Genomic DNA, 52,047 nt, shown 5'->3' with positions numbered 1-52,047 from the left:
CAAGGACGTCGCGATCTTTTTCCGCCAGTTCTCGGTGATGATCGATGCCGGTTTGCCGCTGGTGCAGTGTCTGGAGATCCTGGCTGCCAACCAGGAGAATCCGGCCTTCCAGAAGGCGCTGACCGGGGTCCGCACCACGGTGGAAGGCGGTGCGACCCTGGCCAACGCTATGCGCGGCTATCCCAAGATTTTCGACGACCTCACCACCAACATGATTGAGGCGGGCGAAACTGGCGGTATTCTCGACACCATTCTGCAGCGCCTGGCAGCCTACGTGGAGAAAGCCGTGAAGCTCAGGGCGGCGGTGAAGTCGGCGCTGATTTACCCGGTGTCGGTGGTGTCTATCGCGGTGCTGATTGTGGGAGCCCTGCTGAAGTTCGTGGTTCCCATCTTCGTAAATCTGTTCGCCAGCCTGCAAGTGGACTTGCCGCTGCCCACGCGCATTGTGATGGGCCTGAGCGACGTGGTCTCCCGTTTTTGGTGGGTCTTCATCGGTGGGATGGTCCTGCTATTTTTCGCCATTAAGCAGATCCGCAAGGATCCCAAGGGCCGCTATGCCTGGGATTCGCTGATGCTGAAGTTGCCCGTACTGGGCATGGTGCTGCGTAAGATTGCGGTAGCCCGCTTCAGCCGCACCCTGGGGACTTTGCTAACCTCCGGTGTGCCCATTCTGGAAGCATTGAACATCACTGCCCGTACGTCCGGCAATGCCGTGCTCGAACAGGCGCTGATGAGGGTCCGGAAGGCTATTGAAGAAGGCCGCACGATTGTGGATCCGTTGCGCGAAAGCGGTGTGTTTCCCAACATGGTGACGCAGATGATCGGAGTCGGTGAAGCTACCGGCGCGATGGACAACATGCTCCAGAAGATCGCCGATTTCTACGAAGATGAAGTCGATGCGGCGACCAAAGACATGCTGACGCTGCTTGAACCGATCATGATCGCCTTCCTGGGCGTCGCCGTGGGCGGCATTGTAATTTCTCTCTACATGCCGCTGTTCTCGATGATCGCCAAGCTATCCGGCTAGCAAGCGAGAGAACGCTGAAGGCGCAGGATGAGTGCAGGGCAGCAACACGCGCGGATGACTCCGGACCGGCAAGCCGAGCTCAATGAGGCTTCCTGGGTCCCGTGGCTGGTCAAGGTCCGGATTATCATCATCACCTTCCTGTTTGGCATCCAGTTGGCGATTTCTGAACTTACCTCCCGGCCCATGCAGCGGGGGCTGTTCGTGGTTGCCATCCTGGTTTGCTATACCATCTCGGTTTTCTTCGCGGCGCTGGTGTTCCTGTGGCGTGATTTCAAGTTCCAGGCCCGGCTTCAGGTCCTGGTGGACCTGATTCTGGCCACGGTGCTGGTGTATGTCACGGGTGGCATCGACAGTTACTTCAATTTTCTCTTCCCCCTGATCATTATCGTGGGCACGATTCTGCTGCCGCAGGCCTGGGCCTATCTGGTAGCCGCTCTGGCTTTCGTTCTTTATGGCGGGCTGCTGGAGTTGTCCTATTTCGACCTGATCCACTCTTACTCAGCCACTCATCCTGACTTGCGCTCGTTGCAGGTCACCATTGGCATCAGCTTCTTCGCCTACCTTGCGATCGCGTATCTCTCCGGTTTGCTGGTAAGCAAGCTGCGGCAGGCGGATGTGCAGTTGAAGGACAAGAGCGGGGCGCTGGAGAACTTGCAGGCGCTGCACGAAAACATCATCCACTCGATGAGTGGGGGGCTGATCACCACGGACAATGAAGGTCACGTAACCTTCGTGAATGCGGCGGCGCAAAAGCTGCTCAATCGTCCTGCGTCTGAGTTGCTGGGGCAGCCCGTGGGGCAGCTTTTTTTAGATCGCCTACCCAGCCCGGAGTACGGATCTTCGCACGCAGAAATTCGCGCCATCTGTCCCAACAGCCGGCAACGGCAAAAAACCTTTGGAATGATCTGCTCGACGTTAACGGTTCCGGAGCGGGGAGTGATGGGCAGCGTTTATACGTTCGATGATCTCACCGAAATCCGCCGCCTGGAACGCGAGGTTCGGCTGCGGGACCGCTTGTCGGCGGTGGGGCGAATGGCGGCAGCTATTGCCCACGAGATTCGCAATCCGCTTTCTTCCATAGCCGGATCGGTGAAGGTGCTATCGGACGTAGCCGTGCTTTCCGATGAACAGCGCATGCTGGTCGAGATTGTGAACCGGGAATCAGAACGGCTGAACAACATCATCTCCGATTTTCTGACCTACACGCGGGAAAAGCAGTACGAGTACGCCAACGTCGATCTGCTGCCTCTGCTGGAAGACACTCTGATGTTGCTGGAAAACCGGTTGCCTTCGCTGGGGAACAACTTCAAACAAGCGCAGCCACCGGTCAGCATCGTGCGCAATCTAGAGTCCAACAGCGCCTGGGTGGTGGCCGATGCCAACCGCATGAAGCAGGTTTTCTGGAACATCTGCGAGAACGCTATTCGCGCTATGCCGGAAGGAGGCACGCTAACGGTTTCGCTGCGCGGTTCCGAGAGTCACTGGATGATCAGCTTCCAAGACACGGGACATGGTATGCATGGTCCAGACATCGAGAAAATCTTCGAGCCTTTTCAGTCCGGTTTTTCCGGCGGCACGGGACTGGGGCTGGCAATCGTGTACCAGATTGTGCAGGCGCACGGTGGCCGAATTGCAGTGCGGTCGGCTCCGAAGCAGGGAGCGGAGTTCACCATTCATCTGAAACGTTCAGCTGTGTCCGAGGCGCCGACAGAGGCAAAGGAGATGGCGGCAGCATCGGAGATGCCGGCAGTCGTGGGAGCGGCGGCTGCGACCTCAGGGAAGGCGAGTCATGGGTAATATTTTGGTTTGTGACGACGAACGCTCGATCTGCGAAATGCTGGAGATTTCGCTGCGCAAGGAAGGGCACCGGGTGGAGACCGTTACCTCCGGCGAAGCGGGTAAGAAAAAGCTCGAATCGGCGCTATTCGATGTGGTGATCACCGACATCCGTATGCCGCACATCAATGGCATCGAAGTGCTGCGCTACGCGCACACGGTTTCCCCAGACTCGCTGGTGGTTCTGATCACGGCGGTGGATGATCTGGAGGCGGCGGTAATGGCGGTCAAGGCGGGAGGGGCTTTCGACTACATTCGCAAAGGCCCGGGCCTGATCGATGAGGTGAAGCTGGCGGTTAAGAACGCGGTGGAGAAGCAGAGTCTGCGCCGGCAGAACTTCGCGTTGCGCCGCGATGCCGCGGGCCGGAACTCGCTGGACAATATTGTGGGCGTGAGCCCGGCCATGGAGAAGCTGAAACAAACGGTGCGCAGCGTGGCCACCACCGGGAGTACGGTACTCATCCACGGAGAGAGCGGCACGGGCAAAGAACTGGTGGCCCGCGCTGTCCACGCCTGCTCGCCGCGAGCAGCGGAATCCTTCGTATCCATAAACTGCGGAGCCTTCCCCGAAACCCTGCTGGAAAGCGAATTATTCGGCTACGTCAAGGGAGCTTTTACTGGGGCCAACCAGAACAAGGCCGGCCTGTTCGAAGTAGCCAATGAGGGCACGATTTTCCTGGACGAGATCAGCGAGATGAGCCTCACCATGCAGGTGAAGCTGTTGCGCGTGCTGCAGGAGCGCTGTCTGCGGCCGGTGGGCGGGACGGACGAGATTTCCATCGACGTGCGGGTGATTGCCGCTACCAACAAGAATCTGGATGAGCTGGTTGCCCAGGGAAGCTTTCGGGAAGACCTTTATTACCGCCTGAATGTGATTCCAATCTCGGTTCCTCCACTGCGCTCGCGGCGGGAAGATATTCCTTTATTGGCCAATCATTTTCTTAAGAAATATGCTCCCGCCGCGGGCAAGCAAATCGTGCGTCTGGCGGCGGAATCGCTGAGGGACCTTACGGAATACGAGTGGCCCGGAAACGTGCGCCAACTGGAAAATGCCATTGAGCGCGCCGTGGCGCTGGAGAGCGGGGAAGAGTTGCACGTGGAACTTCCGTCGGAACGCCCCAAAGCTCGCGCCAATGGTCCGAACGGAAGCAATGGTCATACGTCGATCCCCACCGACGGGCTGGACATGGAGCGCTATGTAGCCGACCTCGAGCGCGATCTGATCAAAGCCGCGTTGCGCCAGTCGAATGGAGTCCAGACCCGGGCAGCGGAATTGCTCAAGCTTTCTTATCGCTCATTCCGGCATCTGCTGAAGAAGTACGAGTTGTAAGAGCAGCACTCAGCAGTCAGCACTCAGCAATTGGCCATTGGCCCTCAGCAACAGCCTTCGATTCCAAATGTGCTGGCAGGGACACTTCGCCAAGACAAGGCTGGGATTCAGAATAGCGGTTACTTATTGCTGGTAACTGACTACCAAGAACTGATTACTGATTGCTGTCTTGCTACTTTTTTCTGAGCTGCTGTTTCCAGCCGAGGATGCGGGCTTTGCTGCCCTCGGCTTCGGCCTCCGGCACCATGCCCTTTTTCTGATACAGAATGGAAAGGCTGGTGTGAGCGAGCACGTCATCAGGATCGACTTCGGCGATGCGGTTTGCGACCGCGATAGCCTCATCCAGCTGATTGTTTTCCTGGTAGGCGCGGGCCAAACCATGCATGGCCTCGGTGAAGGTGGGATCGGCGGCCAAAGATTGTTTGTATTGCTCAATAGCTTCGGCATGCTTGCCGTCGGCAAACAGATCCAGAGCCTGGTAGTAGAGCTCTTCTGCGGCTTGCCGTGAACTTTGATCGCTCATGCGCTTCCGATCCAGAAAAAATTCTAGCAGAGCGAATTTGTGCGCCACGTCGGGATGGGGAGCTAACGGCACCTCACCCGACAGAGTAAGTGATTGCGAACCGATGGATATCAATTTCGAACTGATAGACTTGGATCACCAGCATGCGTCCAATTGTGCGTTTTCTTTGGGGATCCACCCGTGGTCATCGGCTGGCGCCGTGGCGGAGTCCGTATCTACGGTGGCGAATCGAGACCTACTGCGGAGTCAAGATGAACCAGGTCGGCTTTTTCGAGTTCTGGGGATTCTTGTGGCGGGAGCGGGCGGAGATGATTCGTTTCCTGAAGTGGACCTCGGAGATGGAGCACTACGCCCGGCCCAAGGCCAAAACCGCAGAGTCATCATGAAGGCGTTTCCGACGGGATACGATCGCTTGATTGGCTACCGGGGTTTTTGGGGACGGCATGAGCAAAAAGCAAGTCAATCCACGCTTGGTCGGGATGACAATGGATTTGAGGTGAAAGGGGAAGGACCTTCCAGGGCACGACTTGAAGTCGTGCCCCTTCACAGCTTTCACGTTGCGTTGGTCACGTGGCGCGGCGCCCTTTTAAAGCGAGCGAGAACATCCGACGAGGCTCCGCCTCGACCTGAACGAACGGGACGTCCGTTCCCACGTGGTTCTGGCTATTGCGCTTTGGCAGGACGTGCGCTCTCGACGAGCACGCTGACGTCGCTGCCCTTTTCGGCACCGACCAAGCGGGCGGCGGACCCGCGATTGGCAGCGATTTCCAGAAACCCCATGCTACCCAGAATGGCAAACACTTCCCCGGGCGTTCCCTGGGCATAGGCGGTCTTCATCTTGCTGATCTCACTCTTGCCGATGCTGATCCTGAACGGAGGCGGCTCAGCGGCGAAAAGTTGCGGCAGGTCCTGGGGGGTGATGTTCGTGATCAGATTGCCGAACTTATCAGCCTTCAGCACGATGCCTTTGATCGTCTGATGATTCACCTGCTTAGGTTTGGGGGCGGCGAAGCGCACAAAGTCGGATATTTCGTCGCCAAACTTGGATATCTCCATCCCTTTGCTCAGATATCCGGCGACGGCGGCAAAAACATCGCGCCCGTGAAAAGTATGACTGACCGGCTTTAAGAAGTAATGATCCGAGGTGATGTGCCGTACTTCCAGCCGCTCCGTCTCGCGCTCAAAAACGAAGGACAACACCCCATTATCGGGAGCCAGGAACAGGAAACGTTCCGTGCGCACCAGCAGAGGCCGCCGGGCGGTGCCCACTCCTGGGTCAACGACCACCATATGCACCGTGTCGTAGGGAAAATAGCTGTAAGCCTGGGCGATGGCCATGGCGCCATCCAGGACGTCGTAGGACTGAACGCTGTTGCTGATATCCACGATGCGGGCGTGGGGGTTAATGTTGAGAATCACGCCTTTCATCGCGCCTACGTAATGGTCAGTAATGCCGAAATCGGTGGTGAAGGTAATGATGCGCTCTAGGGCCACTGTAGCCTCTTTTCGCCCGCGCCAACCGATACATATAAGATCAGGCTGGATCGGAGGAAGCAGGGCGAAGTTAGCGTGCGGCTGTGATTGAAGTCAAGCTGACCAGAGGACATAAGGTGATGCGAAACGCAAGGTCCTTCGACTCGGGCCTCGTCGGTATGCTGGGCCCGCGCCCAGGATGACAACGCGAAGGGCCCTTATTGAATGCGAATACTTCCTGATCCGGTGTGTACGTTCAGTGCAAAACTTCCGCCGCCACGCACTTTGCCGCGAATTTCTCGCTTGCTGATCTCTCCCTGCACCTCCACCGGCACATCTAGTTGCAGGCTTCCCGAACTGGTGTGGGCGTAGAGGTCGAAGCGGGCGTCGCCTGGGACTCTCACCGAAATGCTTCCCGAGCCGCTGCGCAGGTCCCAGCTGCCACTGGGCTGGCCACCGGCGGTGATGCTGCCGCTACCGGTACTGGCATGGAGATTTCCCTGAATGTTCTCCAGGCGCAACGAGCCCGACCCGGCTTGAGCATCAACGTATCCCGGAGAGGATTGGACGAGATCGATATTGCCGCTCCCAGTAGTGGCGCGGAAGCTGCCGGCAATTCCGTGCGCGCGAATGCTGCCGCTCCCCGCATTGGCCCGCACTCCGCCGTGGATGTCATTCAGATCGATCGCACCGGAACCTGTGGTGGCTTCGATATCGGAATGAGTCTGTTCGACGCGGACCGATCCCGACCCCGTCTTAGCATGCACTGGCCCGTTCACCCCTGCCACCGTTTGGGTGCCCGAACCAGTTTGCGAAGTCAACCGCGTTTGCGCGGGCGTTTCTATGACGTAGCTGATGGAGATGTTCTGGAACAGGCTGGACTCATGGGTTCGCCCGATGCGAATCGAGTTTCCGTTCTGCTCGATGGGAGGCTTCTTTTCTATGCGCTCCACCTTGTCCCCCGGATCGCCACTGAACCAAGCTAAGCCGTTCACGCGAATGCGGCCGTGAATCACGACACTGGCGGATGAACCGGATCGCACTTCGATGCTGCCGGCGCCGGTTTCCACATCCAGATCAACCGGACCGCTGACACTCAGAGTGCGATCGAACGAGCCTTCGGACCGTGAATCGGCCATTGCGAGCAGCGCGGCGCACGTCATTACACATGTCAGCAGCAACCTGGAACGGAACTTCATCACACTCCTCCCGTCTCAAAGCCGGAACTGGGTGGAAATTTTGACATCTTTTGAGAGAAGGGTCTCTGCGCTGGAGGGACCACAGAGACCCCTGGTGCTGCTATCCCTGGCCTGGGCCTCGGCGCAGACTGATTGAGCGCGCCGTTTTGGAATGGCGGGATTACTGCAGCACGACCTGGTCGCCTTCCTTCAAGCCTCCCAGTACCTCAGCCTTGGCGCCATTGGAGATACCAAGACTCACGGCAATCTTCTTCTTGCCATCTTTCGCGCTGGGCACGGGAATTTCCACGAAAGACTTCTTGTCTTTGTCGTAGATGACCGCGCCTTCGGGAATCATCAGCACGCCTTTATGTTCGTCGAGGATAATTTCGGCATTGGCGGTCATGGCAGCCTTCAATTCGCCGCCCGGATTATTGATGGAAACCCGCACTTCAAAGGTGGTGACGTTGTCTTTCTCGACGCCCATGGGAGAGATCTTGGTGACCTTGCCGGTAAACGTCTTGTCCTTGAAAGATTCCACCTTGATGCGCGCCGGCTGGCCCAGGTAGACGCGTCCGATATCGCTTTCGTCGACTTTACCTTTAACGTAGACCTCACTGATATCGCCGAGCGTCATCATCAGGGTGGCGGCGGAACCCATGACCAGGATCGAGCTGACGGCATCTCCGACTTCCACATCGCGCGAGAGCACCACGCCATCGAGCGGGGCAACGATCGTGGTGTAGCTGTACTGCTCTTCCAGGCGCTTCAATTCTGCTTTCGCGCTCTGCTCCTGCGCCGCCGCCTGGGAAATTTTCGCCTTCAAGACACCCATCTGTGCGCGCGCCACGTCGCGTTTGTTGACCGCCAGTTCGTAGGCTTTTTGGGCATCATCCAGGTTGGCTTCCGAGACTACACCCTCGCGCGCCATCTTTTGAGCGCGCGCATAGGCTCGCTGGAGCATCGGGATATCCGGGCCTTCGGCATCGACCTTGGCGCGCTCATAGTCGGCCTCGGTGGAACGCAGGCTGGCTTCGGCAGCCTCCAGGTTGGCCCTTTGAGAACGGACCTGCGCCTCGATTTCTGCCTTATCCAACTCGGCCAGAATTTGCCCCTCCTTCACCTTATCGCCGGTGTCTACATATAGTTTTTTGACGATGCCGCTGGCTTTGGACTTGATCTCCACCTTGATGATCGGCTCCACTTTGCCGGTAGCGACCACGCTCTTGGCCAGATCGCCTTTTTCGACTTTTCCCAGCTTGGAAGGATCGATCTTGGTGCCACCGCGGGTAGCAGCCACCACGGCCAGAACGATTACCAGGATCCCAACACTGGATCCCACGATATAAAAGAGCCGTTTCTTTTTCTTTTTGCCGTTACCGTTTGCCACAGTGGCCTCCTGCTCCTTTGCTGTTTATTGGTACGGAGCGAGTCGCTGGTTGGTTCCTGATTTTTTCTTGCCTCACAGAAATGATATCGGGGAAAAGTGCACACCGAGCCTAAATCGAAGACGCCTTCCCGCTTTCGGAATTAACTGCATATCAGTAACCCCCAGATTAGACAAGGAAGCAGACCAAAGGAAAGCAACGGTCTGCGGTGAGTTTGAGCTTTATTTCTGGCCCAGAAAGGGAGGTGCTCACAACCGAAAGGCGGATGGGTACGGTGGTTTGTCCCCGGTCAAATCGCATGTTTAGAGATACTTGGGGACGAGCTTCCCGTTCTGGAACCATGTCCGGTAGTGGTTTGCCGAGTGCTAGAATCGCGACTTAATGCTGGCTTCTGTTCTGCTGAGAATCCTGGCGGTGCTGCTGCTGGTGGCGGCCAATGCCTTTTTTGTGGCTGCAGAATTCGCGCTGGTCAGCATCCGCAGCGCGCGCATTCAGCAACTGATCGAAGCCCATCGCATGGGCGCGCGCACGGTGCAGAAACTTCATTCCTCGCTCACAGACCTCCTCAATGCAGTGCAATTAGGGGTGACGCTTACCAGCCTGGCACTGGGCTGGATTGGAGAGCCGGTACTGGCGGCGCTATTTCAGGTCTGGATCGGGCATGTGCCCTATGCGCGCATCTACGCGCATGGCCTCGCGATTGTAACGTCGTTCTGTCTGATCACCTACCTGCTGGTCATTCTGGGCGAGGTGGTACCCAAATCGCTGGCGCTGCAGCGCTCCGAGCGAGTGGCGCTTGCGGTTGCGGCTCCCATGGATTTTTTCATGAGGGTGACGCGGCCTTTCCTTCGGCTGATGACTAGTTCGTCACAGATGGTGCTGAGCCTGTTCGGAATCGAGAAGATCCGCGAAGGCGGGGTGCACTCTACAGAAGAGCTGAAGCAGATCGTCACCGCCTCGCGCCGCATGGGGATGATGCCGGCGTTTCAGGAAGACCTGCTGCTGCGCGCGTTGGAGCTGGGAAACATCAGCGTACGTGAGGTGATGGTCCCGCGCACCAGAATATTCTCCTTGCCCGCCGATCTGTCTCTCGCTGATGCCATGTCGCGGGTGGTAGAAGAACAGCATTCGCGGGTACCCGTCTATGACCCGATTCGTGGTCCTGAACACATCATTGGTTTGCTATACAGCAAGGACATCTCGCGCTGGATGCGGCTGCGCCTGATGTATCCCGACGGAGAGAGCGCCCTGCGCCTGGAGAGCATGCAAGTGCGCAACATCATGCGCGACGTTCTGGTAGTACCGGAAACCAAGCTGCTCCCAGACCTGCTTGTGGAGTTCAAGCAGAGCAAGCGTCACCTGGCGGTGGTGGTCGACGAATTTGGCTCGACCGCGGGTTTGATCACAGTGGAGGATGTGCTCGAGCAGCTTGTGGGAGAGATCGAAGACGAGTTTGATATAGCTCTGCAGCCGCTTGCGCCGGGGGCCTCCACCATGGTGCTGGATGGATCGGTGAACATCCGCGACCTTGAGACGCTGTATCACGTCATGCTGCCGCGGGATCAGGGATTTGAAACCCTGGCGGGATTCATCCTTGCCGAGCTGCAAAGACTGCCCAGGGTGGGAGACGTGGTGAACTATGAAGGCCGGCGCTTTACAGTCATGGAAATGGAAGGACGGCGGATCGCGCGGGTAAAAATCGAAGCCTTGGAACAGCAAGCGGTTGCCGACCAGGAAGCGGGAGCGAGAAAGTGAACAGCAAGGAATCAAAAGACCCCGCCCAAGCTTGCTTGAAGGGGGCACCCTCAGGATTACTTCGGTACACGAGGCGACAACCCATGAGGATTAACTGAATTGCTTCGTCTCCTCGGATCGCGCTTGCTCTACACCTTGCCAGTGATCTGGGTGGTGGTGTCCGTAGTCTTCCTGCTGATCCATCTGGTGCCCGGCGATCCAATCCAACAAATGCTGGGAGAAGGAGCGGCCAGCGCAGATGTACAAGCGGCCCGGCAGGCTTACGGTCTCGATCAACCACTCGGGCAGCAATACCTAAATTATTGGAAAGGCGTGTTACGGGGAGATCTGGGGCAATCGATCCGCTTTAATCAGAATGTCGCGAAGTTGCTATGGGACCGCTATCCCTTCACCTTGAAGCTGACCCTGGCCTCGCTGGCGGTGGCGCTGCTGCTCTCGATTCCCGCTGGCGTACACTCCGCGCAGCGGCGAAACCGCTGGGACGACCGGGCGATCAGCTTTGTGAGCCTGCTTGGGCTATCATTCCCCAATTTCGCGCTGGGGCCGATTCTGATTCTCCTCTTCGCTATTAAGCTGGGATGGCTGCCGGTTTCCGGTTCTGGTAGTTTCGCGCACATCATTCTGCCGGCAGTCACTATGGGTGGCGCGCTCGCTGCCATCCTAACGCGGATGGTCCGCACCTCGATGTTGGAGGAGCTCAACCAGGATTACATCCGCACGGCTCGCGCCAAGGGTTTGCCGGAGCGCGCGGTGGTCTATCGGCATGCCTTGCGAAATGCCATGATTCCAGTGCTGACGGTGATCGGACTGCAATTCGGCGCGCTGCTGGCGGGAGCGATCGTTACAGAGACGATTTTCTCCTGGCCGGGAATTGGGCGGCTGACGGTGCAGGCCATCTCTAATCGCGATTATTACCTGGTGCAAGGCTGCATATTGGCGATCGGGCTGACGTACGTCGCCGTGAATTTTCTTACCGACCTGCTGTATTCCGCAGTGAACCCACGTATTCGCCAATAGTCCGGCAGGAGCCGTAGTTTGGGCATGAAAGCGCAAATGGTTGCACACTGCCTGGTGCGATTTGCACATCACAATTTCTAAGCTGCTGAGATATCGACTCTTCGGCGCAGAGAAATTTGGCACGCGGATTGCCCAAGTTAGTGGGCGAAACGAGGTCACAAGCCCGGTCCGCACGGATGTGTTGCCAGCGTCCTTGGGGGAGGCGGACCGGGCAGGTGACGTCTCCCCGTTCGTGGAAGGAATGGGTTTGTCAACCAAAGGGCTGCCCGTCTCTGAAGGACTACTCTAACCACAAGCAAACCAGTCAATAGAAGAGAGGGCAAATCCAAGTGGAAATGGACCAAGGGACTGCGAAGCGCGAGCAATCATTACGTTTCGATTCGTCGATTAGTTCCCACTGGGCCCGTCTGGCACTGGCGGCGCTGATGGTAGGTCTGTTCGTCAGTGCAGCCTTGGCCGATGAAGTCACTTTTAGCGGCGTGATCACCCAGTCCACGGCGGACGGCACAGGGCCCGCCGTGAACAACCCGTCCTTGAACAATATTGCGGACGGTGATGCCTATACCGTGACCCTTGATTTCCCAGGATCCATCACCGGCGCTGGCACCTTTAATCCCCTCGCTGGCGCAACTATGAGTTTTGTCGATGCCGCTGCCTCCGCCACCGAAACTGCCTTTGATACGATCAGCCTTTCCGTAATTACCGACGGTAGTTTTTTCGACATTAGTCTCCTGGGTTGTCTGACGACTGGGAGTGCCTGCAATGTCGGCAACTTCTTGGCGGCTAATTTCCAGATTCCAGCCGCGAGCTTGAATGCGCAGAATGTTCCCGCGACGGCGATCGTTGGTCTGCTGCCGATGGAACTCCTTGAGGACGATGGAGTCACCGACATTCATGGGTCGGTCACGACCTACTCCTATACGGGAGCAGCGGCTGTTCCGGAACCGGCTGAATTCTTGCCCATGTGCGCAGGACTGGCGGCCATGGCGCGCTTGTATCTGCGACGGCTGAAGCGAGTTTGAAAGAAGATAGTCCGAACCCTCAGGGCCCGATTCGATCAATCTAAGAAGGAGAACAAGCGTCATGAGGACAAGTGTGCTCGTACTGCTGGCTATGGGCCTGCTTTCCGCCTGCGCCTTTGCGGTGGATGGCGTGATTTTGATCAACAATGCAACCGTGCTAGCCGCCGGGGGATACCCGTACACGATTTCGCAACCCGGTAGCTACAAATTGTCGGGGAACCTGGTTGCGCCATTGAATAAAGACACAATCTTTATCAACGCTGACAACGTCACCCTCGATCTGGCCGGATTCAACGTCCAATGCTCGGTACAGCCACAATCGGGGACCATCAATGCGGTGCGCTGCATTACCGGGCCGGGCGGCCTGCACAACGTCTCTGTTCGCAACGGCACAGTTACCGCTACTGCAGTGGCCGGGGCGGATAACCAGTACCAGCTTTCGCCTGTAGCATTCGTTCTTTCGGATGGGATGACGCTGGAAGAGGTAAAGACTGAGACGTTCGACCCCGCCTTCAGTCCTCTCTCCTTCAACCTGTCGACCGAGGTCGTGTTGCCAGCAAATTCGCTGGTGCGGAACAATACATTTTTTTCCGGCGGTACTGGCCCTTCACTTCCACCATCCTTGGCCATCGACTGTCCGAGCGTGGTGGTAGAGAACATTCTGGTGGCCAACTTCTCCCTGGTAGGATTGGGGCCCGCTGGTTGCGTTGTGGCTAACAACGTAAAGATTAGCTAACTTATATTCTTGACTACGCGAAAGCGCGACCATACTTGACCCGGCTTGACCCGGACTTAGCCGCCACTTGGTACGGGTGTAGGCGATGCGCTACGCTTTTGACCACGGATGCGCTCTGGCCATGATGGTGGCCGAGCCGGGCAGCAATTCCCAGCGCAACGCCTGGCCCTGGAAGACCTGCTCTCGCGGCTGACGCCCGCGCTGGAACGGGCTCAGATGCCATACATGCTGACCGGTTCGGTGGCGAGTTCAGCCCATGGTGTACCCCGGTCTACTCGCGACGTCGACATCGTCATTGCGCCCACGCGTGCGCAATTGTTGGCGCTGCGAAGGCCGCTGCTCGGACCCGGCTTTCTGAACATCCAGAGAAAAGATCAATGAGACAAACACTCGTTGTCGTCGTCCTACTTGTGACTGCCGCTTTCGCCGCCGCGCAGAAAGAAGGCGGGAGCAGAGCTCAACACGCCAGCGTTGAGCAGATCATACGCAAACTCGATGATGAACGCATTCAAGCGCAGATCCACGGGGATGCTGCAGCTTTTGACCGTCTTTATGCAGATGATTTTATCGGCGTAGGGCCAAGCGGCACCGTTAGAACCAAGCCGCAGGTCATTGCAGATTTCACGTCGGGTACGTTGAAATTCCAGTCCATAACGACCGATGACGTCCAAGTGCGCGTCTATGGAAACACGGCTGTCGAGACGGGACGGTCAACCATGAAGGGAGAGGACAAGGGCAAGACTGTTCCCCAAGACACTCGCTTCACCAGGGTGTGGGTCGAGCAGCAAGGGCGCTGGCGATTGGTTGCCAACCACTACTCCTCTCAGATGTCGCAGAAATAACCAAAGGCGGATCAAAAGCGATCTTGGATTGCCAGGGAAGCTATGGCGCACCCGACAGGACTCGAACCTGTAACCTACGGCTCCGGAGGCCGTCGCTCTATCCAATTGAGCCACGGGTGCGCTGCGATTCGATTATAACAACTGAATTGAGCCGAAAGTGCCGTTCCTGCCGCCCGAGGTTATTCCGTCTCAAATCCGTTGCGGATGAAAATTCATGTAGCCAGCTGGGAATACATGGATCCTCGGCGACGGCCGCAAGATGGCCCCTTAGAGATTAGCGAGTGACGGGTGGAATTGCGCCATTACGCCTACTGTTTGCGGCGCGAGCGTCGAGAAGTTCCTCCCTCCTTCACGGGGGAAACCGGCTTGGTTCACAGATTTGTAGTTTGCTTATCGGACGAACTATGCCGAACGCCGTGGAATTTTGGTTTTTTGCCGTTTTTCGGGCTAGTCCCTTCGTTACTTTGGCGGCCAGATTTGGAGCTCTCTACATTAAGACCACAATATCTGGTGTCCGGAGGCGCAGAAAAATACACTCTGTTGGCGTTTTGTCATCCGACCAGAAGGCCATGAACTACCGGGAAACCCGGAAGATAACGGCAAAAACCGGAAGTTATCCTTGACACCCACCGGCTTCTCCTTGATATAACCAGCACGCTCGTAGTTCACCCCCCGAGACCAAAGAGTTTTTGATTCCCTGCAAAAGGGACCACGCGGCGTCCAGCGCGCGTACAGCTCTGTTGGTTGTCAGCGCACGTCGATACCTCTGGAAAGGGCTACACGGATTATGGCCGATGCGCCGGAAGTGATGAACATCCGCCAGGCTTCGCAGTACTTGGGCGTGAGCCCCGACACGCTCTACAAGTACGTATACGAGGAGAAGATTCCTGCGTTCAAGCTGGGCAATCGTTGGAAGTTCAAGAAGACCATCCTGGATTCCTGGATGGAACGCAAAAGTACAGTAGGAGACGGCAAAGGCAAAAAGCGGCCCAGACCGGCGCGTGCCCTAGCCAGTCGTTAGAGGCGGAACAGACTATGTTTTCATTCGGTGGCTCCAAGTCGATTGTGGGACTCGATATCGGTTCGAGCAGCATCAAGGCGGTGGAACTGAAGCGCTCCCGTGGCGGGCTGGAACTGGCTCACGCCGGAGTTGAACCGCTGGCCAACGATGTGGTGGTGGACTCCATGATCATGGACAGTCCCAGCGTGGCCAGTGCCATCGGCAAGCTCTTTGCCGAACACAGCATCAAGACCAAACAGGTGGCCACGTCGGTCAGCGGGCACTCGGTGATCGTGAAGCGAATCACCATGTCGACCATGACAGAGCAGCAACTGGCTGACAGCATCAACAGCGAAGCCGCGCAGCACATCCCGTTCGATATCGCCGACGTGAACATTGACTACCAGGTGCTCACCGACGATCTGACGGGCCCGCAGATGGACGTGCTGCTGGTGGCGGTAAAGAAGGACAAGATTCTCAACTACACCAACGTGCTGTCGATGGCGGGCAAGACCCCGGCTATCGTGGACATCGACGTTTTCGCGCTGCAGAACTGCTACGAATACAACTACGACCCGGCGCCGGGCTCCACGGTGGCGCTGCTGAATCTGGGCGCCAGCGTAATGAACATCAATATCCTCAAAGGCACGACTCCCCTGTTTACCCGCGACGTAAGCGTGGGTGGCCACCAATACACCGATGCGCTGCAGAAGGAACTCGATCTCAGCTTCGATGATGCTGAGTCTCTCAAGCTGGGCGAGAAGGTGGGGACGGTGAGCGAGGATGCCAAGCAACCCATCCTGCAGCAGGTGACCGAGATCATCGTGCTGGAAATCCAGAAGACCTTTGACTTCTTCCGCGCCACCGCGGCGGGTGAGCACATCGAGCGGCTCTATCTGGCAGGTGGCTCATCGCGTGTACCCGGCCTGATGGAAGCGCTGCGCCAGGAGTTCTCGTTGCCGGTCGAAATTCTGAACCCGTTCGCCCGCATTGAATATGGCCCCGGAGCCTCGAGTTTGGTCGAGCGCAACGCGGGGCAATTAGCCGTGGCCGTGGGTTTGGCCCTGAGGAGTTTTGAAAGCCTATGATTCGCATCAACCTGCTGGGTGGAGACAGACCGAAGAAGGCCAAGGGACCGGCAATCACTCTGGGCACCAAAGAGCCACCGAACATCATGGTGGTGGCGGCACTGATCGCGGCGCTCACTATCGGTGGCAACTATCTGTGGTATTGGGGACTGAACAAGAAAGCCGAGGACCTCAAGAAGCAGTTGGATACGGCGCAGACCGAGAACCGGCGGTTAGCCGAGGTGAAAGCCAAATATCTGGAGCGTCAGAAGCAATTTGATCTTTACGACCGCCGGGTGAAAGTGATTCATCAGTTGCAGGCCAACCAGTCAGGTCCCACCGACTTGATGAATGCATTGGCCAGCACGGTGAACTCCACGGATGCGGTGTGGCTCAACACCATGAACGATAGCGGAGCGGTGATCAACCTGCAGGGTACCGCGCTGAGCTCCACCGCAGTCGCCAACCTGATGACCAACTTGAAAAAATCCAGCTACTTCAAATCGATTGAGATCAGGGAAACCTATCAGGACGACACCGTAAAGGACATGCAGGCATTTCAGTTTTCTATCACCTGCGAGAAGCTGCCGCCGTCACCGGCGCCGTCAGCGCAACCGCAGCAGAAGTCGTAGGCAGGACGGGAATCATGGCCAAGTGGAACGAACTGCCGTTTGGATCGAAACTCGGAATCGTGGTCGGACTGGCCGCGGTAGTGACCGGGCTGGCGTGGTATCTCACGATCAAGCCGCTGGCCGATCAGAACAAGAAGAACGAGGGAAAATTGGCCGCGGTGAAAGCGGACAACGACTCGCTCCGGCCGTACGTGGGTAAGTTGGCTGACATGGATCGGCAAATCGAGAGCCTGAAGCAACAGCTCGAGATCCAGAAACGCATCGTGCCGGACGAGAAGGAAGCGGATAACTTCATCCGCCTGGTGCAGTCGACCGCGGCTGCTTCCGGGATAGAAGTGCGCCGTTTCACCGCCCAGGCGATTCAGAACAAGGAATTCTTTGCCGAGGCGCCGTTTGAACTGGAGCTGGACGGACCGTACTACTCGGTGCTGGGCTTCTTCGATCGTCTGGCCAAGCTGGAACGCATTATCAACGTGTCCGCTCTGCAGATGGCAACCGTCAACAAGGCCAGCGATGCCAAAGTTAAGCACCGCTACGAATATGCGCCGGGTGAGAGCGTGGTTGCCACCTGCGTGGCTACAACCTATTTCAGTCGCGCGGAGGTACCAGCGCCGGCTCCGGCTAAACCGGGAGCGCCGGCAGGGAAGTAGCAGGGAACCGTTATGAAGCTGACTAAGTGCATGGTATTCGTCCTAATGGCCGCCAGTATTGCGTGGGCGCAGGGAGCTCAGACCGCCAACGCGGTAAAGACGCTGGCCACTCAGGCGGCCGCTTCTTCCTCGGCTGCGGGCAGTCAATCCAGCGCCGCGCCGGTCAAGCCGGCTGCAAAACCGGCTACTGCTTCCGCGACGCAGAGCAGCCAACACACCGCCGCGCCGGTGAAGACGCCGAAACCTGCTTCTTCTACGGCCGTGAACAACCAGCCGGCCGCTAAGGCGCCAAGTAAGCCCTCCTCAGCTGCGACGGCTACCAGCGCCCCGGTTGCAGCCAAGCCGGTTGCCAAGGCGGCGTCGAAGTCCGCCGGGGCGACTACTTTCACTCCTGCCTCTGCAGGAAAAACTCAGGCGACAACCCCGAAAACGAAATCAGCGACTTTGGACAGCGCAACCCAGAATAAGTCGGGGGTGAAGAAATCCTCGCTGGTCAAGCCGGTGATGCCGGAAACGCCTGAGTTGGCACAGCGGGTGTCGCTGAGTGGCGCGGCTGGGCGGCGGGATCCTTTCATCAGCCCAATCGTGCGGGCCACTGGCCGAGGTCCAGGGTGCCAGACGGGGAAGAAGTGCCTGATGATCGATCAGATCGCGCTCAAGGGAATTGTGAAATCACAGAACGGAATGATCGCGGTGGTTGAGAACAGCGCGCACCGCGCCTACTTCCTGCGCGAAACCGATCCGGTCTTCAACGGAGTGGTGGAGAAGATCACGGGAGATTCGGTGGTTTTTCGCGAGACCGTGACCGACAAGCTGGGAAAGGAAAGCACACGTGAAGTAGTTAAGCGCGTGAATGCGCCCATCGTTTAAGGACGTTATTCTTCCGCTTCGGCGGAAGGGACGAATTTGGCAAGCAACAAGAGAGTCAGCATTCAGACCGGGCCGAAGCAAGGGGCCAATTTAAGAGTGGCGGCACGCCGCCACACACGCGAGCGCAAGTTGCGCGTGCAGGGAGAGACCAGATGAGGCGGAAGCAAGGCATGGGTTCAATTTTGCTGCTGCTGTTGATGAGTACGATAGCGGCTGCAGCCAACACGCAATTGACCAACATTAGCGTGGCGGCGCAGGGCAATTCTACTGTCGTAGCCCTGCACATGAACGGCACGTTCAGCCACACAGAATATCGGCCCACCGATAATCTGCTGCTGGTGGACATGCATGGGGTTTCAGCGGGCAGCTGGAAAGAGCAGACGCGGACCTTGAACACCCCCGGCGTGAGCGCTTATCACGTCCTCTCCTACAGCGGGTCCAATGGAACCGAGGTAGCTCGCATCGAGTTGGCTCTGGTTCCCGCAGCCGAGGTTAAGGTCGGCGATATGGCAAATGGTCTTCAGATTCAGGTTACTGTGCCGAAGACTACTGCCAAGCCCTCAGCAGCATTGTTGCCGCTATCAAAAACCACAGCCGTGCCGGTAGCCAAGCCTGCGGCTGCCAATGAGAGTCAGGTTTCGGCAGTGAAGGAGGCGGTGGCACCGGCGATCACCCCCCTGACGGTGCGCTCGGTAGAGGTGGTTCGCGGGGACGGTACCCTGGATGTTGAAATTGCAGCCAATGGTCCACTTTCGCCGCGGGCGATGAAGCTATCGTCGCCGGCGCGGGTGGTAGTAGATCTGATGAACGCGGTGCCCTCGAATCCGAAGGTCATCGCGGTGAATTCAGGAGATGTGAAAGACGTTCGGGTAGCCCGTTTCCAGGACAGCCCGCCGGTGACCCGGGTGGTTGTTGATTTGGCGGAAGCGCGCGCTTTCGAGCTGGTGCCTGCCGGCAACAAAGTTATCCTGAAAGTTCACACCAGCGAGAAATCGCCAGCTTTAAACACGGTTCCGAACAGTCCGAAGCCGATTCTGCACAATCCGGCACCGCCGACGCTGGATGCAAGCAAGCCGGCACCGAACCCGGTCACCGCCCATTTGGTTCCGGCTACGCTGACGTCAGCGATACCGAATCCTGTCCGGGAATCGTCGAAAACTCCCGCAGCTCCCTCGCAAGTATCTGATGTCTCTCAGGCTGCCACTGGAAGAGCAACGGAAAAGGCAGCTAAAGATTTCGTGATGCTGGAGCCGCAGTTCACTCCCAAGGCGGAAAATGACGTTCCTACGGCTGATCCAAAAGCGGCGGCCGAATCCGCGGCGCGGGTGATCGAGGCTTCGAACAAAGCGGCAGCCGACGCGCTGCTGCCCCCCTCCAGCGCGGCTCCGCAAGCTGGTGCGCCTGCCACTAATGCCTCGGCGATACAGCGGGAGACGCAGATCTCCAGTCCTCCCGCGCCATCCAAGCCCAAGTACACGGGAGAACCAATTTCGGTCAATCTGAAGGATGTCGACCTGAAGGATTTCTTCCGGCTAATTCACGAGATCAGTGGGCTCAACATCGTGCTCGATCCCAATGTGAGAGGCACGTTGACTCTGGTGCTTGACGATGTGCCCTGGGATCAGGCGCTCGACCTGGTGCTGGCGAATAACGGCCTGGACCGGAAGCTGGAGGGCAACGTTCTGCGCATCGCGACGGTTGACACCCTGCGCAGGGAAGCCGAAGCGGTTCGCGCCAAGAATGAAGCTGAGGCGCTCTCCGTCCCCAAGGTTCACATTACGCATTTCCTCAGCTATGCTCAGGCCAAGGACCTGGTTCCCACTGTCAAGCGCTTCCTCTCGCAACGTGGCGACGTGATTGCCGATGTGCGCACCAACTCGCTGATCATTTCCGATATCCCGTCGGTGATTCCGGAGGTTCAGCGGTTGCTGTCGCAGTTGGACCGTAAGACACAGGAAGTGGAAATTGAAGCCCGCGTTATCGCCGCCACTCGCAACTTTGCGCGCGACATCGGCGTGCAGCTCGGCTTCGGGTGGGGAAACAACGTGTCGGCTGCTGGTGGCTCCAGTGCTGCTGGATTCAGCCCCACCAACATCACCTTCCCACCCACTGCGACTCAGCCGAAGTACATTCTGGATCCCACGGGGAAAACAATTCCGCTGTTCTCGAACCTGGCGGTTCCGGGGCCGACCAGCGGCCTGTCTTTCGTGAATGCGACCTCCACGTACCGGCTGGATACAATTCTGACCATGGCGGAGCAGCGGGGCTTGCTGAAAATTCTCTCCCGTCCGCGCGTGGTGACGCAAAACAATGGCCAGGCGATAGTTCGACAGGGCGTGCGTGTGCCTGTAGTTACGGCCGCGCAATTGGGTGGACCACCTACGACAACCTACGTAGACGCCTTCCTGCGGCTCACGGTTACGCCGCAGATTACGGTTGAGAGCACGATCTTCATGGCGATTGACGTGGAAAACACCACGCCAGATTTCTCCCGCCAGGTTGCCGGCAACCCTACCCTGATCACGCAACAGGCCACCACCCAGGTGTTGGTTGCCGATGGCGGCACCGTGGTGATCGGCGGCGTTATTCAGACGCAGAACTCGGTGAACATACAGCAGGTGCCGTTGCTGGGGGACATTCCGGTGATGGGCAACCTATTCAAGCGACGCTCGGTATCGACCTCGTCGCAGGAGTTGTTGTTCTTTGTAACCCCCAAGATCGTTCAAACCTAGTCAACCAACCATCAACCTAACTCCCCCCGCCACCTGGCGGGGGATTTTTTATCTGCCTGCGTCCATACCTGCATAGAATGAACTCGATGCGTTACCAGGTACGACAGCAGCGATTGCTCGAGCTTTTGCGGCGCCATCAGGCCTCTGGCCTCCTAGTCACCTCGCTAGTGAATATCCGCTACCTGTGCGGGTTCACTGGCAGCTCCGGAGTGCTGGCGTGCCGGCTGGATCATGGAAGACGCCAGCTGGCCTTATTTACCGACGGTCGCTATCGGCTGCAGGCGCGAGAGGAGGTGACCGGAGCCAGGATCGTGATCGAAAAGCGCTCAGCTTTGGAGATGGCGGCCGAGTGGGTGACCGGCTCAGGTCTGACTCCGATAGCTATCGAAGCCCAGCACCTGTCGGTAGCTGAACGTGATCTGGTACTCAAACATCGTCGGCACCCGAACTCGCGTTTGAAGAGCACTGTAGGCCTGATCGAGCAACTGCGGCTCGTCAAGGACGATCAGGAAATGGCAGCCATTCGCAGTGCGGTGAACTTAGGAGCCTCTCTTTTCGATACGGCTCTGAACACGATCCGTCCCGGGGTCGCTGAGGTGAGGGTGGCGGCGGAGATGGAGCACGCGGCGCGCGAATCGGGTGCGGAAGGGATGTCTTTCGAGACCATTGTTGCGGCGGGTCCGAGATCCGCACTTCCCCATGGGCACGCCTCCACGAAACCAATCCCTGGGCGTGGGTTCGTGGTGCTCGACTTCGGTGTTATACTCGCCGGTTATTGTTCAGACATGACCCGCACTGTGCACGTGGGCCGGCCGACTACAGAGGAACGAGAAATGTATGAGGCGGTGAGAGAGGCCCAGGGCGCAGGCGTGGACGCGGTTCGTGCCGGGGTGACCGCGGGGGAAGTAGATTTCGCCGCCCGCTCGGTTCTGCGGCGTAACAGACTGGACCGTTTTTTCACCCACTCCACCGGTCACGGAGTCGGCTTGGAGATTCATGAGCCGCCTCGGTTGGCGCGACGGGAGGCCGAAGTCCTGCAGCCGGGCATGGTCGTTACTATTGAGCCCGGTGTTTATGTTCCAGGCAAGGGAGGGGTTCGCATCGAGGACATGGTTGTTGTCCGCGAGAACGGATGTGAGGTACTCACACCCGGGACCAAAGAATTGATAGAGCTGTGAACGGTCCGAATTCATTGTCCGCATGCATCCAGAATGAATCAGAAAGAATTGAAGGAACTCATAGAGTTCTTAATCGAAAAAGATATTGCCGAGTTCGAACTGGAACGCGGGGATATCAAAGTACGCATCAAGCGAGGCGGAGCTTCGTCGCCAATCCATTACGCCGCGGTTGCCCCAGTAGTGTCGGCGCCGCTTGTCTCCGCCGCACCAGCCGTAGTAGTAGCCGCAGGCGGCAATTCTTCCCCTTCTTCCGCGTCCGCAGCCTCGTCTGCCGAACCCGCTGTTGAGGAAGCCGGTGGCCAGATCGTGCATTCGCCAATCGTGGGCACGTTTTACGAGTCGCCATCGCCCGGGGCTCCCCCGTTTGTAAAGCCGGGCGACCGGGTGAGCCTGGGCCAGGTGCTCTGCATTGTTGAAGCGATGAAGCTGATGAACGAAATCGAGTCGGACTATGCGGGCATTGTCGTAAAGCGGTTCGTCGAGAACGGTCAGCCGGTGGAATACGGCCAGCAACTATTCGCTATTCGTCCCGATTAGTCTAGATGCTTCTGTTCTTCCTGCCGACGATATATCTTGGAGAGGTGAAAGGTCCAGCACGCCTATTACGCGGCAGACAAACAGACAGGCGTGATGCTGCGCATCATCATTGAATCTCAATGTTTCGAAAAATTCTCATCGCTAACCGGGGAGAAATTGCCCTGCGCGTTATTTGCGCCTGCAAGGAGCTGGGCATTAAGACGGTGGCCATCTATAGCGATGTCGACCGGCACTCGCTGCACGTGCGATTTGCGGACGAAGCCATCTGCATCGGTCCTCCCAAGGTGAGCGAGAGCTATCTGAATATACCGGCCGTTATCAGCGCCGCCGAGATCGCCAACGTTGACGGTGTCCATCCCGGCTACGGCTTGCTCAGTGAAAACGCGAACTTTGCTGAAGTGGTCGAGACCTGTGGCATGAAATTCATCGGCCCACCTCCCGAAATCACGCGACTGATGGGCGAAAAGGAGAAAGCGCGAATGGCGATGAAGTCGGCAGGCGTGCCCATTCTGCCTGGCTCCGAAGGAGTGATTCCGAGTGAAGACGAGGCTCTTGGCTGGGCGAGGGAGATTGGCTATCCCGTGATCGTGAAGGCTGCCGCCGGGGGTGGGGGCCGCGGGATGCGAATCATTCGTGACCGGGAGGCACTCCCGGGTCTGTTCCAGGCGGCCCAGAGCGAAGCCTCAGCAGCATTTGGGAATGGGGATCTCTATTTAGAGAAGTTTATCGAGCGCCCGCGTCACATCGAATTCCAGGTGCTCGCTGACGAGCACGGCAACGTCGTCAGCCTGGGGGAACGCGAGTGCAGCATCCAGCGGCGGCATCAAAAGCTGCTGGAGGAATCGCCGTCGGTGAAAATGACGCCTGAGCTACGATCGTCCATCGGGGATCTGCTTTGCCGCACGCTCAGCCACATCGGCTACATCAACGCGGGCACGGTCGAGTTCCTGATGGACGAGGATGGCAAGCTCTACTTTATCGAGATGAACACCCGAATTCAGGTAGAGCATCCGGTGACCGAGATGGTCACAGATGTGGACCTGGTGAAGAGCCAGATCATGATCGCGGTGGGAGAGAAGCTGGAGAGAGTGCTGCAAGGACCGGTCGTGCATCGCGGGCACGCGATCGAGTGCCGGATTAACGCTGAGCATCCGGAAAAGTTCACGCCTTCCGCGGGAAAGATTACGGCTTTCAATCCGCCGGGAGGTACCGGGGTGAGAATCGATACCGCTGCCTACCCCGAATCGGTGATTCCGCCTTATTACGACTCCCTGATCGCCAAGCTAATCGTTCGTGGCAAAGACCGCGAGGAAGCCATTTCGCGGATGACACGGGCGTTGGAGATGTTCATCGTGGAGGGCATCCACACCACGATTCCGCTTCATCGGCGGATTCTGGCCAATCCCGACTTTCGCGCGGGCAAGTTCGATACGACGTTTATGGAGCGGCTGCTGGGAAGCAGCCAGAGCGTCGCGAAGGTCCCGGTCCAGCCCTAGCTATGGTTGTTCGCCTCCCGCGGCTATACGCCATTCTCGACGTCTCCTTCTACCTTTTTGCTCCAGACCCACTGATCGCGATGCTCGCGTTTGCGCGTGACCTCAAAAGCGCAGGCGTTACGCTGCTGCAATTCCGCAATAAAACTGGATCCAGCCGCGAAGTGCTCTCTCACGCTCGCGCCCTTCGCGCCGAGCTAGGACCCGACACAACCTTCTTTATGAACGACCGTGCTGACTTAGCCGTAGCCGCCGGATGCGATGGGGTGCACCTTGGTCAGGACGATCTTTCGCCAGAGGGGGCGCGCAAGGTTATTGGAGACCGGCTCTGGATGGGCCTTTCCACGCACAATCCCGAGCAGGTGCGTATCGCGGATGAGGCCGCGCCAGACTACATCGCCGTGGGTCCGGTATTCGCAACCACTACAAAGTCCAATCCCGATCCCTTGATTGGCCTGGAGGGAGTGCAGGAAGCCCGGCGCCTGACCTCGAGACCGCTGGTCGCAATCGGGGGAATCACCCTGGATAACTGCCGTTCCGTGATCGATGCGGGGGCGGATTCGGTGGCGGTAATCTCAAGTCTCACCCGGGAGCCCCGCAAATCAGCCGAGCAATTCCTCCGCATATTGATGTAAAGTCGTGCCACAACATGCGACCGGGCAGAACGCATTTTTTCCTTCATGTGGTGATCCAACTGTGAGTCAAACCCAAACACACGCTGCACCGCCAGACCTGGCTGCTCCTGACCAGGGATTTGTCAAAGGCCTCGGACTGACCAGCGCGACGACGCTGGTCATGGGTTCGATGATCGGGTCGGGGATTTTTATCGTCTCCGCCGACATCGCGCGGCTGGTGAACTCCCCAGGGCTGCTGATCCTAGCCTGGGTGGTCACGGGATTTATGACGGTGGTGGCGGCGCTGTCCTACGGCGAATTAGCGGCCATGATGCCTCACGCGGGCGGCCAGTATGTGTATCTGCGCGAAGCGCTGGGACCGCTATGGGGATTTCTCTATGGCTGGACTCTGTTCTTAGTGATTCAGACGGGGACTATTGCCGCCGTTGGCGTGGCGTTCGGAAAATTTCTGGGCGTGTTCTTCCCGGCCATCTCCTCCGGCAACTGGATTATTCATTTGTGGAAGGTGCCGCCGATCCCGGTCGGGCCGATGGTTCTAGGCAACATGGATGTGGGACTGAACACGCAGAACCTGATGGGAATCATCATTATTGTGCTGCTGACGGTGGTAAACGTCTTCGGCGTGAAGACCGGCGCTCTAGTGCAGAACGTCTTCACGTTCACAAAAGCTGCCGCCCTGCTTGGCCTGGTCATTTTCGGACTTCTCCTGGGACGCAACCCTCAGGCACTGGCGGCGAATTTCACTGAATTCTGGCGAAACGCGGGAAGCAGTGCCGCCCCATTCGCCCAAATCGGTATCGGGGGACTGCTGGGGACCATCACCATCCTTGCTGTGGCCCAGGTGGGATCGCTTTTCTCCGCCGATGCGTGGAACAACGTGACTTTTACGGCCGGCGAGGTCAAGAACCCCAGCCGCAACCTGCCGCTATCGCTAGCGCTGGGCACGGGTGTGGTGATTGGTCTTTATATCGCCGCGAACTTCGTTTACCTCAACGTGCTGCCACTGTCTGGCGACCCTCATGGCACGACGGTGCTGGCCCGCGGAATTCAATATGCCGCCGAAGATCGCGTGGCGACTGCGGTGATGCAGGTGATGGTCGGACCCGCAGGTGCAGCCCTGATGGCGCTGGCAATTCTGATCTCGACCTTCGGTTGCACGAACGGGCTGATTCTAGCCGGAGCGCGAGTTTATTACGCGATGGCTAGGGACGGCTTGTTTCATCAGCGCGTGGGCACGCTGCATCCCACGTATAAAACGCCGGTAGTGTCGCTTATCGTGCAGGCGGTATGGACCTGCATACTTTGCCTGTCTGGAACCTATGGCCAATTGCTGGATTACATCATTTTCGCGGTGCTGGTTTTCTACATCTTAACGATTGTGGGTTTGTTCGTACTGCGGCGGAAGCGGCCGGACGCGGTCAGGCCCTATCGGGCAATCGGTTACCCGGTACTCCCGGCGATTTACATTGTGATGGCGCTATTCGTCGATATCGTGCTTTTGCGGTATAAACCGCAGTACACTTGGCCGGGTTTGATTATCGTGCTGTGCGGTATACCGGTTTATTTCCTGTGGTCTCGACGGACGGGCGCAGGCCGGGCAGCCGACAGTGGGGCGGCGCCGGGACATTAGATTTACACCTGGTTAGGCCAGGAGAGAAGGACAACACATGGCGGGTTTATTAGCCACCAAACCGCTTGACATGATTCTCAAGGAGTCCTGTGAAGAAGGGGCACACTCCCTCAAGCGCGCACTTGGTCCTCTGAATCTGATCACGCTCGGAATTGGCGCGATCATAGGAGCCGGCATCTTCGTTCTAACGGGGGCTGCAGCCGCACAATATGCCGGACCGGCAATCGTGCTCTCGTTCATTCTGGCCGGGATTGCTTGTGCTTTTGCCGGGTTGTGCTACTCCGAGTTTGCCTCGCTGATTCCCATCGCCGGCTCTGCTTATACGTATGGGTATGCGACGCTGGGCGAGATCTTCGCGTGGATTATCGGCTGGGACCTGATTCTGGAATACGCCTTTGGTGCAGCTACGGTTGCCTCCGGCTGGAGCGGGTACGTAGTCAGCTTCCTGCAGGACTATGGCGTTCACATCCCGCCTGCATTTACTGCGACGCCCGGCACAGAGCTTGTGTTTTACAACAGCCGCTGGGAGCGGCTGGCGACGGTGTTGCCCACGCTGAAAGCACACGGCGTCGATCCCGCAACTTTGCAACACGCGCATGGCGTGTTCAATCTGGTGGCTTTCCTCGCCATTGTGATGGTGACGACGATTCTGGTGATTGGCATTAAGGAATCGGCCAATTTCAATTCCGCCATCGTAGTACTGAAAGTTGCCATCGTTCTGACCTTTATTGGTATTGCAGTGCGCTATGTTCTGGCGCATCCCTCGGTTGCCACGACTAACTGGCATCCGTTCATTCCGCCGAATGCCGGAGACTTCGGAAAATACGGTTGGTCCGGGATCGCGCGTGGGGCAGCCGTAATTTTCTTCGCCTATATCGGATTTGATGCCGTGTCCACCGCGGCGCAGGAGGCGCGGAGGCCGCAGCGCGACATGCCCATCGGCATTCTGGGCTCGCTAGTCATCTGCACCGTCCTCTATATTCTGGTTTCGGGCCTGCTGACCGGCGTGGTGCCCTACACTGCGCTTAACGTGCCCGATCCCGTTGCCGTTGGTATCGATGCAACGGGCGTACGTTGGGGCAGCTTCCTGGTGAAACTGGGTGCGATCGCTGGACTGGGGAGCGTGATGTTGGTGATGCTACTCGGACAATCGCGGGTCTTTTTCTCCATGTCCTGCGATGGCCTGCTGCCGAAATGGGCAGGGAAGGTGCATCCACGCTTTCGCACTCCTTATATCTCGTCAATCACGGTGGGAATATTTGTTGCGATTTTTGCCTCATTGATTCCGATTGGGATTCTGGGCGAGTTGGTCAGTATCGGCACTCTGCTGGCGTTCGTCATCGTGTGCGCGGGGGTATGGATCCTACGGGTGAAGCGGCCGGAACTGGAACGTCCGTTTAGAACACCGCTGGTTCCGTTGGTGCCTATCATGGGAATCCTGGTATCCGGATTGATGATGGCCAGCCTGCCGGGCGACACCTGGCTGCGACTGATCATCTGGCTGGTGATCGGCATGTTTGTGTATTTCTTCTATGGCCGCCATCATTCGCGCGTACAGATGATTCGCGACAAGGAACCGGAGCCCAAGCCCGGCACGGTGATGGCCGACTAGGCGGGCGCCAATCGTCACCACAGCCTAATTCCCCACTCAAGCCGAAGGAAGGCTTGAGTGGGTCACTCAGCCAGCCCCGGCCACGGATTGCACGGATTTGCACGGATAAGACCAGGCAGCAGTGCAAAGGCGTTTCTTCCCGGCTGCCTCGCCCCGAGGAAGTTGTCCTCCAGAAGCGATGTACTCCGCGCTTGCAACTCCGGCCCGAAAGCTTGAAACTGACAGCCGCTTAAAGCCCCTAGCGCCCCCATGCGTGGCTACCGCAATCTTCAGCTCATCTTTTCCGCCCTGGTCGTGGTTTGTCTGATTGGCGCTCTGGGGTTTCATGTCATTGAAGGCTGGTCGTGGTTCGACTCGTTTTACATGGTGCTGATGACCATCACCACTATCGGCTACTCCGAGGTGCACCCACTCAGCCATGCGGGAAAAGAATTCAACGTTTTTGTAATGATTTTCGGCGTGGGCCTGGTGTTCCTGGGCATCGGGGCAACAGCGTCAGCTTTGCTAGAATTCGAGCTTCTCTCGTTTTTTGGAAAGCGGCGTATGGAGCGGGAAATCAGTGGGCTGTCCAGGCATTACGTGATCTGCGGCGCCGGCCGCGTGGGCCGCAGTGTGGCGCGCGAACTGCAGCGCGAGTCGGTGCCGCTGGTGATCATCGAGGCGAATGAGGAAAAAGCGGCCAAGTTCAGCGATCAGGGATGGCTCACGGTGATTGGCGACGCCACGCAGGAATCAGTGCTGCGGCAAGTGCATATCGAAACTGCGCGTGGCCTGGTCGCAGCTGCTTCGACCGATGCCATAAACCTCTATGTAGTGTTGACCGCGCGCTCCATGAATCCGGGCCTGAGGATCATTGCCCGTGCCAGCGAAGAGGATGCGGGGAAGCATCTGCGGACGGCCGGCGCGGATGAAGTTATCTCGCCCTATCTTTCTGCCGGGCATCGCATAGCCCAATCGTTCCTGCGGCCCAACGTGCTCGACTTCCTGGACATTGCCACCGCCCGGGGCGGCAAACTTGACCTGGAAATCGAAGAGATTCGCATTGAGCCAGATTCGCCTTTCGCCGGCAACACCATTGCGGGATCGCGCATCCGGCAGGAACTCAATGTGATCGTGCTGGCCATCAAGGGGCCCAGGGGCATGCGGTTCAATCCCGCGCCCGAGGACCGGATCGATGCCGGCGACTGCCTCATCGCCATGGGCGAACCCGCTGGCCTGCGGCGTCTGGAACAGACGGCGGCTGCCCACCCATGAAAATCACCACCGCCGAAGAGATGAGAGAGATCGATCGCGATACGAGCGAACGCTTCGGTGTGCCTTCCCTCACTCTCATGGAGAATGCCGGTACCGCGGTTGCCGATTTCGCCACGTCCCATTTCGGTGGCGCGCGGCGGGTTGGCATCGTCTGCGGCAAAGGCAACAACGGTGGTGACGGATTCGTGGCTGCACGCAAGCTGAGCGAAGCCTTTCGCCAGGTCGAGGTGTTGCTGCTGGCCGATCCAGAGGAACTGAAGGGCGATGCCGCCGAGATGTTCGGGCGAATGAAATTGCAACCGGTCGTGGCGCGCGACTCCGCCGGGCTGCGCACCTCCGCGGCGCAGCAGGTGTTTCAGGGAGATCTGATCATCGATGCGATCCTGGGCACGGGGTTCCGCCCGCCGGTTACGGGTCTCTATGCCGAGGCGATCGCCGCAATGAACGCTTCCGGCAGGCCGGTCCTGGCAGTGGACATCCCCTCCGGCGCCGATGCCGATGCATTCACGTTGCGTGACTCCAACGCGCTGCGCGCCCGCGCCGATGGCATCGTGACGTTCACTGCACCGCGCCCTGCTCATGTTTTCGCGGAGCTAACCCGCGGGGAGACGATGGTGGCCCCAATCGGCTCGCCGGCAGAGGCGATCGCGTCTGATCTGCGCCTGCACGTGATCAGGCCTGCGGATTTTGCGGATTTCGTGGCGTTGCGGCCGGCGGAAGGTCAGAAAGGAAATTACGGACACGCGCTGGTAATTGGCGGATCGGTGGGCAAGGCGGGCGCGGCTGCCATGGCTGGAATTTCCGCTTTGCGTAGCGGTGCAGGCCTTTCAACTGTGGCGACTGCGAAATCGGTGCTGCCGACAGTGGCGGGCTTCCATCCCGAACTCATGAGCGAGCCGCTGGCGGAGACTGATGCGGGAACGATCTCGCTGGCGGCCCTCGATTACGGTCGTCTCGACGGGATTGCCGGCGGCAAAGACGTCATCGCCCTTGGCCCGGGCATCTCCCGCAATCCCGACACCGTGCAGTTCGTGCGCGCCGTGGTGGATAAATATCCGACCTCGATCGTTGTCGATGCAGATGGCCTGAACGCTTTTGAGAAATTTGCCCATAAGCTGAGTGGCCGCTCGCGGCTGCTGGTGTTGACTCCCCACCCGGGCGAGATGTCGCGACTGACTGGATTATCCATTTCGGAAATTCAGCAGGATCGTATCGGTGTCGCGCGGAAGTTCGCCTGCGAGCACCATTGCGTGCTTGTGCTCAAAGGGCATCGAACGCTGGTCGCATTCGAGGATGGCAATGTGTGGGCGAACGTGACAGGCAATCCGGGGATGGCTTCAGGAGGGAGCGGCGATATTCTTACGGGCATGATCGCAGGCTTCGTGGCGCAGGCGAAATCCGTAGATCAGCCAGACGCCAAGCTTATGGCGGTGCTGGCCGCAGTGTACCTGCATGGTCTGGGCGGGGATTTTGCGCGCGAACGTTTGGGAGAACACTCGCTGATTGCCAGCGACATTCTCGCCGGCCTGCCTCAGGCATTCGAACAGGCCAGGGAGGACGCCAGGGAGGAAAGGTTCAGCTTTCACGGATGAGTTTGCCGGCCTTGCCGCGATATTCTCAAAGCGTGACAGAAGAATTCGCTACTCAATCCGCGGATGAGACCATCGAGCTTGGACGCCAAATCGCTCGCGAGCTCAAGCCGCCCTGCCTCGTTCTATTGCGTGGCGATTTGGGAGCTGGCAAGACGACATTAGTAAAGGGTATTGCAGAAGGACTCGATGCCGCTTCGCAGGATAACGTCACCAGCCCTACGTTCACGCTAATCCACGAATACCGAGGGCCGGATGTAAGCGTATTTCATGTCGATCTCTACCGCATCGACACACCGCGCGAATTGGAAACGCTGGGGCTGGACGACCTCATCGGCGAGAACCGCAATGTTGTTTTGATCGAATGGGGAGAGAAGTTTCCGCGTTTTCTGCGCGAGCGAGATATCGAGATCAGGCTCGAGCGCACCGGAGCAGATGACCGCAAGATTACCCTTACAACTGCAGCCACGGATTGCACGGATCACACGGATCGGATCAGGTAAGCCTCCAAACCCAGTTCTTCCTGGCTCCCCTGCGCAAGAAAGCTATCAGCTTGCGCGCTGTCGCCCAGGTTCTGATTCAGTAATTCGGGGTTTCTCAATTTCGGGTGAATCCGTGTAATTCGTGGCCATTCTTCTACAAAAACACCACGGTCTTATTCGCATACAACAAAATACGATTTTCGATGTGCCAGCGCACTGCCCGCGACAATACGAGTTTCTCGAGATCACGGCCTTTCTGGATCAAGTCCTCCACCCGGTCGCGGTGCGAGACGCGGGCTACATCCTGCTCGATGATTGGGCCTTCGTCGAGGCCGGCAGTAACGTAATGGCTGGTGGCGCCAATCAGCTTGACGCCGCGATCAAAGGCCTGGTGATAAGGCTTGGCGCCGACGAATGCCGGCAGGAAGGAATGATGAATATTAATGATCCTCCAGGGATACTTTTCCACGATGCTGGACGTGAGAATCTGCATGTAACGCGCGAGCACGACCAAGTCCACCTGATGCGCATCGAGCAGGGCCAAGATTCGGTTTTCTGATTCGCTGCGGGGTGCATCCTTCGGTGTGGCCACATAGTGAAACGGTATGGAATGGAAATCGGCCAGGCGTTTGGCTTTCTCGTGGTTGGCGATGATCAACGGAATATCGCAGGCCAACTCCCCGGTGTGGTGCCGATACAGCAGGTCGGAAAGGCAGTGATCGTAGCTGGAAACGAGAATGCCGACTCGCGGACGCTTGGAGCCTAATGCCAGGCGGTATTGAATCTGAAAGCGGTCTGCGACTGGCTGGAAATGTTGCTGGAAGTCATCCAGCGAAAGACTAAAGCCGGTAAGGTCCCACTCCAGCCGCGAGAGAAAGAGATCGCTTGGCTGGTCCTGATGATCATCGGAGTGGAGGATGCTTCCGTTGTGCGCAATGATGAAGTTGGAGATGGCCGCGACTACACCTTTTCGTGCCAAAACTCCAGGACAGCTGAGAAGCAGGACTGCGGTGTCGCTCATGGCCGAGGAGGAGAATCATACACGTGGAGTCAGGGTCGTGCGAGCCTGATGGCGATGAGCCGCACGCCGCGAACCAGGGCACGCGACAAGAAGGGGGAGCCTGCTAATCCCACTCAAGCCAAAAGCGGGCTTGAGTGGGCCACAGGACGCGCTGGAGCCCAGTTCCACCGTCAACCGACTAGCGGCCAACTGCTGCTTGCTGCTTCTCGAAGGTCCAGCGTGTGGCGCTGGTGGTGAACTCCTTCTCGATGAGACCGAAGACTACCTGTGGATGCACGGCGAATATCGGCTCATTCTTGGGAATGTCCCACTGGTATTTGGCGTAGTAAGCCTCAATGAATTCCGTCCGCGCTTCTTCATCGCTGACTTCTTCTGCGGAGCCTTCCATGATCACGGCTTCCTTGCCGTCCTCGGGACACACTACGCATCGCGGATTGTCTGCAAGGTTGCGTCCTTTGCGGCTCTTGCGCCCGGTGCTGAAATAGAAAGCGTCGTCCATCCAGAGGCCCCAGACGATCATGACGTGAGGGGAGCCATCCGGGCGCACGGTGGAAATGAAGTAATTACGGGCATTGGAGAGGCGTTCCGCAGCCCATGTCCAAGGGAGTAGCTTGCCCTCCTTAGGGCCGACTATCCCATAACCGGGTGCGTGGGGGCGGGTAACAGTGGGCATGAATCCTCCGATGAGCGGAAGCCTAGCACAGGTAGCCCCTCGGCCGGGGTGGCTAATCAGGGAACGCTAGGTCCACCGGACAAGGGCCATTGGGCCTCGTCCGGCAGAGATGGGCTAGAACCCCATGATGTTGTAGCCGCAATCGACGAAAATCACTTCACCGGTGATGCCGCTGCTCAGGTCAGAAGCCAGGAACAAGCCGGTCTTTCCCACTTCGTTCACGTCAACGTTGCGCTTCAGGGGAGCGCGTTCGGCGTGACCTTTGAGCATGTCGCTCAGGCCTGAGATGCCACGCGCTGCCAGAGTTTTGATTGGGCCGGCGGATATGGCGTTCACGCGGATATTGTGTTTCCCCAGGTCAAACGCGAGGTAACGGACAGAGCACTCCAGGGCCGCTTTGGCGACCGCCATGACGTTGTAGTTGGGCACGACTTTTTCTGCGCCATAGTAAGTCATAGTAAGAATGCTGCCGCCTTCGGTCATCAGCGGCGCCGCGGCGCGGGCGAGTGCCACCAGGGAATACACACTCACATCCAAGGCAATACGAAATCCCTCCCGCGAAGTGTTGAGGAATTCGCCCTTGAGTTCGTCGGCAGGCGCGAATGCAATGGAGTGCACCAGCGTGTGTAGTTTGCCATGGCGCTCGCGCACCTGCGTAAAAAGGTGGCTGATCTCCTCATCCCGGGACACATCGCACTGGTACCCTTCAGCGCCAGGAAGAGACTGGATCAGATCGTCAGCTTCCTGCTTCAGGCGCTCATTCTGGTAAGTGATCAGGAGGTGCGCGCCGGCCTCGTGAAGTTGCTGCGCGATTGACCAGGCGATGCTGCGCTTATTGGCAACTCCGAAGACGATGGCGGCGCGTCCGGCGAGCGAGGCTGACATTGGTGGGAGGTCCTCCTGTGCGAGAAGGGAGAGAATAACAGGTTGAACCAGTGGGAGTCAGGCACTGGCGGAATCCGGCCACGGATTGACACAGACCTCCACGGATTCGTTTAGGACTTGAGAGCAGGATTGATTTCGCATCTACCAGGTTCTAGAAACACCAGGTCTTTCGACTCGGGTCCTTCGACTCGGGCCTCATCTTTCCATTCGGCTCTGGCTCAGGATAACAGCAGAAATTGGTTGAGTTCTCGCGACCTGCTCCATCTCTCGCAAACTAAAAAGCCATGAGACCTCGTGACTTCTCACACAAATTCAGACCTCAGGCGCCGATGGTTTCCGTCTCCGTGACTGGAGCTGGAGTCGGTATCGGCCAGTAGGCGGAAAGGAAGGCAAGGAAATAAAGGAATCCAATAATCGCAAAAGCGAGCGTCAGGCTGATGCGATGGGCCACTGCGCCAACGACCAGCGCCAGCGCGATCTGCAGCCCGGTCCCGGCGAAGTAAATGGTGTTCTGCACTCGCCCCATGAAATGCCTGGGCACGATTTCCATCAGGTTGCTGGAAAGAGCAATCCCGGCAACGCCACGCGCCGATCCACTTATGGCGTATGCCAGCACTGCCAGGGGCACGATATGAGTAAACGGCGCAACGAAAAAGCTCAGAGAAAGGAAAGCCATGCCCAACGCCAGCGCACCGCGTGGCCCGCGAAAGCTGATCAATCGATAGACGTAAAAGGCACTGATCACCGCACCGACAGCCCATCCGCCGTTCAGCCATCCATATCCCACTGCGCCGGCGTGCAGAATGCGATCGCTGAGCGGCGCGGTAATTACGCCCGAGGTCAGCATCGCTCCCAGGAATAAAGCCCAGCTGATCGCCAGCGCGCTGAGGTAGCGGCTGCGCCGCAGATGATCCCAGCCATCTCGCATCTCGCCCAGGTAGCGAAGCACGGAGTTCTCCACCGCGGCGATCTTCTCAGCCACCGGACGGTGAACCACGTGCCGCCCTTTGCGAACCCCAAAGTAACAGGCAAAGGAAATCATATAGGTGAAAGCGTCGATCAGCAGCACGCCGCCAAGCCCTATGTGGTTGTAGACAAATCCGACGATGGCGCCGGCAATCAGCCAGCCGCTCTGAATCCCGGTCAATAGAAAAGTATTGGAGTGAACGAACTCCGAGTCGGGTGTGAGTTCCTGCACCAGGGCTGCCACCGTAGGCCAGAACACCCAGAATCCCGCCGAAACCAGGATGTACATCAGATACACGTGCCAGACGCGCACGTGATGAGTAAATGCCAAGACGGCAACGATCAGAATGATGACGCCGCGCAGCACATCGAGGGTCATCACCAGGTGCCGGCGGTCCTCGCGGTCAATAATCACCCCGCTGAATGGCATCAGCAGCATCGCCGGAACGGCCTGCAGCACAATCATCCAACCCAAAGCGACTTCGGTATGCGTGGCTTGCAGGATGAACCACGTCACCGCAGCCCCATTCATGCCGCTCCCCAGCATGGACACAAGATTGGCCACGAAGACCAGCCGCAAGCCACGATGCTGAAGGATTTTCTTCACCCCGAAAACACTGTAACGGCAGCTGCGGTGATTGCCAATGGTGGGCAATGTAAGTGGTTGAAAATGATGGAGGAGAATAGTTCATGGGCTTCAGTGACTTTACCCTGCGGATGGCAACCATATAATGCGCAACATCGGAATAATTGCATCGTTCTGGATGCCATCGTGATGGGGAGACTCCGTCTGCGCGATTCTCGAAAAACGACCAACTGGCTGGTTTGCGCGGCAGTATGCATCCTTGCGGCGCTAGCAGCGGGAACCGTGGCTCGCGCGAAGTCCCATGGCATTGCCACCGATCTGGGGCCGCAGATCGTGCAGGTTTATCACCAGGGTCAGTTGGTGAAGCTGGAAATTGCGCCGGCGCAGGGACATCACCTTTTGACCATCGGGCCGTGGCGCTTTGGCCCGCGCGTGGCGCCTTCCAAGCCTAGCGACAAGCATCCTAACCTCTACGTGGTGATTCCGGGCTCGCAGTACCACGCCGACGGTTGGGATGATTACGACCACAATCTGCTGATCAGTTACGCTCCCCATAGCGGAATTGTGAATTTCGATGTGTACTGGGCCATCGTGCTCGATCCCAAGCTCCGCGAGAATTTCCAGAGCGAAGAAACGCTGCTCATGGCGGCGCAGCAAACTTTCCGTCCCAATGACGTTTTTTCGTTCGACGACATTCCCGGCGGAGTGGTCCTGCAGCGTGTTCTGAAGATCGACGATGTGCAGGATTTGAAGCAGCGATATCAGCGCTCCGGGGGCAGGCTGCCGCGGCTCATTATCACACCCGCGAGCGCGGTGGTTCGCGCGTCTAACGCGAGCGAAGAGGAAGCGCAGCCGGCGCAATAGAGCACTCAGCAATCAGCACTCAGCGATCAGTAGAATCGGTACCCACCCTGTCGCTGCGCGACAAGGGTGGGGCACCGCCAGCTCTCGGCGAAGAACTGTCGAGGCTGCGCCTCGACCTCTCACGTTAGCCAAAAGCAGGCGAACGTGGGGCACCCGCTGAATGCCATGCACGTATACTGCTTCCGTGTCGCTGAAACGTCTGTTCGGAAAAAAAGAAAAACAAGAACACAAAATCATGCGGCAGGTGGAGCGGCGGGGTGAGCAGCTTCAGCCGGAGTATCACCGGGCGACGCCGGAGTGTCCCCATCCCGAGCGCTGGAGCATGTTCGACTCCATGACCGCCGAGGTCGAAGTGCTGGAATTCCTGCGGACTCTGATCACAACACTTAAGCCACAGCTGGTAGTAGAGACGGGAACCTTCCTCGCTGTCAGCACGCTATGGATCGCAGAAGGGCTGAAAGCCAACGGCTTCGGCAAGGTAGTCACTTGCGAGTTCGACCCTGAGGTGTTTGCCAAGGCAAAAGAGAAGATCGATGCCTCTGGACTGGGCGAATGGATCGAGTACCGCAACCAGTCCAGCATGGAGATAAAGGTGGACGGAACCATCGACCTGCTCTACAGCGACAGCGATATGCCGCTGCGCGAACAGGAGGTCAGGCGGTTCTTGTCGCAGATGAATCCTTGCGGCGTGATCCTGATGCACGATGCCAGTTCGCACCTGAAGACAGTGCGCGAGGCAGCGCTGAAGCTGGAGTGCGAAGGGCTGATCTCGGTCGTGTTGTTGCCTACACCGCGCGGGCTGGTGGTGGCGCAGAAACGGGAAGGGCGGAAATAAGATCAACCTGACCACACACTGTTCGATTCCGCGCGCTGGGCAGCTGAGGCTAATGTCACAATGAGTTGGCGGCGTGTTGGTCAGGTATAGATTGTGGAATCCTGATTACAGCAGTTGCTGATTAGAGTTGCTGTTGCGTTTCGAAAATCGCACTTAGACTTTGTGCGAGTTGCCGGTCGTAAGTGATAACAAATGTTCCGCGATGCTTTACGAAATACTCCCGATGTGAACTCCGATCAATCGCTTTCCCCGGGAGACCGCGGTATTCGTACACGTGGAGGCCATCCTGCTGCGGTTGCTCCACCACAGTGAGGTTGGCAAAATCTTCTGGTTTAACTGCAAACAACGCCTCGAAGTCTCCGCGCTCGGTACGATACAGGGCAGCTCCCTTCTTCCAAGCAGAGGGCTGTGCCGTCTTCGATCTCAGCACACATTTAACCTGAAGGCCGCCCTTCGAGAGGATTTGCGACAACTGTAGCGCCTCGGTGTACACGGGGTCATCGGGCCGCAGACGCGTCTTCGGATCACATTTCCAGGATGCAGGAGGTGCAGATTGGGCCACAGCGCAGCAAACAGCCACCAAAAACATGCCAATCAGAACTGAACTCCTCATGGGCCCCCCATGTTCTCGCGGTTACGCAAACCGATTATAGGCCTGATAGGTTAAGCGTCGCGCACCTCGTCATATGAAACGGTTGCGCCAACCAAGATCGCGCCCGCACACGGGTAACACGCTCCGACTCGTGGAGGCTGGCACTGCTGATCGCGTGCGTGACGGTGCTCATCACAGTCGATATATCACGGAAATCGCCGGGCTAGACAACAATCGTGTGGGGGAGCTCTGAGCAGTTCAGAAACATATCCCGAATCTCAATAGTTGGTGATAAATCGCCGTATCACATCTAGGTCCCTTCTAGTTTGCTCCTCGAATCGCTGCCAAAGTGACACCCGACCTTGCGCGCCGTAGCTAGTGGCAGTAGGATGCGCGCAGAAATCCATTTCCAAACGGCATGGCAATTCGCGAAGCTGCGGCAAAGGTTTAGCGCCGAAAAGCGCGACGCGAACCTGGGCACCTAGCTCCAGCGAGATGGGAGGCTGCCATGAAAGCCTATCGCCTGCTGGTGGTCGTCACTCTCGTATGGTTTTGTGCAACAGCTGCCATTGCTCAGACCAAGATCGCGATTCCGGCAGGCTCGCCGGAAGACAAGGCGCTGAATCAGATCCAGGCGGAAAACGATCAGCAAAAACGAATCGCCATGCTGGAGGAGTTTACGAAGACGTACTCCGGCAATCCCCAAGCGGTCGCCTATGGCAATTGGCAGCTTTCGCAGCAGTATGCAGGCAGCGATCCCGCGAAAGCCCTCGCCTATGGAGACAAGGCGCTGGCGGCCATGCCTAACGTGCTGGAGATCCTGCAGTCGCAAACCGATATTGCGCAACAAATGAAGGACTCTGCCAAGGTCGTGGACTATGCGGCGCGGGGTGCGGCGGTGATTAATGGGATGGAGAAACAGCCGAAGCCGGCCGGTATGAGTGACGAACAATTTGCTTCCGAGGTCGCGCGAGACAAGCAGGCGGTGCAGCCCGTCTACGACTACATGCAGGCGGCTGCCTACAACGCCGTGATTTCCGAAACCGATCCTAAGAAACGCCTTGCGTTGATCGAGAAATTTTCTTCCGGATTCAGTGGCAGCAAGATGGCCGACCAGGTAAATGCTTTGGCAATCGCCAGTCTGCAGGAGGCGGGCGATCTGCCGGGCATGCTAGCCTTCGGCGACAAAATACTTGCCGCTGAACCGAACAATGTGCAGGTGCTGACCCTGATGGCCAACGCGTTTGCCGAAGAGCCCAAGGGAACCTACCTGAGCAAAGCTGACAGCTATGCCCGGCGCGCTATCGAAGCGGCGAAGAAAAATGCCAGCACGACCGATGCCAGCCTGCGTATCACGGAAGGGCTGGCACACGAAGTGCTGGGCTATACGCTGTTGCGCCAGGAGAAAACGCCGGCTGCGATTGCTGAGCTGAAGACGGCGGCAAGCATGCTGAAGGATGACCCTGCGAAGTACTCGATCACGCTCTACCGCCTCGGGTTCGCCTATGCCAAGTCGAATCGGATAGCCGACGCCAAGGAAACCTTGGCCGAGGCTGTCAAGGTGCAAGGGCCGTTCCAGCAGGCCTCCAAGGAACTGCTGGATAAAGTGAACGCGCGGCCGGTAGCGAAGAAGGCGAATTAGCGGAGGCGGGTTGCTAGTGTTTTATCAAATCAGCTGAGAGCAGGTGTGCCTTGACGGCGAGATTGTAGGCCTTCTCGTAGTCTCCATCGCTGGTGGCTTTGGTAGATTGCTGCATATAACTGCGGATGTGCGACACCATAGTTTGCTCATCGGCGGAAAGCGTGCGGGAGATGCTCTTCAGGTTGGCCTCAGTAGCATCCAGCAGTTGCTGGGTCGTCATTTTCTGACGGAGAGCTTCGTTGGGGGTGACAGTAGCGGTGAGGGGCCCGGAAGGGGGATTCTGTGCTGACTTGTTCTCTTCCGGCTTGGGGGGCGGCGGAGGAACAATCTTGCGCGGTGTGCGCGGGTGTGATTTTGGTTTTGGGGGCGGTTGGGTGCTGGCTTCTGCAGTAGTGTTCTCAGCAGGCTGCGGGGGCGGCGCTGGTTCGGAGCGGTTGGGCTCCCCGGCGGGTGGAGGCAGAATTACTTCGGGCTGAGGCTGGGTAATAGGTGGGGGCGGAGCCGGGGCCGCAGCCACCTTATTTTTTTTCTTGAGGAAGCATCCGGGAAGGGAACCCAGCGCCATCCCGAGAAGGCCCGTCAAGATCGTCCGGCTGATTTGCATGGTGAAGTTTTAGCTTTTTTGGCTAAGCATCGCAACACGTTTACGCGGCTCGCCGTTCACGCCGCCCAGGGTTTTGCAAGTTCGAAATCTCCAGCCCAGCGAGCACGGTTCCAGAATGGGATTCAGCCCGCCCCGGGGGTTTAGGTTTGGGCGTGCTCGGCAGTCGCCTGCGGCATCGGCTCTGGTGATACCGTTAATGGCAAGCGCAGGTGAAATGAGGTCCCAATGCCCTCTTGCGATTTGAACTCAATCGAGCCGTTATGCAGTTGCATGACTCGATAGGCCATAGCCAGTCCGATGCCGCTGCCGCCCTTCTTGGTTGTGAAATAAAGGTTGAATATGCGGTCTTGAATCTCCGGGGGAATGCCTTTCCCCTGGTCCTGAACGATGACTTCTACACAGTCGGTGTCCCGGCGGGCGTGAATATTGAGGTCGCCCCCCTGGGGCATGGCCTGCATTCCATTGATCACCACGTTCAACAAGGCTTGCTTGATCAGATCAATGTCAATGCGCACTGGCAGAGTCTCATCGGGGATGTGCCGCACAATTCTCGCGCCGCGCTGCTCGGCGTCGGGCATAGCTAACAGGATGACGTCCTCCAGCGTGCGACGCAAGTCAGTATCTGCCAAGCGCAACTCCACGGGACGAGTGAAATCTACCAGAGTTTGTACAACGCGATCCAAGCGCCGGATCTCATTGCTGATCACCTCCAGATGACGACTGCTCGCGGGTTCCAGCGCAGGCAGTTTCTCCCGCAGTACTTCCAAATGCAGCACGATGGCATTGATGGGATTCTTAACTTCATGAGCCACCCCCGACGTGAGGCGCCCTATGGCGGCCAGGCGACGGGAGAGCTCGATCTCATCCTCGATGCGATGCATCGATTCCACATCATGAATGGTCAGCAGGGCGCCCATCTGCTCCTGGCGTTCGCGAATGAAATCAAGCGAGACCTGAACGCGACGTCCGCTGGCGGTCTCCACTTCTTCCAGGTCGAACGCCTGGGCGAGCCGGAAAGCATCGAGGATCATGCTTCCCAATCGTGAGGAGCCACTGAAGATTTCTTCGACCGTGCGTCCGAGTATTTCGGAGCGAGGACGACCGACAAATCGTTCTGCCGAAGCGCTGACCAGGACGACACGCGAATCACGCGTAAACAGCATCAAGCCGTCCTGCAGGTTGGCCATGATCTGATCGAGATTCTCTTTCAGAGCGGAAAATACTTCCTGCACATCCCGCATCTGGCGGCCGAGTTTGTCGATTTTGGTGGTGACAACGCCATACTCATCCGTTCGCTGACGGAGTGCGCTCTCTGGTGCGAGCTCGATTTCGCCTGCGGTCATCCGGTCCAGTCGGGCGCTGATGTCCTCGAGCGGTTTGAGGGCGAGATTGGAAAGCGCCGCGGCGATAACCAGAGACAACAGGATGGCAAGCGCGGTGAATGTGAATGTTCGGTTGAGTTGAGGCCGCAGTTCATTCTTCAGAAATACTGTCTGAATACCGACCCGGACATAGCCAAAGGGGACCCCGGCCCGGCTCAGCGGCAAATCAACTTCGTAGGCCTGGGTTTTGCCGTACACCAGACGCAACTGTCGCCAGAGGCTGGCGTTCACGAGCGCGTCAAAACTGGGCCGGGTGTCCAGAGTCTTGTCCTGCATGAAGGGATCGCTGTGCAGCAAAGCACGGCCGGATACATCGGTGATGGCTACGTAATCGATAATCCTGGAGTAACCCATTACCGACTGCAGCACCGAGTTAACGCCGGTATCGGTTTGCAGGGTCTCTTCGATTTTCTCCTGAGTGGAGGTTGGGGGAATGATCTGGGCTGGTGCGTTCAGATCTTCTTCGACGGCATCACGAGCAACCTGATAAATCTGGTGGGCTACGAAATCGGTATCGGAATAGGCTTCGCGAATGCTACGCCTTAGAAGCTGCGAGACATAGACGTAGGAGAGTACACAAACCAACACCAGCACCATGCCGCTGATGGCGAGAACAAGCTTGGTCTTGAGTTGAAATGGTGGACGCAATTTAAAGCTCAGAAAAGGGGCGTTCTATCATTCGCACTGGTGGATGATAAGCGTTTCACCACACGGTGCGAGGGTAGTCATCAACTGGCACTTTCGCCGGCTCCCTGCGCCCCATACTCCTTCAACTTATTATGCAGCGTTTTCAGGCTGATCCCCAGGATATCGGCAGCCCGCGTTTTGTTATTGTTGGTGGACTCCAAGGTCTTCAGGATCAGAAGGCGCTCCGCTTCACCAACAGTAGTGCCAACACCCAGGCGGACTGCGTTCGGCTCAATTACGGGTGCGCGTGGGGGCATCTGCCCGAAACCTGGAGGCAGATGCTTGGTTTCTACCAGCGAGCCCTCACACACAATCGTCGCCCGTTCCAGGGCATTGCGCAGCTCACGCACGTTCCCGGGCCAGGAATAGGCATTAAACAAATTCATCACCGATTCGCTCACCATGGCGACGTTGCGTCCGTTCTTGGCATTGAGGTCTATCAACAGGGCCTTAATCAGTTCGGGCAGATCCTCCTTGTGTTCGCGCAAAGGCGGCATATGGATACTGAAGACGTTCAAGCGGTAATACAGATCATTGCGCAACTCGCCGCGCGCGACTGCCTCTTCAGGGACTTTGTTGGTGGCGGCGATCACCCGCACATCGACCGCAGTTTCAACTTTGCTACCCAAGCGGCGGAGCTTGCGGTCTTCCAGCACGCGCAACAGTTTGGCCTGGGTAGCAATGGGCATCTCTCCGATCTCGTCCAGTAACAGGGTGCCACCTTCTGCCAACTCGAAACATCCGACGCGGCGTTCAAGAGCGCCGGTGAAAGCTCCTTTCTCATGACCAAAAATCTCGCTTTCAATGAGGGTTTCAGGGATAGCTGCGCAATTGATCGCCACAAACGGCTTGGGCCGACGTGAACTCTGCTCGTGGATCGTGCGGGCCACCAGTTCCTTACCCGTTCCACTCTCTCCGGTAATCAGCACTGAGGCGTTGCTGGGGGCCACCATCTCCACCAAGCGGAAGACCTCCTGCATTTTGCGGGAGGAGCCCACCAAAGAGCCGAACACTCCAGTGTCTCGCAGCTTGCGCTTGGCGACCTCGAGTTCGAGTTCTGTATCTCTCTGGCGCGAGGCATTCTGCAACACCGAACGCAGCCGAGTGCGATCGACCGGCTTGGTCAGGTAGTCGTAGGCGCCCATCTTCATCATCTCCACGACGATGGGAATTTCTTCATTGGCGGTCACCACGATTACCTTGTATTCGTTAGGTGAATCGGCCAGTTGCTTCATGAGTTCGGTTCCGCTCATGCGGGGCATCTGGAGGTCTAGAAGGATGATGGTGGGCTTTGCCGTCTCCGCCAATTCGAGTCCCTCCATCCCATCGGCTGCCGTGACCGTGGCATAGCCCCACGCCGCAAGCAGCTCGGCCAGGCCGCTGCGGGCGTTTTCCTCATCGTCGACAATGAGCACTTTCTCCTGTGGCATAAGCTCTCTATTTTCATGCTAACAGCCAGTAGCCGCAACCCGGCCCTTGGTTTGCCGGTCAGTGCGCTTGGGAAAACAAGAAAAAGGCAGTTGTGGTGAAGTGCCTGCTCTGCATCGTTCCTACCGCATTCAGGAGTAACCCTCGCAGCAAGCTGCGGAGATGATTCTGGAGTCTCAACACCCTGTCATGTGCATGTGAGGAAAATTCCTGGCGCTGTTCGATCATCGGGATGAAAACTGGTTCTGAGCGGACCAGCGACTGAGGAAATGATGGCTGGTCTATTAAAATGCCAAAATCAATTCTATCGTGCAGCGAATGGTTTTAAATCGCAGCCCAAATGTTGAGCCCATACTGTGAAAGGCAGTTTCCCGGATTTGGCCACTTATTAGTAAACAGAAATGGTGCAGAGTTTTTCTATTTACTCTGCAAGTCATTGCTGTACAATGCTCGGCTTGCAGAGCCAATTAGGCTTTGGCTGTTAACGGCCACCCTTAGTAACAACGCAGTCCTTTTAAAATCCCGGAGGATTTGCATGTCACTCCCTAGATATTTTTGCGGTCGTGTGCTGTTCGCGCTGGCGATTTCGGTACTCTTGCTGTCCTCCCTTGCGCCGGCGCAAGAAGCTCCCACGCCTAAATGGGATGCCTTTGTCGGATATTCCTGGGAAAATCCCGGCGCTTCACTGGGCGGTCAAAAATTGAAGTCTGCGACTGCCGGCGGAGCGGGAACGATTACCTATAACTTCAATAGCATCTTCGGGGTGAGCGTGGATGGTGCCGGTCACTCCGCCGATAACAATTCGGTCTATACCGTCATGGCTGGGCCGCGGTTGATGTGGCGGCAAGAGCACTTCCAGCCTTATATCCACACACTCATCGGACTGCATCACCTGACTACCGACGGAATTTTCGCAGGCGATCCCTCGAAAAACGGGTTTGGTGCGCTGCTTGGCGGTGGATTTGATATTCCACTCACGCAGCGTTTCAGCTGGAGAGTGATCGAGGCTAACTATCTGTACGCGCATCAGAACTTTTTCCCCGATGAGCTCAAGACTACTAATCTCAGCGGCGCTGACCTGCGCACCGGAATTGTTATCAATTTCGGAATCGCTCCGCCGTTGCCTCCGATGGCAGCGAGCTGCAGCGCAGCTCAGCCAGCGGAAGTTATGGCAGGCGAGCCGGTCTCAGTTTCGGCAAGCGTCGCCAACATTCCTCCCAAACACACGGTGAATTACGGTTGGACTTCCACTGGTGGCAAGGTCACTCCTAACAACAATGCCGCCAGCATCGACACCGGCGGCCTAGCGCCCGGGAGCTATACCGTGACGGCTACCGCTACCGATCCCAAGCCGCGCAAGGGGCAGGGGCCGGCAACCTGCACCGCCACGTTCACGGTGAAGGAGCCACCGAAGAATCCGCCAGTGCTGACGTGCACGGCTAATCCGAGCACGGTACGCGCGGGCGAACCTTCGACCATCACCGTCCAGGGCAACAGCCCCGACAAGGTTCGTATAACCAATCTCTCGTGGCAGACCACTGGTGGTCGAGCCTCTGGTACGGGCAACATCCAGGCGGGAGCCAACGTGGGTGAGTTCACGGCAACCGGAAGTGTGGACACGGCCGGAGCTCCAGCCGGTCCGATTACGGTCACGGCTACGGCAACTGACGAGCGCGGCTTGACTGGAAGCTGCACGGCGACGGTTAACGTCGAAGTGCCGCCTCCGCCACCACAAGCCAGCAAGCTGAGCGAGTGCCAGTTCCCGAACAAGGTGAAGCCGTGGCGCGTGGACAACACCTGCAAGGCCATCCTTGACGATGTTGCACTGCGTATGCAGCGCGAACCGGATGCCAAGCTGGTGATCGTTGGCCAGGCCGATCCGGATGAGAAGGAAGCCACGCGGCTGGCAGCCGAGCGCGCGATCAACTCGAAGTCGTACCTGACTGGCGGCGAAGCCAAGCAGGCCATCGACCCGAGCCGTATCGAAGTGCGTACCGGCACCGGCGGCGGACGTCGTGCCGAGTACTACGTCGTGCCGGCGGGCGCCACCTTCAGCGAAACCGGGACTACGGTTGTGGACGAAAGCGCAGTGAAGGTTCGCACCGATAAGCACCCGGCACCAGCGAAGAAGAAGGCGGCTCCGAAAACTACACCGCAGGGCTAAGCCTTTGAGCTAACCCTTTGATTACCTTACTTCAGGCCGATCGGTCATGACCGATCGGCCTTTTGTTATCTTAGGTAGTTAGGAGACAATCCCCCGCGGAATCCTGTGCCTCCGCGGGAATTTGGGGCGACAATAAATGACCGTTACGGGGATGGAGGAATCCACGACTGGGCGTATTCTCATCACAAGGGAGCGCAGGTCGACAAATTGGGGAGAGGGGAAACATAGCGTGATCAGGGTAAGTACGTTGGGGTTCTTGAAACGCTTTCTTGTGGTTATTTGCTGGTTGCTGCTGGCACAAGCAGCATTGGCTGGACAGTGGTCGGTCTTAGGCCCCGATGGGGGAAATGCCCGTAGCTTAACCTACGATCCGAAGAACCCGGATCGGATTTTCCTGGGCACCAGCGCAGGCGAGTTGTTCGTTTCGAATGATGGGGGCAGCAGTTGGTCGTTTGCCACTCATTTGGGAGCGGGATTCAGTCACGTTCTGGATCACGTGGTTTTTGATCCTAGCGACAGCAATACGATGTATGTGGCTGCGTGGGATGCAGACGATCTCGGCGGCGATCTGTTCCGCAGCCATGATGGTGGCAAGACCTGGGAAGTGCTTTCCAGTGCGCATGGCAAGTCGATTCGTGCCATGGCGGTTTCTCCCTCCAATCCCAAGACTATTGTTTTTGGAGCACTCGACGGCGTGTATCGCAGCGATGATGGCGGCGACAGCTTCCGCCGGATTTCGCCCGCGAATCACAACGAGCTGAAGAATTTTGAATCGATCGCGGTTGATCCCCAGAATCCGGATGTGGTGTATGCCGGAACCTGGCACCTGCCGTGGAAGACGGAAGACGGCGGACGCAACTGGAAGCAGATCAAACAGGGCGTGATCGATGATTCGGACGTGTTCTCCATCATTGTCGATCCCAAGAATCCTTCCGTGGTTTATGCCAGCGCTTGCTCCGGTATCTACCGCAGTGAAAGCGCCGGGAACCTGTTCCACAAGATCCAGGGAATTCCATTTTCGGCGCGGCGCACCCGCGTACTGCAGCAGGACCTCAGCAATGAAGCGGTGGTCTACGCAGGCACAACCGAGGGCGTCTGGCGGACAATGGATTCCGGCAAGACCTGGAAACAGATCAGCAGCCCGAGTGTCGTAGTCAACGACATTATGGTCGATCCGCGCAATCCGGCGCGCGTGCTGCTGGCTACGGACCGCACCGGCGTGCTGATCAGCAGCGACAATGGGGCTACCTTCCGTGCTTCCAATCATGGCTTCGTATACCGCAAGGTAACGGCGGTGGTTGTCGATCACGAGAATCCGTCGCACATCTATGTATCGGTGATCAACGACCAAGAGCACGGCGGGGTTTTCATGTCGCAGGACCGCGGCCAGACCTGGCAACAGATCAGCGCCGGGCTTGGCGGTCGCGATGTGTTTACTCTCAACCAGACGGCGAACGGCGAACTGGTCGCGGGCACCACCAAGGGTGTCTTTCTGCGCGATCCCAAGGATGCTACCTGGAAGCCGATCAACAGCGTGCTGAACGAAAAGATGGTCACGGTTCAGACGCGTCCCAGCAGCAAGTCGAAGTTCAAGAACACAGCAGCAACTACGCAGACTAAGCGCGAAGTTTTCAAGGGCGAAATCAGCAGCCGCGTGTCGCAGGTAAAGATGGTTTCCGATCACTGGTATGCGGCAGCGGCTCAGGGCCTGTTCCAGTCGAAGGATCAGGGCAGGACCTGGCGAGGCGGCCCGGTGCTGGGCGAAATCAACTTCACTGCCGTGGACGCAATGAACCAGACGGTGGTTGCGAGCAATGTCTCCAAACTGGTGCTCTCGAAAGACGGCGGCGATTCATGGACAAATGTCCAACTGCCTCCCTACGTGAACGCTGTGTTCGCTGCGGCTCTGGATCCGGCAGGGGCAATCTGGATCACGACTCGTATGGGCGCGTTCCGCAGCAAGAACGAGGGCGCAACCTGGGATCACGTCATGGCGGGCAATCCGGTGGCGAACCTGTCGTTCGTCACTTATGACGCCGAGGGCAACAAACTGGTGGGGTTGAATGATGCCCGCAACCAGATCTTCACCAGCCAGGATGGCGGAGAAACCTGGAAACTCTCGCAAGCCTCGCGGTGGACGCTGCGCAATCTCGTAGTTGCGCGCGGCCGCCTTTTCGCCGCCACCGATTTCAGCGGCCTGGTAAGTGCTGATGAAGAATCTTCTGCTGACGCGCCGAAAGTGGGCGGTGGTGGAGGTTCGCAGAGGTAAGTAACTCCAACCGGTGTTCACTGGCCCGATACCGTGGTTACGAAAAAAATACCCGGTACCGGGCCATCTTCTTTTATAAGTGATTGAATCCACAAAACTTGTTTTGGAAATCCACTTGCCCTAAATAAGAGTGATCCAGCAAATGGGGGGAGGTTTCATGAGGGTCAAATCAGGGCTTACAGTGTTTCTGGTAGCGACGCTTATCTTGATCATTGCCGGCTGTAGCAGCGCTCCATCAAATTCGAGCGGTCCAAACAAGCTGGTGACAGCGGATTCGAATGGAAACCAGAATGCGCCTTTCAGCCAGGATTCCGACAAGTCCAAGAAGAGCTTTCTGTCATTCGGGCAGCCGGAGAACGTTACGATTCCGGCCGGCATCGCGATCACAGTGCGGCTGCAGAACTCGATTTCAAGCGCCAGCGCGCATTCCGGCGAGAGCTTCGATGCAGTGCTTGATCAGCCGTTGGTGATCGAAGGCAAGACGCTTGCCGGTAAAGGCGCAGAGGTCAAGGGACGCGTCGTGGATGCGAAACAGTCAGGCCGCCTGCATTCTTCGGGGTATTTGAGATTGACGCTGGCCTCGCTGCAGCTGAACGGCAAGATGACTCCGGTGCAGACCTCAACCGTTTTTGCCAAAGGGGCAAATCACAATAAGCGCAACCTGGCGTTAATTGGTGGAGGCACCGGCGCGGGGGCGCTGATTGGCGGCCTTGCCGGCGGCGGCAAAGGAGCCTTGATCGGCGCTGCTGCAGGCGCGGGCGCAGGCACAGCAGGGGCATATGCGACCGGCAAGAAGGATGTCAGCTTCGGAGCCGAGCAGCGCGTGACGTTCCGGCTAACGCAGCCAGTGACAGCGCAGCCTCTGACCAGCAAAAGCTAAGCGAACCAGGAGTGCTCCCAGGTCTCGGAAAAGCGCGAGACCTGGGGCACCCGGCACCCAATGGGCAACCCGCCCGAATCAAGCTCTTGGACTCGATGAATTAGGGCTAAGAACGTCGCCACGCGTCAGACCTCTCAAACGTAACCAAGTTCGGACAGAGATGGCGACGTTTACTGCAAGAGCGACGATGCACGCCGAAAAGAATAGGTAATCACTCAGTTCGAAGTGCTCTGTGGACCATAGGGCAGATATTAGCGCGTAAACGGCGCCTCCAGCTGCGATGAAATACAGAGTGGCACGCAAGAGCCAGGCGGGTCCAACATATCGTGAATCCTTTCCGCTATATCCCCCGACCCATAGTCCGGTTCCTATCAGTGTTAATCCATAGAGGCTCGCGATCCACATGCCAGGCTTTCGCGGATGATCGAGAAGCAGGGCAACAGGGTCCCGCAAGAACAGAAGCATGCCGACCACAACGTCAAACAACCCAGAGAATAATCGAGTCTTGAACCCTACCGGTTGGTTTTTCATAGGATTACTTTCATTGTGAGCAACACTTCAAGCACACCATTTTGTACAGGTGAACGTAATTGCCAGTCAGACTCTCCGCAATCGGACGCTCTTCACCCCCACTGGCATACCAATCCGGAAGGGAACCGGACAAGTAGTGTTGCCAAGGCTTATATGGAGCGTGAGCCACGGAATCCTGCAGAGAGTGCAGTCCCTGCGCGAAAGCATTCAGATCACAAGAAGCAATACCCTTATCTAAAGCGCTGAATTCGTTAGGACCAGGGAAATGGACTCCGGGCTTCTTCCACGCTCGTCCGAAGAAGTTGATGTTGACGAGTATGTCCTTAACCCAGTTACGACTGTACACATCTTGTCCCGCAGTTGCCGAAGCAAGGCTCTTCGCTTCGGCCACGCACTTTGGCCCGAACTCCCTTAGCGCCACACCGTATGTAATGTCGTAGTGAACTTCTTTCGAAAATAATCCGAGTGGATCCGTGAAGAATGTCGGTCGATTGTTCACGTACCCGTAGAGGTTGTATCCGCTTTCAAACCGAATTGGATCTTCGCTGATGAACTTGCTGATATTGGGGTCGTAGTATCGGGCGCGATAGTAGTAGAGCCCCGTCTCCTGATCGAATTCCCTCGCTGTATAACGGTATGAATTCACCACAGCGCCGCTGTATGCGGAGAGATTTCCAAACGCCCCATAGGTGTAAGTGCTAGCGCTTGCCCCTGCGGAGTCGGTTAGGGATGTAATGGACCCAAGCCCATCTGCATTGTAGAAGTTCAGAGAGGTGCCACTTCGCCCCAGCGGTTCGTCGATATTAATGCCCGGCGTGTAGCGAGCGACGAAAGTGCCTGACGCATTCGTTTCCTCGATCAAGTTGTCGCCGTCGTAAGTGTAGTTCGTGGTCCCGAATTTCATCCACCTTTGACTTAGCGATTCCGGCGCTTCACCGTTTTACTTTTGAGGGATCGTAGCTCCTCCAAATAATACTGGAAATCTGCAGTGGGATGTCACTGCGAACCCGTATCGCGCGAATCGGTTCTCGTCTTACTTCTCCTCTGCTCCAGTAAAAGTACATGTCCTCGCCCCAGAAGCCATGTGCTTCCGGAGAAAGCGCGTCGCCACTCTCTGTGACCAGTCTTACCTCCGGTACACATCGCTCGCCATTCGTCGCGATTATCTCTGCGCGTTCGCTGCGTTGATGTGGTGTGTCGATGTGGAAGCTAAACTCCTCAGCCGGATCCTTCCAGTCGAGCGGTTTTGATGGATGCAGTTCAATCCAATCCTTGCCAATCGTCGTAGGAGCGGAGACCGGAACCTCAGTGTACCGGTCTCTACACCCAACCATCAGGACGAGAGCAGCAAGCACCATCAAAAACTTTCCTTTCATTTGCCCACCTGCGGATGCGGCACCCAGCCGGTTACGAGTCCAGGTGTATGCCCGAGACCATAATCAATGTCGTCCGGCATGGTCACGAATGGGCTGCTTTCGAAAACCAGATCGATTCCGATTGATCTAAGCCCCGTTACCAGAGGGTCACCACAGTTTCTCGACAAAACGTTGTAGTTCCCTTTAAAGCCGTTTAGATATTTAGCTAGCCTAGTCTCTTGATCTCCAGTGAGATTCAAAACGTACCCGAGTCCAGAACGGAACTTCGTGTTTTTGTCGATGAACGGGGTCGGCGGAGTTTCAACATCCATCTTGCCCGGCTTACAGCACTTATTTGCTACCGAATTTCCGGGGCCAGGGCCCCATGAATATGACGTTCCATTGATGATTACCGAAACGTGTCCGAAGGACGATTCTCCACTTCCAACGGGGTTCCAAATGATTACCTCCGTGTATAGGCCCGTGGGATCAACGAGGTTGGACGGACTGTTATCAACATACCGATAGACGTTCGTTCCGCCCAAGAAACTGATCGGGTCTTCGCTTATGAACCTTCCTGTACTCCGATCGTAGTAGCGCGCTCTGTAGTTGTAGATTCCCGTCTCGGAGTCGAATTCACGCCCGGTGTAGCGCAACGGATTGGTCGCGGTTCCGGTTGAAGCTGTCAGATTGCCAAAGGAATCGTAGCTGTATGTATTCGCCAGTCCCCCGGAGGCATTGCTTAAGGAAGTGACCGAATCGAGGCCGTCGGCTTCGTAATAGCTCGTTGTGTTGGAGCGAAGCTCCGACAATTGTTCATCCAGGAATTGCCCATGCGTGTAGCGGGCCAAAACATTCCCCGCAGCATCCACCTCTTCCAGGAGCGCAGGTCCGTCATAGAGGTAGTTGGTGGGTTCAGGGACCACGGCAGTCCTCAGAACTGCGGAAGATTAGTACTAATCATCTTGAGCACGCGCTCTGACGCTTCACGCGTTTTGCCGTTACTCCAAGACGGAATCACGGCAACACACTTCACATTCGAAGCACAGTTCAGATCCGTTGCGGTGCCCCCTAGCCCCCCGGCGGGCAAGTCTGCATGCGAGTCAAAGATCACAATGTCGGGCTGCTGCGCGCCAATGGTCGCCAACCCATCTCGGTAGCTCTTGAATTCCAATGTGGCAATCATGATGGGGCT

The 52,047-nt window shown here is 57.5% G+C and carries 47 protein-coding genes and 1 tRNA gene; 31 read left to right on the top strand and 17 right to left on the bottom strand.

From position 1 onward, the window contains the following. The 3 genes from VEG30_13930 to VEG30_13920 form a co-directional block, all read left to right on the top strand. Positions 1-1,027, top strand: a 1,027-nt coding sequence (locus VEG30_13930) for a type II secretion system F family protein (GenBank protein HXZ81024.1), incomplete at its 5' end; no start/stop codon positions are given. Between the two features lie 27 nt (positions 1,028-1,054). Then, positions 1,055-2,824: an ATP-binding protein gene (locus VEG30_13925; GenBank protein HXZ81023.1), complete on the top strand. Its 1,770-nt coding sequence runs from the start codon at positions 1,055-1,057 to the stop codon at positions 2,822-2,824. Then, positions 2,817-4,193, top strand: coding sequence for a sigma-54 dependent transcriptional regulator (locus VEG30_13920; GenBank protein HXZ81022.1), 1,377 nt, complete (start codon positions 2,817-2,819; stop codon positions 4,191-4,193). Before VEG30_13925 ends, VEG30_13920 begins: the two co-directional genes overlap by 8 nt. A 172-nt stretch (positions 4,194-4,365) precedes the next feature. Here VEG30_13920 and VEG30_13915 read toward each other — a convergent pair whose 3' ends face one another. After that, the gene (locus VEG30_13915) at positions 4,366-4,716 is read right to left on the bottom strand and encodes a tetratricopeptide repeat protein (GenBank protein HXZ81021.1); all 351 of its coding nucleotides are present in this window, start codon (positions 4,714-4,716) and stop codon (positions 4,366-4,368) included. Between the two features lie 143 nt (positions 4,717-4,859). Here VEG30_13915 and VEG30_13910 point away from each other — a divergent pair, with 143 nt between their 5' ends. After that, positions 4,860-5,102, top strand: coding sequence for a hypothetical protein (locus VEG30_13910; protein ID HXZ81020.1), 243 nt, complete (start codon positions 4,860-4,862; stop codon positions 5,100-5,102). Positions 5,103-5,379: 277 nt separating this feature from the next. On the opposite strand, the gene VEG30_13905 is transcribed toward VEG30_13910, so the two are convergent. From VEG30_13905 to VEG30_13895, 3 genes are all read right to left on the bottom strand, one after another. Continuing rightward, positions 5,380-6,210 carry an SAM-dependent chlorinase/fluorinase gene (locus VEG30_13905; protein ID HXZ81019.1) on the bottom strand — a complete coding sequence of 277 codons (831 nt, stop codon included), beginning with the start codon at positions 6,208-6,210 and terminating at the stop codon, positions 5,380-5,382. Positions 6,211-6,407: 197 nt separating this feature from the next. After that, positions 6,408-7,388: a DUF4097 family beta strand repeat-containing protein gene (locus VEG30_13900; GenBank protein HXZ81018.1), complete on the bottom strand. Its 981-nt coding sequence runs from the start codon at positions 7,386-7,388 to the stop codon at positions 6,408-6,410. 160 nt (positions 7,389-7,548) lie between these two features. Continuing rightward, entirely contained in the window at positions 7,549-8,757 is a 1,209-nt protein-coding gene (locus tag VEG30_13895) for an efflux RND transporter periplasmic adaptor subunit (GenBank protein HXZ81017.1), read from the bottom strand. Between the two features lie 379 nt (positions 8,758-9,136). Here VEG30_13895 and VEG30_13890 point away from each other — a divergent pair, with 379 nt between their 5' ends. From VEG30_13890 to VEG30_13865, 6 genes are all read left to right on the top strand, one after another. Next, on the top strand, positions 9,137-10,510 hold the full coding sequence (locus VEG30_13890; GenBank protein ID HXZ81016.1) for a hemolysin family protein: 1,374 nt from the start codon (positions 9,137-9,139) through the stop codon (positions 10,508-10,510). A 99-nt stretch (positions 10,511-10,609) separates the two neighbouring features. After that, positions 10,610-11,527 carry a nickel ABC transporter permease gene (nikB, locus tag VEG30_13885; GenBank protein HXZ81015.1) on the top strand — a complete coding sequence of 306 codons (918 nt, stop codon included), beginning with the start codon at positions 10,610-10,612 and terminating at the stop codon, positions 11,525-11,527. Positions 11,528-11,862: 335 nt separating this feature from the next. Next, positions 11,863-12,549 carry a hypothetical protein gene (locus VEG30_13880; protein HXZ81014.1) on the top strand — a complete coding sequence of 229 codons (687 nt, stop codon included), beginning with the start codon at positions 11,863-11,865 and terminating at the stop codon, positions 12,547-12,549. A gap of 61 nt (positions 12,550-12,610) precedes the next feature. Then, complete coding sequence (locus VEG30_13875; protein ID HXZ81013.1) at positions 12,611-13,285, top strand: hypothetical protein; 675 nt, start codon at positions 12,611-12,613, stop codon at positions 13,283-13,285. Positions 13,286-13,393: 108 nt separating this feature from the next. Then, positions 13,394-13,666, top strand: coding sequence for a hypothetical protein (locus VEG30_13870; protein ID HXZ81012.1), 273 nt, complete (start codon positions 13,394-13,396; stop codon positions 13,664-13,666). After that, a complete protein-coding gene (locus VEG30_13865) occupies positions 13,663-14,127 on the top strand; it encodes a nuclear transport factor 2 family protein (GenBank protein HXZ81011.1) in 465 nt (154 codons plus the stop codon). Before VEG30_13870 ends, VEG30_13865 begins: the two co-directional genes overlap by 4 nt. A gap of 43 nt (positions 14,128-14,170) precedes the next feature. Here VEG30_13865 and VEG30_13860 read toward each other — a convergent pair. Further along, positions 14,171-14,247: transfer RNA gene (locus VEG30_13860), tRNA-Arg, on the bottom strand. A 667-nt stretch (positions 14,248-14,914) separates the two neighbouring features. On the opposite strand from VEG30_13860, the gene VEG30_13855 reads away from it, so the two are divergent. The 15 genes from VEG30_13855 to tsaE all read left to right on the top strand — a co-directional run bounded on the left by VEG30_13855 (position 14,915) and on the right by tsaE (position 31,509). Next, positions 14,915-15,148 carry a helix-turn-helix domain-containing protein gene (locus VEG30_13855; protein ID HXZ81010.1) on the top strand — a complete coding sequence of 78 codons (234 nt, stop codon included), beginning with the start codon at positions 14,915-14,917 and terminating at the stop codon, positions 15,146-15,148. A gap of 14 nt (positions 15,149-15,162) precedes the next feature. Then, a complete protein-coding gene (pilM, locus tag VEG30_13850; GenBank protein HXZ81009.1) occupies positions 15,163-16,215 on the top strand; it encodes a type IV pilus assembly protein PilM in 1,053 nt (350 codons plus the stop codon). Further along, positions 16,212-16,826, top strand: coding sequence for a PilN domain-containing protein (locus VEG30_13845; GenBank protein ID HXZ81008.1), 615 nt, complete (start codon positions 16,212-16,214; stop codon positions 16,824-16,826). The genes pilM and VEG30_13845 overlap by 4 nt, the downstream gene beginning before the upstream one ends. Positions 16,827-16,840: 14 nt before the next feature. Beyond that, positions 16,841-17,476 carry a type 4a pilus biogenesis protein PilO gene (gene pilO, locus VEG30_13840; GenBank protein HXZ81007.1) on the top strand — a complete coding sequence of 212 codons (636 nt, stop codon included), beginning with the start codon at positions 16,841-16,843 and terminating at the stop codon, positions 17,474-17,476. Positions 17,477-17,488: 12 nt separating this feature from the next. Next, the gene (locus tag VEG30_13835) at positions 17,489-18,346 is read left to right on the top strand and encodes a hypothetical protein (protein ID HXZ81006.1); all 858 of its coding nucleotides are present in this window, start codon (positions 17,489-17,491) and stop codon (positions 18,344-18,346) included. Positions 18,347-18,498: 152 nt separating this feature from the next. Next, the gene (gene pilQ / locus VEG30_13830) at positions 18,499-21,078 is read left to right on the top strand and encodes a type IV pilus secretin PilQ (GenBank protein ID HXZ81005.1); all 2,580 of its coding nucleotides are present in this window, start codon (positions 18,499-18,501) and stop codon (positions 21,076-21,078) included. An 86-nt stretch (positions 21,079-21,164) separates the two neighbouring features. Continuing rightward, entirely contained in the window at positions 21,165-22,256 is a 1,092-nt protein-coding gene (locus VEG30_13825; protein ID HXZ81004.1) for a Xaa-Pro peptidase family protein, read from the top strand. A gap of 33 nt (positions 22,257-22,289) precedes the next feature. Continuing rightward, entirely contained in the window at positions 22,290-22,793 is a 504-nt protein-coding gene (gene accB, locus VEG30_13820; GenBank protein HXZ81003.1) for an acetyl-CoA carboxylase biotin carboxyl carrier protein, read from the top strand. A 119-nt stretch (positions 22,794-22,912) separates the two neighbouring features. After that, the gene (gene accC / locus VEG30_13815; protein HXZ81002.1) at positions 22,913-24,289 is read left to right on the top strand and encodes an acetyl-CoA carboxylase biotin carboxylase subunit; all 1,377 of its coding nucleotides are present in this window, start codon (positions 22,913-22,915) and stop codon (positions 24,287-24,289) included. A 2-nt stretch (positions 24,290-24,291) separates the two neighbouring features. After that, positions 24,292-24,921: a thiamine phosphate synthase gene (gene thiE, locus VEG30_13810; protein ID HXZ81001.1), complete on the top strand. Its 630-nt coding sequence runs from the start codon at positions 24,292-24,294 to the stop codon at positions 24,919-24,921. A 61-nt stretch (positions 24,922-24,982) separates the two neighbouring features. Beyond that, positions 24,983-26,551, top strand: a complete 1,569-nt coding sequence (locus tag VEG30_13805; protein HXZ81000.1) for an amino acid permease — start codon at positions 24,983-24,985, stop codon at positions 26,549-26,551. 37 nt (positions 26,552-26,588) lie between these two features. Next, complete coding sequence (locus tag VEG30_13800) at positions 26,589-28,163, top strand: amino acid permease (GenBank protein HXZ80999.1); 1,575 nt, start codon at positions 26,589-26,591, stop codon at positions 28,161-28,163. A gap of 249 nt (positions 28,164-28,412) precedes the next feature. Then, the gene (locus VEG30_13795) at positions 28,413-29,417 is read left to right on the top strand and encodes a potassium channel protein (protein HXZ80998.1); all 1,005 of its coding nucleotides are present in this window, start codon (positions 28,413-28,415) and stop codon (positions 29,415-29,417) included. Next, positions 29,414-31,009, top strand: coding sequence for an NAD(P)H-hydrate dehydratase (locus tag VEG30_13790; GenBank protein ID HXZ80997.1), 1,596 nt, complete (start codon positions 29,414-29,416; stop codon positions 31,007-31,009). The genes VEG30_13795 and VEG30_13790 overlap by 4 nt, the downstream gene beginning before the upstream one ends. Positions 31,010-31,020: 11 nt before the next feature. Beyond that, a complete protein-coding gene (tsaE, locus tag VEG30_13785; protein HXZ80996.1) occupies positions 31,021-31,509 on the top strand; it encodes a tRNA (adenosine(37)-N6)-threonylcarbamoyltransferase complex ATPase subunit type 1 TsaE in 489 nt (162 codons plus the stop codon). A gap of 133 nt (positions 31,510-31,642) precedes the next feature. Here the strand turns inward: tsaE and purU are convergent, their stop codons facing one another. The 4 genes from purU to VEG30_13765 all read right to left on the bottom strand — a co-directional run bounded on the left by purU (position 31,643) and on the right by VEG30_13765 (position 35,640). Beyond that, positions 31,643-32,509 (bottom strand): formyltetrahydrofolate deformylase, encoded by an 867-nt coding sequence (gene purU, locus VEG30_13780; protein ID HXZ80995.1) that lies wholly within the window; start codon positions 32,507-32,509, stop codon positions 31,643-31,645. Between the two features lie 178 nt (positions 32,510-32,687). Beyond that, on the bottom strand, positions 32,688-33,182 hold the full coding sequence (locus tag VEG30_13775; protein ID HXZ80994.1) for a pyridoxamine 5'-phosphate oxidase family protein: 495 nt from the start codon (positions 33,180-33,182) through the stop codon (positions 32,688-32,690). A gap of 114 nt (positions 33,183-33,296) precedes the next feature. After that, positions 33,297-34,067 carry an enoyl-ACP reductase gene (locus VEG30_13770; protein ID HXZ80993.1) on the bottom strand — a complete coding sequence of 257 codons (771 nt, stop codon included), beginning with the start codon at positions 34,065-34,067 and terminating at the stop codon, positions 33,297-33,299. 319 nt (positions 34,068-34,386) lie between these two features. After that, a complete protein-coding gene (locus tag VEG30_13765; GenBank protein ID HXZ80992.1) occupies positions 34,387-35,640 on the bottom strand; it encodes an MFS transporter in 1,254 nt (417 codons plus the stop codon). A gap of 165 nt (positions 35,641-35,805) precedes the next feature. Here VEG30_13765 and VEG30_13760 point away from each other — a divergent pair, with 165 nt between their 5' ends. Further along, positions 35,806-36,483 carry a hypothetical protein gene (locus VEG30_13760; protein ID HXZ80991.1) on the top strand — a complete coding sequence of 226 codons (678 nt, stop codon included), beginning with the start codon at positions 35,806-35,808 and terminating at the stop codon, positions 36,481-36,483. Between the two features lie 160 nt (positions 36,484-36,643). Next, positions 36,644-37,318 (top strand): class I SAM-dependent methyltransferase, encoded by a 675-nt coding sequence (locus VEG30_13755; GenBank protein ID HXZ80990.1) that lies wholly within the window; start codon positions 36,644-36,646, stop codon positions 37,316-37,318. A gap of 121 nt (positions 37,319-37,439) precedes the next feature. On the opposite strand, the gene VEG30_13750 is transcribed toward VEG30_13755, so the two are convergent. Next, a complete protein-coding gene (locus VEG30_13750; GenBank protein ID HXZ80989.1) occupies positions 37,440-37,931 on the bottom strand; it encodes a hypothetical protein in 492 nt (163 codons plus the stop codon). 487 nt (positions 37,932-38,418) lie between these two features. Between VEG30_13750 and VEG30_13745 the strand changes: the two genes are divergently transcribed. Beyond that, positions 38,419-39,552: a hypothetical protein gene (locus VEG30_13745; protein HXZ80988.1), complete on the top strand. Its 1,134-nt coding sequence runs from the start codon at positions 38,419-38,421 to the stop codon at positions 39,550-39,552. A gap of 13 nt (positions 39,553-39,565) precedes the next feature. Here VEG30_13745 and VEG30_13740 read toward each other — a convergent pair whose 3' ends face one another. The 3 genes from VEG30_13740 to VEG30_13730 all read right to left on the bottom strand — a co-directional run bounded on the left by VEG30_13740 (position 39,566) and on the right by VEG30_13730 (position 43,655). Beyond that, positions 39,566-40,135 carry a hypothetical protein gene (locus VEG30_13740; protein ID HXZ80987.1) on the bottom strand — a complete coding sequence of 190 codons (570 nt, stop codon included), beginning with the start codon at positions 40,133-40,135 and terminating at the stop codon, positions 39,566-39,568. Positions 40,136-40,296: 161 nt separating this feature from the next. Further along, a complete protein-coding gene (locus VEG30_13735; protein ID HXZ80986.1) occupies positions 40,297-42,186 on the bottom strand; it encodes an ATP-binding protein in 1,890 nt (629 codons plus the stop codon). 80 nt (positions 42,187-42,266) lie between these two features. Beyond that, the gene (locus VEG30_13730; protein HXZ80985.1) at positions 42,267-43,655 is read right to left on the bottom strand and encodes a sigma-54 dependent transcriptional regulator; all 1,389 of its coding nucleotides are present in this window, start codon (positions 43,653-43,655) and stop codon (positions 42,267-42,269) included. A 533-nt stretch (positions 43,656-44,188) separates the two neighbouring features. Here VEG30_13730 and VEG30_13725 point away from each other — a divergent pair. The 3 genes from VEG30_13725 (at position 44,189) to VEG30_13715 (ending at position 48,966) form a co-directional block, all read left to right on the top strand. Further along, entirely contained in the window at positions 44,189-45,817 is a 1,629-nt protein-coding gene (locus VEG30_13725) for an outer membrane beta-barrel protein (protein ID HXZ80984.1), read from the top strand. Between the two features lie 256 nt (positions 45,818-46,073). Beyond that, positions 46,074-48,086: a transcriptional regulator gene (locus VEG30_13720; GenBank protein ID HXZ80983.1), complete on the top strand. Its 2,013-nt coding sequence runs from the start codon at positions 46,074-46,076 to the stop codon at positions 48,084-48,086. A gap of 157 nt (positions 48,087-48,243) precedes the next feature. Continuing rightward, a complete protein-coding gene (locus VEG30_13715; protein ID HXZ80982.1) occupies positions 48,244-48,966 on the top strand; it encodes a hypothetical protein in 723 nt (240 codons plus the stop codon). Positions 48,967-49,507: 541 nt separating this feature from the next. Here the strand turns inward: VEG30_13715 and VEG30_13710 are convergent. The 4 genes from VEG30_13710 to VEG30_13695 all read right to left on the bottom strand — a co-directional run. Beyond that, entirely contained in the window at positions 49,508-50,401 is an 894-nt protein-coding gene (locus VEG30_13710; GenBank protein HXZ80981.1) for an RHS repeat-associated core domain-containing protein, read from the bottom strand. 28 nt (positions 50,402-50,429) lie between these two features. Continuing rightward, positions 50,430-50,873 carry a hypothetical protein gene (locus VEG30_13705; GenBank protein HXZ80980.1) on the bottom strand — a complete coding sequence of 148 codons (444 nt, stop codon included), beginning with the start codon at positions 50,871-50,873 and terminating at the stop codon, positions 50,430-50,432. After that, positions 50,870-51,778, bottom strand: a complete 909-nt coding sequence (locus VEG30_13700) for an RHS repeat-associated core domain-containing protein (protein HXZ80979.1) — start codon at positions 51,776-51,778, stop codon at positions 50,870-50,872. Before VEG30_13700 ends, VEG30_13705 begins: the two co-directional genes overlap by 4 nt. Positions 51,779-51,786: 8 nt before the next feature. Beyond that, positions 51,787-52,047, bottom strand: a 261-nt coding sequence (locus VEG30_13695; protein HXZ80978.1) for a hypothetical protein, incomplete at its 5' end; no start/stop codon positions are given.

The organism is Terriglobales bacterium (assembly GCA_035624455.1).
Taxonomy (GTDB): Bacteria; Acidobacteriota; Terriglobia; order Terriglobales; family Acidobacteriaceae; genus DASPRM01.
Note: the sequence above shows the minus strand (reverse complement) of the source record. Positions and strands in the feature narration are given on the sequence as shown.

Bases quoted from the DNA above. Each gene is read 5' to 3' on its own strand.
- VEG30_13925 (HXZ81023.1), top strand. From the start codon at position 1,055: ATGAGTGCAGGGCAGCAACACGCGCGGATGACTCCGGACCGGCAAGCC.
- VEG30_13920 (HXZ81022.1), top strand. From the start codon at position 2,817: ATGGGTAATATTTTGGTTTGTGACGACGAACGCTCGATCTGCGAAATG.
- VEG30_13915 (HXZ81021.1), bottom strand. From the start codon at position 4,716: ATGAGCGATCAAAGTTCACGGCAAGCCGCAGAAGAGCTCTACTACCAG.
- VEG30_13910 (HXZ81020.1), top strand. From the start codon at position 4,860: ATGCGTCCAATTGTGCGTTTTCTTTGGGGATCCACCCGTGGTCATCGG.
- VEG30_13900 (HXZ81018.1), bottom strand. From the start codon at position 7,388: ATGAAGTTCCGTTCCAGGTTGCTGCTGACATGTGTAATGACGTGCGCC.
- VEG30_13890 (HXZ81016.1), top strand. From the start codon at position 9,137: ATGCTGGCTTCTGTTCTGCTGAGAATCCTGGCGGTGCTGCTGCTGGTG.
- VEG30_13880 (HXZ81014.1), top strand. From the start codon at position 11,863: ATGGACCAAGGGACTGCGAAGCGCGAGCAATCATTACGTTTCGATTCG.
- VEG30_13875 (HXZ81013.1), top strand. From the start codon at position 12,611: ATGAGGACAAGTGTGCTCGTACTGCTGGCTATGGGCCTGCTTTCCGCC.
- VEG30_13870 (HXZ81012.1), top strand. From the start codon at position 13,394: ATGCGCTCTGGCCATGATGGTGGCCGAGCCGGGCAGCAATTCCCAGCG.
- VEG30_13865 (HXZ81011.1), top strand. From the start codon at position 13,663: ATGAGACAAACACTCGTTGTCGTCGTCCTACTTGTGACTGCCGCTTTC.
- VEG30_13855 (HXZ81010.1), top strand. From the start codon at position 14,915: ATGGCCGATGCGCCGGAAGTGATGAACATCCGCCAGGCTTCGCAGTAC.
- pilM (HXZ81009.1), top strand. From the start codon at position 15,163: ATGTTTTCATTCGGTGGCTCCAAGTCGATTGTGGGACTCGATATCGGT.
- VEG30_13845 (HXZ81008.1), top strand. From the start codon at position 16,212: ATGATTCGCATCAACCTGCTGGGTGGAGACAGACCGAAGAAGGCCAAG.
- pilO (HXZ81007.1), top strand. From the start codon at position 16,841: ATGGCCAAGTGGAACGAACTGCCGTTTGGATCGAAACTCGGAATCGTG.
- VEG30_13835 (HXZ81006.1), top strand. From the start codon at position 17,489: ATGAAGCTGACTAAGTGCATGGTATTCGTCCTAATGGCCGCCAGTATT.
- pilQ (HXZ81005.1), top strand. From the start codon at position 18,499: ATGAGGCGGAAGCAAGGCATGGGTTCAATTTTGCTGCTGCTGTTGATG.
- VEG30_13825 (HXZ81004.1), top strand. From the start codon at position 21,165: ATGCGTTACCAGGTACGACAGCAGCGATTGCTCGAGCTTTTGCGGCGC.
- accB (HXZ81003.1), top strand. From the start codon at position 22,290: ATGAATCAGAAAGAATTGAAGGAACTCATAGAGTTCTTAATCGAAAAA.
- accC (HXZ81002.1), top strand. From the start codon at position 22,913: ATGTTTCGAAAAATTCTCATCGCTAACCGGGGAGAAATTGCCCTGCGC.
- thiE (HXZ81001.1), top strand. From the start codon at position 24,292: ATGGTTGTTCGCCTCCCGCGGCTATACGCCATTCTCGACGTCTCCTTC.
- VEG30_13800 (HXZ80999.1), top strand. From the start codon at position 26,589: ATGGCGGGTTTATTAGCCACCAAACCGCTTGACATGATTCTCAAGGAG.
- VEG30_13795 (HXZ80998.1), top strand. From the start codon at position 28,413: ATGCGTGGCTACCGCAATCTTCAGCTCATCTTTTCCGCCCTGGTCGTG.
- VEG30_13790 (HXZ80997.1), top strand. From the start codon at position 29,414: ATGAAAATCACCACCGCCGAAGAGATGAGAGAGATCGATCGCGATACG.
- purU (HXZ80995.1), bottom strand. From the start codon at position 32,509: ATGAGCGACACCGCAGTCCTGCTTCTCAGCTGTCCTGGAGTTTTGGCA.
- VEG30_13775 (HXZ80994.1), bottom strand. From the start codon at position 33,182: ATGCCCACTGTTACCCGCCCCCACGCACCCGGTTATGGGATAGTCGGC.
- VEG30_13770 (HXZ80993.1), bottom strand. From the start codon at position 34,067: ATGTCAGCCTCGCTCGCCGGACGCGCCGCCATCGTCTTCGGAGTTGCC.
- VEG30_13755 (HXZ80990.1), top strand. From the start codon at position 36,644: ATGCCATGCACGTATACTGCTTCCGTGTCGCTGAAACGTCTGTTCGGA.
- VEG30_13750 (HXZ80989.1), bottom strand. From the start codon at position 37,931: ATGAGGAGTTCAGTTCTGATTGGCATGTTTTTGGTGGCTGTTTGCTGC.
- VEG30_13745 (HXZ80988.1), top strand. From the start codon at position 38,419: ATGAAAGCCTATCGCCTGCTGGTGGTCGTCACTCTCGTATGGTTTTGT.
- VEG30_13730 (HXZ80985.1), bottom strand. From the start codon at position 43,655: ATGCCACAGGAGAAAGTGCTCATTGTCGACGATGAGGAAAACGCCCGC.
- VEG30_13725 (HXZ80984.1), top strand. From the start codon at position 44,189: ATGTCACTCCCTAGATATTTTTGCGGTCGTGTGCTGTTCGCGCTGGCG.
- VEG30_13715 (HXZ80982.1), top strand. From the start codon at position 48,244: ATGAGGGTCAAATCAGGGCTTACAGTGTTTCTGGTAGCGACGCTTATC.
- VEG30_13710 (HXZ80981.1), bottom strand. From the start codon at position 50,401: ATGAAATTCGGGACCACGAACTACACTTACGACGGCGACAACTTGATC.
- VEG30_13705 (HXZ80980.1), bottom strand. From the start codon at position 50,873: ATGAAAGGAAAGTTTTTGATGGTGCTTGCTGCTCTCGTCCTGATGGTT.